This window comes from Rhizobium sp. Root1334, from assembly GCF_001426665.1.
Lineage (GTDB): Bacteria > Pseudomonadota > Alphaproteobacteria > Rhizobiales > Rhizobiaceae > Pararhizobium.
The window spans coordinates 1-57290 of record NZ_LMEY01000028.1 but is presented as its reverse complement, the minus strand read 5'-3'; the positions used below and the strand labels follow the sequence as shown (position 1 = coordinate 57290).

Annotated in this window: 52 protein-coding genes and 2 riboswitches (1 of these 54 running past the window's edge); of the genes, 27 read left to right on the top strand and 25 right to left on the bottom strand. The window is 60.1% G+C overall.

Annotated elements, in window-relative coordinates:
* The 4 genes in view from aldA to ASD36_RS23720 are tightly spaced (at most 31 nt apart) and all read left to right on the top strand, a layout consistent with a single transcriptional unit that may run on beyond the window.
* Positions 1–907: the 3' portion of an aldehyde dehydrogenase gene (gene aldA / locus ASD36_RS23735; RefSeq protein ID WP_060503471.1), read on the top strand. 518 nt of this gene lie to the left of the window's left edge; only the last 907 of its 1425 coding nucleotides appear in the window; its start codon lies off the left edge, out of view; its stop codon occupies positions 905–907.
* A gap of 25 nt (positions 908–932) precedes the next feature.
* Positions 933–2150: a mandelate racemase/muconate lactonizing enzyme family protein gene (locus tag ASD36_RS23730; RefSeq protein WP_060503470.1), complete on the top strand. Its 1218-nt coding sequence runs from the start codon at positions 933–935 to the stop codon at positions 2148–2150.
* A gap of 13 nt (positions 2151–2163) precedes the next feature.
* On the top strand, positions 2164–3777 hold the full coding sequence (locus ASD36_RS23725) for a GMC family oxidoreductase N-terminal domain-containing protein (RefSeq protein ID WP_060503469.1): 1614 nt from the start codon (positions 2164–2166) through the stop codon (positions 3775–3777).
* Positions 3778–3808: 31 nt separating this feature from the next.
* Entirely contained in the window at positions 3809–4756 is a 948-nt protein-coding gene (locus ASD36_RS23720; RefSeq protein WP_244482028.1) for an NAD(P)-dependent oxidoreductase, read from the top strand.
* 17 nt (positions 4757–4773) lie between these two features.
* Here the strand turns inward: ASD36_RS23720 and ASD36_RS23715 are convergent, their stop codons facing one another.
* From ASD36_RS23715 to ASD36_RS23695, 5 genes are read right to left on the bottom strand one after another with little or no spacing between them, the layout of a single operon-like run.
* Positions 4774–5535, bottom strand: a complete 762-nt coding sequence (locus tag ASD36_RS23715; RefSeq protein ID WP_060503467.1) for an ABC transporter ATP-binding protein — start codon at positions 5533–5535, stop codon at positions 4774–4776.
* Positions 5536–5537: 2 nt separating this feature from the next.
* Positions 5538–6602: an iron ABC transporter permease gene (locus ASD36_RS23710; protein ID WP_082512055.1), complete on the bottom strand. Its 1065-nt coding sequence runs from the start codon at positions 6600–6602 to the stop codon at positions 5538–5540.
* Positions 6602–7309 carry a hypothetical protein gene (locus ASD36_RS23705; RefSeq protein ID WP_060503466.1) on the bottom strand — a complete coding sequence of 236 codons (708 nt, stop codon included), beginning with the start codon at positions 7307–7309 and terminating at the stop codon, positions 6602–6604. The genes ASD36_RS23710 and ASD36_RS23705 overlap by 1 nt, the downstream gene beginning before the upstream one ends.
* Positions 7302–7925, bottom strand: coding sequence for a hypothetical protein (locus ASD36_RS23700; RefSeq protein ID WP_060503465.1), 624 nt, complete (start codon positions 7923–7925; stop codon positions 7302–7304). The genes ASD36_RS23705 and ASD36_RS23700 overlap by 8 nt, the downstream gene beginning before the upstream one ends.
* A gap of 16 nt (positions 7926–7941) precedes the next feature.
* Positions 7942–9027 (bottom strand): ABC transporter substrate-binding protein, encoded by a 1086-nt coding sequence (locus tag ASD36_RS23695; protein WP_060503464.1) that lies wholly within the window; start codon positions 9025–9027, stop codon positions 7942–7944.
* 407 nt (positions 9028–9434) lie between these two features.
* On the opposite strand from ASD36_RS23695, the gene ASD36_RS23685 reads away from it, so the two are divergent.
* A complete protein-coding gene (locus tag ASD36_RS23685; RefSeq protein WP_060503495.1) occupies positions 9435–11537 on the top strand; it encodes an NAD(P)-binding protein in 2103 nt (700 codons plus the stop codon).
* A 36-nt stretch (positions 11538–11573) separates the two neighbouring features.
* Here the strand turns inward: ASD36_RS23685 and ASD36_RS23680 are convergent, their stop codons facing one another.
* Positions 11574–12908, bottom strand: a complete 1335-nt coding sequence (locus ASD36_RS23680; RefSeq protein ID WP_200954921.1) for an ATP-binding protein — start codon at positions 12906–12908, stop codon at positions 11574–11576.
* Entirely contained in the window at positions 12905–13642 is a 738-nt protein-coding gene (locus ASD36_RS23675; RefSeq protein WP_060503461.1) for a response regulator transcription factor, read from the bottom strand. The genes ASD36_RS23680 and ASD36_RS23675 overlap by 4 nt, the downstream gene beginning before the upstream one ends.
* A 232-nt stretch (positions 13643–13874) precedes the next feature.
* On the opposite strand from ASD36_RS23675, the gene ASD36_RS23670 reads away from it, so the two are divergent.
* Positions 13875–14729 (top strand): MipA/OmpV family protein, encoded by an 855-nt coding sequence (locus ASD36_RS23670; RefSeq protein ID WP_060511949.1) that lies wholly within the window; start codon positions 13875–13877, stop codon positions 14727–14729.
* Here the strand turns inward: ASD36_RS23670 and ASD36_RS23665 are convergent.
* Positions 14726–14941 carry a hypothetical protein gene (locus tag ASD36_RS23665; RefSeq protein WP_060503460.1) on the bottom strand — a complete coding sequence of 72 codons (216 nt, stop codon included), beginning with the start codon at positions 14939–14941 and terminating at the stop codon, positions 14726–14728. The genes ASD36_RS23670 and ASD36_RS23665 overlap by 4 nt on opposite strands.
* Before the next feature lie 122 nt (positions 14942–15063).
* On the opposite strand from ASD36_RS23665, the gene ASD36_RS23660 reads away from it, so the two are divergent.
* From ASD36_RS23660 to ASD36_RS23640, 5 genes are all read left to right on the top strand, one after another.
* On the top strand, positions 15064–16590 hold the full coding sequence (locus ASD36_RS23660; protein WP_060503459.1) for an ABC transporter substrate-binding protein: 1527 nt from the start codon (positions 15064–15066) through the stop codon (positions 16588–16590).
* Positions 16591–16676: 86 nt separating this feature from the next.
* Positions 16677–17618, top strand: a complete 942-nt coding sequence (locus ASD36_RS23655) for an ABC transporter permease (protein ID WP_060503458.1) — start codon at positions 16677–16679, stop codon at positions 17616–17618.
* Positions 17618–18487 carry an ABC transporter permease gene (locus tag ASD36_RS23650; RefSeq protein ID WP_060503457.1) on the top strand — a complete coding sequence of 290 codons (870 nt, stop codon included), beginning with the start codon at positions 17618–17620 and terminating at the stop codon, positions 18485–18487. The genes ASD36_RS23655 and ASD36_RS23650 overlap by 1 nt, the downstream gene beginning before the upstream one ends.
* Before the next feature lie 3 nt (positions 18488–18490).
* Complete coding sequence (locus ASD36_RS23645) at positions 18491–19702, top strand: amidohydrolase/deacetylase family metallohydrolase (protein WP_060503456.1); 1212 nt, start codon at positions 18491–18493, stop codon at positions 19700–19702.
* 71 nt (positions 19703–19773) lie between these two features.
* Positions 19774–20241: a RidA family protein gene (locus tag ASD36_RS23640; protein WP_037110393.1), complete on the top strand. Its 468-nt coding sequence runs from the start codon at positions 19774–19776 to the stop codon at positions 20239–20241.
* A gap of 16 nt (positions 20242–20257) precedes the next feature.
* On the opposite strand, the gene ASD36_RS23635 is transcribed toward ASD36_RS23640, so the two are convergent.
* Positions 20258–21073 carry an IclR family transcriptional regulator gene (locus ASD36_RS23635; protein WP_060503455.1) on the bottom strand — a complete coding sequence of 272 codons (816 nt, stop codon included), beginning with the start codon at positions 21071–21073 and terminating at the stop codon, positions 20258–20260.
* 112 nt (positions 21074–21185) lie between these two features.
* Here ASD36_RS23635 and ASD36_RS23630 point away from each other — a divergent pair, with 112 nt between their 5' ends.
* Together ASD36_RS23630 and ASD36_RS23625 are read left to right on the top strand one after the other, a co-directional pair.
* Positions 21186–22385: an aminotransferase class V-fold PLP-dependent enzyme gene (locus ASD36_RS23630; protein WP_060503454.1), complete on the top strand. Its 1200-nt coding sequence runs from the start codon at positions 21186–21188 to the stop codon at positions 22383–22385.
* Positions 22386–22420: 35 nt separating this feature from the next.
* Positions 22421–24262: an ABC transporter ATP-binding protein gene (locus tag ASD36_RS23625; RefSeq protein ID WP_060503453.1), complete on the top strand. Its 1842-nt coding sequence runs from the start codon at positions 22421–22423 to the stop codon at positions 24260–24262.
* 505 nt (positions 24263–24767) lie between these two features.
* On the opposite strand, the gene ASD36_RS23615 is transcribed toward ASD36_RS23625, so the two are convergent.
* The 5 genes from ASD36_RS23615 to ASD36_RS23595 all read right to left on the bottom strand — a co-directional run bounded on the left by ASD36_RS23615 (position 24768) and on the right by ASD36_RS23595 (position 30771).
* A complete protein-coding gene (locus ASD36_RS23615; RefSeq protein ID WP_200954920.1) occupies positions 24768–27068 on the bottom strand; it encodes a TonB-dependent siderophore receptor in 2301 nt (766 codons plus the stop codon).
* Positions 27069–27093: 25 nt separating this feature from the next.
* Positions 27094–27292, bottom strand: a riboswitch (cobalamin riboswitch).
* A gap of 187 nt (positions 27293–27479) precedes the next feature.
* Positions 27480–28487 carry an iron ABC transporter permease gene (locus tag ASD36_RS23610; protein WP_060503451.1) on the bottom strand — a complete coding sequence of 336 codons (1008 nt, stop codon included), beginning with the start codon at positions 28485–28487 and terminating at the stop codon, positions 27480–27482.
* 78 nt (positions 28488–28565) lie between these two features.
* Positions 28566–29528 carry an ABC transporter substrate-binding protein gene (locus ASD36_RS23605; RefSeq protein WP_060503450.1) on the bottom strand — a complete coding sequence of 321 codons (963 nt, stop codon included), beginning with the start codon at positions 29526–29528 and terminating at the stop codon, positions 28566–28568.
* Positions 29529–29544: 16 nt separating this feature from the next.
* Complete coding sequence (locus tag ASD36_RS23600; protein WP_244482026.1) at positions 29545–30270, bottom strand: ABC transporter ATP-binding protein; 726 nt, start codon at positions 30268–30270, stop codon at positions 29545–29547.
* Between the two features lie 93 nt (positions 30271–30363).
* The gene (locus ASD36_RS23595) at positions 30364–30771 is read right to left on the bottom strand and encodes a DUF1636 domain-containing protein (RefSeq protein WP_060503448.1); all 408 of its coding nucleotides are present in this window, start codon (positions 30769–30771) and stop codon (positions 30364–30366) included.
* 108 nt (positions 30772–30879) lie between these two features.
* Positions 30880–31095, bottom strand: a riboswitch (cobalamin riboswitch).
* A gap of 633 nt (positions 31096–31728) precedes the next feature.
* Between ASD36_RS23595 and rpsU the strand changes: the two genes are divergently transcribed.
* A complete protein-coding gene (gene rpsU, locus ASD36_RS23590; RefSeq protein ID WP_037110421.1) occupies positions 31729–31962 on the top strand; it encodes a 30S ribosomal protein S21 in 234 nt (77 codons plus the stop codon).
* A gap of 299 nt (positions 31963–32261) precedes the next feature.
* Positions 32262–32708, top strand: a complete 447-nt coding sequence (locus ASD36_RS23585; protein WP_060503447.1) for an acyl-CoA thioesterase — start codon at positions 32262–32264, stop codon at positions 32706–32708.
* Here ASD36_RS23585 and ASD36_RS23580 read toward each other — a convergent pair.
* Positions 32705–33664: a LysR family transcriptional regulator gene (locus tag ASD36_RS23580; RefSeq protein WP_060503446.1), complete on the bottom strand. Its 960-nt coding sequence runs from the start codon at positions 33662–33664 to the stop codon at positions 32705–32707. The genes ASD36_RS23585 and ASD36_RS23580 overlap by 4 nt on opposite strands.
* A 136-nt stretch (positions 33665–33800) precedes the next feature.
* Between ASD36_RS23580 and ASD36_RS23575 the strand changes: the two genes are divergently transcribed.
* The 6 genes from ASD36_RS23575 to ASD36_RS23550 all read left to right on the top strand — a co-directional run bounded on the left by ASD36_RS23575 (position 33801) and on the right by ASD36_RS23550 (position 40301).
* On the top strand, positions 33801–34583 hold the full coding sequence (locus ASD36_RS23575) for an ABC transporter substrate-binding protein (RefSeq protein ID WP_060503445.1): 783 nt from the start codon (positions 33801–33803) through the stop codon (positions 34581–34583).
* A gap of 81 nt (positions 34584–34664) precedes the next feature.
* Positions 34665–35312: an amino acid ABC transporter permease gene (locus ASD36_RS23570; RefSeq protein ID WP_060503444.1), complete on the top strand. Its 648-nt coding sequence runs from the start codon at positions 34665–34667 to the stop codon at positions 35310–35312.
* Between the two features lie 13 nt (positions 35313–35325).
* Positions 35326–35985, top strand: a complete 660-nt coding sequence (locus ASD36_RS23565; RefSeq protein WP_060503443.1) for an amino acid ABC transporter permease — start codon at positions 35326–35328, stop codon at positions 35983–35985.
* Positions 35982–36746, top strand: a complete 765-nt coding sequence (locus ASD36_RS23560) for an amino acid ABC transporter ATP-binding protein (protein ID WP_060503442.1) — start codon at positions 35982–35984, stop codon at positions 36744–36746. Before ASD36_RS23565 ends, ASD36_RS23560 begins: the two co-directional genes overlap by 4 nt.
* A 457-nt stretch (positions 36747–37203) precedes the next feature.
* Complete coding sequence (locus tag ASD36_RS23555; RefSeq protein ID WP_060503492.1) at positions 37204–38175, top strand: sugar-binding transcriptional regulator; 972 nt, start codon at positions 37204–37206, stop codon at positions 38173–38175.
* A gap of 71 nt (positions 38176–38246) precedes the next feature.
* Positions 38247–40301, top strand: a complete 2055-nt coding sequence (locus tag ASD36_RS23550; RefSeq protein WP_060503441.1) for a bifunctional aldolase/short-chain dehydrogenase — start codon at positions 38247–38249, stop codon at positions 40299–40301.
* A gap of 19 nt (positions 40302–40320) precedes the next feature.
* Here ASD36_RS23550 and ASD36_RS23545 read toward each other — a convergent pair whose 3' ends face one another.
* From ASD36_RS23545 to ASD36_RS23525, 5 genes are all read right to left on the bottom strand, one after another.
* Entirely contained in the window at positions 40321–40740 is a 420-nt protein-coding gene (locus tag ASD36_RS23545) for a type II toxin-antitoxin system VapC family toxin (protein ID WP_060503440.1), read from the bottom strand.
* Entirely contained in the window at positions 40740–40991 is a 252-nt protein-coding gene (locus ASD36_RS23540; RefSeq protein WP_347360141.1) for a type II toxin-antitoxin system VapB family antitoxin, read from the bottom strand. Before ASD36_RS23540 ends, ASD36_RS23545 begins: the two co-directional genes overlap by 1 nt.
* A 120-nt stretch (positions 40992–41111) precedes the next feature.
* Positions 41112–42164 carry a substrate-binding domain-containing protein gene (locus tag ASD36_RS23535; RefSeq protein ID WP_060503439.1) on the bottom strand — a complete coding sequence of 351 codons (1053 nt, stop codon included), beginning with the start codon at positions 42162–42164 and terminating at the stop codon, positions 41112–41114.
* Positions 42165–42225: 61 nt separating this feature from the next.
* Positions 42226–43284 carry an ABC transporter permease gene (locus tag ASD36_RS23530; protein WP_112834658.1) on the bottom strand — a complete coding sequence of 353 codons (1059 nt, stop codon included), beginning with the start codon at positions 43282–43284 and terminating at the stop codon, positions 42226–42228.
* A 2-nt stretch (positions 43285–43286) separates the two neighbouring features.
* Positions 43287–44795, bottom strand: a complete 1509-nt coding sequence (locus ASD36_RS23525; RefSeq protein WP_060503438.1) for a sugar ABC transporter ATP-binding protein — start codon at positions 44793–44795, stop codon at positions 43287–43289.
* A gap of 196 nt (positions 44796–44991) precedes the next feature.
* Here ASD36_RS23525 and mtnK point away from each other — a divergent pair, with 196 nt between their 5' ends.
* From mtnK to ASD36_RS23500, 5 genes are read left to right on the top strand one after another with little or no spacing between them, the layout of a single operon-like run.
* Positions 44992–46260, top strand: coding sequence for an S-methyl-5-thioribose kinase (mtnK, locus tag ASD36_RS23520; protein WP_060503437.1), 1269 nt, complete (start codon positions 44992–44994; stop codon positions 46258–46260).
* On the top strand, positions 46257–47351 hold the full coding sequence (mtnA, locus tag ASD36_RS23515; protein ID WP_060503436.1) for an S-methyl-5-thioribose-1-phosphate isomerase: 1095 nt from the start codon (positions 46257–46259) through the stop codon (positions 47349–47351). Before mtnK ends, mtnA begins: the two co-directional genes overlap by 4 nt.
* Before the next feature lie 3 nt (positions 47352–47354).
* Positions 47355–48290, top strand: coding sequence for a 1-deoxy-D-xylulose-5-phosphate synthase N-terminal domain-containing protein (locus ASD36_RS23510; RefSeq protein WP_060503435.1), 936 nt, complete (start codon positions 47355–47357; stop codon positions 48288–48290).
* A 2-nt stretch (positions 48291–48292) separates the two neighbouring features.
* Positions 48293–49294: a transketolase C-terminal domain-containing protein gene (locus tag ASD36_RS23505; RefSeq protein WP_060503434.1), complete on the top strand. Its 1002-nt coding sequence runs from the start codon at positions 48293–48295 to the stop codon at positions 49292–49294.
* Positions 49294–50418, top strand: coding sequence for a RuBisCO large subunit C-terminal-like domain-containing protein (locus tag ASD36_RS23500; protein WP_060503433.1), 1125 nt, complete (start codon positions 49294–49296; stop codon positions 50416–50418). Before ASD36_RS23505 ends, ASD36_RS23500 begins: the two co-directional genes overlap by 1 nt.
* A gap of 74 nt (positions 50419–50492) precedes the next feature.
* Here ASD36_RS23500 and ASD36_RS23495 read toward each other — a convergent pair whose 3' ends face one another.
* The 5 genes from ASD36_RS23495 to ASD36_RS23475 all read right to left on the bottom strand — a co-directional run bounded on the left by ASD36_RS23495 (position 50493) and on the right by ASD36_RS23475 (position 56020).
* A complete protein-coding gene (locus ASD36_RS23495) occupies positions 50493–51548 on the bottom strand; it encodes an ornithine cyclodeaminase (protein ID WP_060503432.1) in 1056 nt (351 codons plus the stop codon).
* 152 nt (positions 51549–51700) lie between these two features.
* Entirely contained in the window at positions 51701–53089 is a 1389-nt protein-coding gene (locus ASD36_RS23490; protein WP_060503490.1) for an aspartate aminotransferase family protein, read from the bottom strand.
* Between the two features lie 39 nt (positions 53090–53128).
* The gene (locus tag ASD36_RS23485) at positions 53129–53287 is read right to left on the bottom strand and encodes a hypothetical protein (protein ID WP_156393911.1); all 159 of its coding nucleotides are present in this window, start codon (positions 53285–53287) and stop codon (positions 53129–53131) included.
* Between the two features lie 62 nt (positions 53288–53349).
* On the bottom strand, positions 53350–54654 hold the full coding sequence (locus ASD36_RS23480; protein WP_210171865.1) for an FAD-binding oxidoreductase: 1305 nt from the start codon (positions 54652–54654) through the stop codon (positions 53350–53352).
* A 7-nt stretch (positions 54655–54661) separates the two neighbouring features.
* Complete coding sequence (locus ASD36_RS23475; protein WP_060511920.1) at positions 54662–56020, bottom strand: glutamine synthetase family protein; 1359 nt, start codon at positions 56018–56020, stop codon at positions 54662–54664.
* Positions 56021–56377: 357 nt separating this feature from the next.
* On the opposite strand from ASD36_RS23475, the gene ASD36_RS23470 reads away from it, so the two are divergent.
* Positions 56378–57082 (top strand): GntR family transcriptional regulator, encoded by a 705-nt coding sequence (locus ASD36_RS23470; protein WP_060503428.1) that lies wholly within the window; start codon positions 56378–56380, stop codon positions 57080–57082.
* Positions 57083–57290 lie beyond the last annotated feature (208 nt).

The window sequence follows — 57290 nt, the reverse complement described above, 5'->3', positions numbered from 1 at the left end:
TCCGAGCAACAACACGCCGACCTCGGCCTTTGCTTTTGCGCAAGCCGTGCTGGAGGCCGATCTACCGGCGGGCCTTATCAACATCATGACGATGTCGCACGACGCCGCACGGACGATGTGTACGCACCCGGCCATCGGCATGATCACGCTGACGGGCAGCGTCGCTGCGGGCCAGACAGTGCTCGATTATTGCAAGGTCAATATCGCCAAGCCATCGCTTGAGCTGGGCGGAAAATCGCCTGTCATCGTCGAGCCCGACGCCGATCTCGACGCGGTTGCTCGCATGGTTCTCGGTGCGAAGACGGCTCATTGTGGTCAGGTCTGCACCTCTGCCGAGCGGCTTTATGTGCATGCGTCGATCCACGACACACTTGTCGAGAAACTGCGCAGCGCTTTCACCGCCCGCCGCTTCGGCGATCGCGCTACCGATCCCGACTCCATGGGGCCGCTTGCCAATGCCGCGGCACGCGAACGTATTCACCGGATGATCGAGCGGGCCAAGGCTGAAGGGGCAACGGTTGTGGCCGGTGGCGTGATCCCGGATGGGGACGGTTATTTCTATCCACCGACCCTGATCACAGGCTGCCGCCAGGAGATGGAGATCGTCCGGGAAGAGGTGTTCGGGCCGGTGCTGGCGGTGCTTTCCTACGAGACGTTCGACGAGGCTTTGGCAATGGCTAGCGACCATCAGTTCGGGCTTGCCTCGGTGTTGTTTTCGGAAAGTTACCGCAAGGTCATGCAGGCCGCGAGCGAGATCGAGGCGGGCGAGCTCTATGTCAACCGGTTCCCGGCGGATCCCTACCAAGGCTATCACGCGGGATGGAAGAAATCCGGGCTAGGTGGCGACGACGGCAAACACGGCATGCTGGAATTCACGCAGACGCGGCTTGTCATCCTGAAACACTGATCATCTGGCCGGGGAGGAACCAACCATGAAGATCGCATCGCTGAAGACCCATGTGGTTGCCGTTCCACCCCCGCATGTCGGCGGCATGTGCTGGATTTTCGTCCAGCTCGAGACAGCGTGTGGCATATCGGGTGTCGGTGAAATCTATGCGACCTCGTTTCATCCCTCAGCCATGGTTCCGCTGATCGACGATGTCTTTCAGCGCTATCTTCTCGATCATGACCCTCACCAGATCGAGCGTTTCTGGCGGGCGGCCTATTCCAGCGGCTTCACGCAGCGCCCGGACACCACGATGATGGGTATCGTCTCCGGCCTGGAAATCGCTTGCTGGGACATCATCGGCAAGGCGGCCGGCCGGCCGGTCTCCGACCTGCTCGGTGGCACAGTCCACGAAAAGCTACGCGCCTACACCTATCTCTACCCGAAGAACGCGGCCGGCGATTACGACTATAACGATCCGGATCTTGCCGCCGAAGAGGCCATCCGCATGGTCGAGATGGGCTTTACCGCCGTCAAATTCGACCCGGCCGGCCCCTATACCAACTATTCCGGCCACCAGCTTTCGATGGGGGTTCTTGATCGTTGCGAACTGTTCTGCTCGAAAATCCGCGAAGCGATCGGCAGCCGCGCCGATATCCTCTTCGGAACACACGGTCAGATGGCGCCGTCCTCAGCGATCCGGCTGGCACGCCGCTTGGAAAAATACGATCCGCTCTGGTTCGAGGAGCCGGTGCCGCCCGGGCAGGAGGCTGCCATGGCCGAAGTGGCACGCGCCACATCCATCCCGATCTCGACCGGTGAACGGCTGACGACGAAATACGAGTTCCAGCGCGTGCTGCAACTCGGTGCCGCCGCGATCCTGCAGATGAATGTCGCCCGTGTCGGCGGCCTGTTGGAAGCCAAGAAGATCGCCGGTATGGCCGAGGCCTTCTACGCCCAGATCGCGCCGCATCTCTACAATGGTCCGGTCGGTGCCGCCGCCAGCATCCAGCTTTCAGCCGCCACCCCGAATTTCCTCATTCACGAGGCGATCATGGATTTCGGCGGCTTTCACGGTGAGGTGCTGAAAACCAAACTGCAGTTCGACGATGGCTATCTCATTCCGTCGCGCGAACCGGGTCTCGGCATCGAGCTCAATCTCGATGTCGTCGAAAAGCACTCTCCCTATACCGGTGAACGCTTGCATCTGCAGATGGCCGCCGAACCCGCCGACATCAAGGAGTTCATGCCCGCCAAAGGCTGAACAGAGACCTTTCATGATCTACGACTTCGTCATCGTCGGCGCAGGGTCGGCCGGTTGCATCCTTGCAAGCCGCCTGAGTGAGAGCGGCCGCTACAGCGTTCTCCTCGTCGAGGCGGGCGGCAAGGACTCGTCCTTCTGGTTCAAGATCCCGATCGGCTACGCCAAGAGCTACTACAACCCCAAGGTCAACTGGATGTATTCGACCGAGCCGGAGGCTGCGCTCGACGGGCGGCGGATCTATGTGCCGCGCGGCAAGGTGCAAGGCGGATCCGGATCGATCAATGCCATGGTCTTCGTTCGCGGCGCCGCCGATGATTTCGACGACTGGCAAGCGGCCGGAAATCCCGGTTGGGGTTCTGCCGATGTCCTGCCCTTTTTCAAAAAGCTGGAGACCCATGAAAAAGGTGCCTCCCCCTGGCATGGCGACAAAGGGCCGATCCATGTGACGCCGATGCGCGGCATGACCCATTCCGTCACTGATGCCTATCTGAAGGGCTGCGAAGAGCTGCAGCTGCCGTCGACAACCGATTTCAACGGGGCCTCGATCGAAGGTGCTGGAGTCTATGATATCAACACCCGCAATGGCCAACGTTCGCATTCCAGCGCCGAATATCTTCGCCCGGCCCTGAAACGGGCCAATCTCTCGATCGAGCGTGGTGCCATCGCTCAGCGGCTGGTCTTTGCGCCGGATGGGCGCGCGACCGGCGTCGAGGTTCTGCAGGATGGCACTGCGCGAACGTTTTCGGCAAGACGCGAAGTCATCGTCGCGGCCGGCGCGGTCGATACACCAAAACTGCTGCAGTTGTCAGGGATCGGCGATGGCGCAGAGCTTGGTGCGAAGGGGATCGAGACCCGCCACCATCTGCCGGCTGTCGGCGAAAATCTGCAGGATCATCTCGCTGCAAGTTTCTACTATCGCGCCAACCGGCCGACGTTGAACGGCGTGTTCGGCAGCCTGTTCGGGCAGGCTCGGCTGGGGCTGCAATATGTGCTGACCCGCAAGGGACCGTTTGCGATGAGCGTCAATCAGGCGGGCGGCTTCTTTCGCGGCAACCCGGCGCAGGAGCGGCCGAACATCCAGCTTTATTTCAACCCCCTCTCCTACCGTATTCCGGTCGATGCCAGCGCCTCGATGGTGCCGGAGCCTTATCCGGGCTTCCTGATTGCTTTCAATTCCTGCCGGCCGACCAGCCGGGGGCGCATCGCCCTTGCCTCTGCCGATCCTTCAGCTGCAGCGTTGATCCAGCCGAATTATCTGTCGACTGACCGTGACATCGAAGATGTGATTGAAGGGAGCCGGCTGGTGCGCCGGATCGCATCGGCGCCGTCGCTGGACGCCATCATCGATGCGGAAGTATCCCCGTCTCTATCGGCCACGAGCGATGAAGACCTGCTCGACTATTTCCGCGCCAATGCCAGCTCGATCTATCATCTTTGCGGCAGCTGCATGATGGGGCCGGATGCAAGGACATCGGTGGTGGATGCCCGGCTTCGGGTGCATGGGGTCGAAGGCCTGCGCATCGTCGATGCCTCGGTCTTTCCGAATGTCACAGCTGGCAACATCAATGCGCCGACGATGATGGTTGCGGAAAAGGGTGCGGCGATGATCCTCGAAGACGCGGCGTGAACACCTGACGACAGCGCCCGGATGGCGACCGATGGAGCCGCTTTCCGAGCCCAACCAGAAATGGAGGACGGATATGCGCTACGGCTTTATTGGACTTGGGCATCTCGGCCAGCATCTGGCAGGCAGTCTTGTGCGCGAGGGTTTTTCAGTCACCGTGCACGACCGGGATCGCGGCCGTGCAGAATCATTGCTGGCGAATGGGGCAGTGTGGGCGGACAGTCCGCAGGCACTCGCCAGCCAGGTTGATGCGGTCATCACCTGCCTGCCGTCGCCTGCGATTTCGGAGGCTGTGTTGACCGGTCCGGATGGTATTCTGTCCGGCTTGAAAGTCGGCGGCACGTGGATCGAGATGAGCACGCTCGACCAGAACGATATCGAGCGTCTGGCGGCGATTGCTGCAGCAAGGGGCATTCGCATGCTGGAAGCCCCTGTGACCGGCGGAGTTCACCGTGCGGCGGCAGGCGATATCACCGTCATTGCCGGTGGCGATCGCGACCTGTTTGAGGCGCATCTGCCGGCGCTCAGCGCCATGGGCGGCGAGATATTTCACGCCGGGCCGCTCGGCAAGGCAGCGGTGATCAAGGTCATCACCAATATGCTGGCCTTCATTCATCTTCTGGCGACCGGCGAGGCGCTGATGCTGGCAAAGAAGGGCGGCATCGATCTGACCGATGCCTTCAACATCATCAAGGCAAGTTCCGGCAACAGTTTCGTGCACGAGACCGAAGGCCAGGTAATCCTCAACGGCAGCTACAACATCAACTTCACCATGGATCTCGCCTGCAAGGATCTTGGCTTTGCGCTTGGCTTCGGCAAGCAGTTCGGCGTGCCGCTCGATCTCGCGTCGCACACGCTGCAGACTTTCATCCGCGCCCGCTCGACCTATGGCGGCGACGCATGGTCGTCGCAGGTGGTAAAGCTGCTCGAGGACGCAGTTGGCACCGATCTGCGCGCGCCGGGGTTTCCGTCCGAACTATAACGCTATCGGTGCAAGGTTCATTCGGAATGGACCGGTCCATAGCTTGCGACGATGTTTGACACCGACCGGCCACCGGCTGAATAGGTCAGCTGCCTCATCGGAATCCCGTAGAGTTCCGAAAGCCGTTCTTCGGTACAGGCGGTCTCGATGCTGCTTTCGTGGCACCGGCCTGCCCCATGCAAAAGGATGGCCCGGTCGGCGATCTCCAGCGCATGAGTGGGCTCGTGGGTTGTCATCACGATGGTCAGGCCGCGCTCTTTCGAGAGTTTTTTCAACATCGCGAGCATCAGGGCCTGATTGCGAAAGTCGAGCGCCGAGGCGGGCTCGTCGAGCAAGAGAATTTCGGCTTCGGAAGCGAGGGCACGGGCGATCAGGGCCAACTGGCGCTCGCCGCCGGACAATGTGCCGATAGCCCGTTCAGCGAACGCGCGTAACCCGACAAGATCGATCGCATCCGCCGCGAGTGCGCGGTCGCGGGCGGTGGGGTTGGAAAACAGGCCGACATGACGGGCACGGCCCATCAACACGACATCGCGAACGGAATAGCTGAAGGGGGTGGCGAACTGCTGCGGCACATAGCCGACCGCACCGGAACAGCGGATTGTTCCTGCCGTTGGCGTTGCAAGGCCGGCCAGGCACTTGAGCAGTGTCGTCTTTCCCCGGCCGTTGCGGCCGAGCAGGACGACGGTCTGCCCTCTGTCCAGCGAGAAGGAGAGATCTTCAAACAAGAAGGGTGTGTGTGCGGCATATCGGAACCCAACCGCGCGCGCTTCGATCATTTCTACCATCCCTCGCTTCGTGTCCGGTGCAGGAGCAGCATGAAGACGGGAGCGCCGACGATTGCCGTCAGGACGCCGAGTGGGATCTCGGCTGCGACCAACGACCGAGCCATCGTATCAACGGCCAGCATGAAGCTCGCGCCAAGAAGGGCGGCAGCGGGAAGAAGCCTGTTATGATCCGGCCCGACCAGCACACGTGCGAAATGCGGAACCACCAGCCCGACCCAGCCGATAATGCCGGAATTGGCGACGCTTGCCGCGGTGATGCCGGTCACGCAACACAGAATGAACCAGCGGCTGGGCTCGACCTTGAGGCCGAGCGCCCTCGCCTCTTCGTCGCCGAGCGACAGGATATTGATCCGGAACCGCATCATCAGCAGCGGGATGGCAAACAGCGCCACGATTGGCACCATGTAGAAGGCACGTTCGGGAGTTGCGCTGGCGAACGATCCCATCAGCCAGAAGACGATGGCGGGTAGCGTATCGTTGGGGTCGGCGAGGTAGGTGGCGAGCGAAACAAGCGCTGAAAACAGCGCCGACACCACGATGCCGGACAAGACCAGCATCAGGATCGAGGATCGGCCAGCCTTGCGGCTCGCCAGCACCACCAGCACGAGCGCCCCGAAACCGAGGGCGAAAGCCATCGACCAGAGGGCCATGGCGCCAAGACCGAGCAGGATTGCCAGCACGCCACCAAAGGCAGCACCGGAGGAGACGCCGATCACATGCGGATCGACCAGCGGATTGCGGAACACACCCTGCAGAACGGCACCCGACAGCGCCAGCCCGGCGCCGACAAAGGCACCGATCAGCATGCGCGGCACCCTGACGAGTTCGACGACGCGCCAGACCGGTTCCGCCACCGCCGCACGGCCTTCGCCAAGACCAAGCCAGCCACCGGCGAGAGTTACCAGATCGAACAAACTCACCGAATAACGGCCGATGCTGAGCGCGGCGATGGCGGTTGCGAACAGCAAGGCAACCAGCGCCGGCATCACCAGTCTTTGCGGCCCAACTCTGTGGTCAACCGCGTCGAAGGAGGCGTTTTCTTTCACGAGCGCCGACATCAGCGCAAAGTATCCGGCACGGTATCCTTGCCGGACACGAGGACCCCATCAGGAGCGATCAGCGCTTCCAGGATATCGTGGAACAGATTGGGCTGGTAACGCGGGTCGGAACAAAATTGTTCGATATGGTCGCCATTGTGCACGAACACCTTGCCGCCGTCCGGCATCTGCCAGACCCAATCGACAGGCCCTTCGTGGATGGAGCCGTCGGCGGTCGGTCCGCCGATCAGACATAGCGCCTGTCCGCCTTCCGGGACGTCCGTATACCCGCGCGCATATTGACCAAGAATGCCTTCGTGGCGGTGGAAATTCTCGAAATCCATCCGTCCGAAATAGGCGCCCGGTTGGGCGGGGCGGATCATCCAGTTGGTGAACGGCCGCGGGCTGACCGTCTTGAACGGAGAGAGGCAGGGTAGCCACGGCAGGATGATATGGCCGTTGATCAGGAAATGCCCGCCTGCTGCGAGATAGGCAACGAGTTTCGGCTCAATCGATTTCATGAAAATCTGATCGTGCATGCCGGAGACGAACAGCACATCAACATCATCGAGCGCGATGTCTTCCAGATCATAAATATCGTGCGCGCTGTAGCGCCAGTTCTGCGGGACGAGACCGCCCATGCGGTCGATATTGTAGCTTCTGGTGGAGCGGACATAGAGCAGGTGCGGCCGCTTCCCGCCGCGAAATGCCGGTGCCTGTTCAACCACGTTCCTGTACCTCCGCCTTGAGCCACGGGTAGAAGCCGTTGAGAAAACGTGTTGTGGCCGGCATGAAACGGCGGCCATGATGGGTATGCGGGTCGATCGTCGAGGCAATCAGTCTTCCGCCACCGGCCACGGGCTGGTCGTACATCAGACAGCCCTCGTCATTGTCGAGGTTGAGGATCGGGGTCGCGCCTTCGGCAAACCGGAACGCGCCGAAGAAATGCCAGCACATGTCGGCGAGCGGAATGGCCTTTGCCATGGAGTGACCGGGATTGGGCTGATAGGCCTCCATCCGCCCGCCCGGCTTCATCCACCATTTCCAGTCCTCGGTCTCGCGCGAAAACCACTGCACGGTCACGACATCGAGCCATTCGTCCATGCGGTTCGGTTCGAACACGATCAGGAACCCGCCATTGGCGAGGTAATCGTTGAGCTGGCGGGCGTGTCTTTGCAGCAGCGCCTGATTGGAGAAGTCGGGGACGACGATCGCCTTAAACCGGCCGAGATCGACGCGATCGAGCGTGCGCAGATAGATCTCTTCGTCGAGATAAGTCTTGTAGTCCTGATAGCATTGCAGATGCGCGCCATCGCCGGACGTGATGAAACCAATATCTTTCACGTCGTCCCCTCTTCCTTTACTCGGCCTTGCCGAATGCTTCGGCGTAACCGGCGCTCTTGCCGTTCCAATCCATCTGCATCAGCTGGTCGATCTGTTTGTCGGAGAGCTTTTTGCCATAGAGCAGCTGGAAGCCATCGGTGACGGCTGCGCGCATATCGGTCTCGAAGAGGTCCGGATAGCCAATTTCGGCAAACCACTGATAGGTGAGTTCGCCGCCTGCAGCCGTTGCCGGATCGATGGCCGGTGTCTTGTAAACGCGGCCGTTCTTGACGGCGTCAAGCGCGCCGAGGACCGGGTGGGCAAGAATATCCGACGGCTTGATCGCATCGTTGTAGTAGTTGACGAAGATGATGTCCGGCTTCCATTCGAGCAGGGATTCCGCGCCGACCTTGACCGAACCTTCGGTGAAACCCGCTTCCGTTGCTGCGTTCGCGAGCCCCGAAGCGGCGAAGTAGGCCTCTTCCCGGCCGAAGACGACGAATTCGTTGTCGTTCATGCTGTCGATAAACGCGATGCGCGGTTTGGGCCGGCCGGCTTTTTCAAGAACGGCAGCAATATCCGAGACGGTCTTGTCCTCCCAGTCGAGAAAGGCCTTCGCGCGGTCTTCCTTGCCGAGGATCTGGCCGAGCATCGAGACATAGCCGCGGCGGGTTTCGCGCGATTCCGTACTGACGGTGGCAACCTTGATGCCGGCATTTTCCATCGGTGCGACACGCTCGTCGCCCTTGGCCTGCCATTGCACGACGACATCTGGCCCGGCTTTCAGAATTTCCTCGACATTCGGGATGAAGTTCGGGGCGACGAGATCGGTGCGGATATCGGCAATCTCGGGGAACAACTGGCCGATCACACCGCCCATCAGCGCTGCCTTGGCGCGCGGGTTGATCGCGGTCAGGCGCTGCGTGCCGCCATCGAGTGCGATCAGTGCTTCGGGAATGGGCAGCGGGAAAATCGCGACGCTGTCGACGGGACGCTGGATCGTGATGTCCTGGCCACGCGAATCCTTGACCGCGATGTCGTCGGCACGAGCCGGTGAAAAGGTCAGCGCTGCAAGGCTTGCGAGCAGCGGCAAGAGCGAGCGGGAATATGGCAGTCCGGTCATGAAGACACCCCTTCTGGCGAATATGTCATTCGCATAATAATCATGACTTCAATAGTCAAGTATTCGTTTGGGATATGAACCTGGATGCGTGGGATGCCGTAGAATACAAGCCGCAAGACCCTTTGCTTTCGGGCATTGAACTCCACTCCCTGGGTGGCGTCGGTGCGCTTCGGGCCGATCAAAGAGTCGAGGGGTGATGATGTGTTCACCCTGACCGGGGGAGGCCGCTGGGTAACAAGACTTCTCGTTCCAATGGGCCGATAAAGTGAAATATTTTCAACAGACTATCGCTAATTATATGACTGTATAAATTTCCTTGCACGATGGACGAAGCCCGCTATCCTGCCTGTACAGACTGCCCGGAAAAGCGGCAGTGGCGACAACAGCAAGTGGACGACGGCCAGACGATGATGAGAGATCCCCGCTACGATGTGCTTTTCGAACCGGTGAAAATCGGGCCTTTGACGGCACGCAATCGCTTCTACCAGGTCCCCCACTGTTCCGGCATGGGCTATCGCTATCCCAACGCCGAAGCGCATATGCGCGGGATCAAGGCGGAAGGTGGCTGGGCGGTGATTTCAACACAGGAGGCGGAAATCCATCCAACCTCCGACCTGACGCCCGCCAACGAGGCCCGGCTCTGGGATGACGATGATATCGGCGCATTGGCGCTGGTTGCCGACAAAATCCACGCGCATGGAAGCCTTGCGGCAATCCAGCTGGTTCACAACGGCCTGCACGTTGCCAACCGTTTCAGCCGGATGATCCCGCTCGCGCCCTCGCATGTCGTCGGTGATGGACTGGATCCGGTGCAGGCGCGGTCCATGGACAAGTCCGATATCGCCGACATGCGCCGCTGGTACCGCAACGCCGCCATCCGCGCCAAACAGGCCGGTTTCGACATCATCTACATCTATTCCGGCCATGACATGAGCGTGATCCAGCATTTTCTGTCGCGGCGGCACAATCACCGTACCGACGAATATGGCGGCTCATTCGAGAACCGGCTGCGGCTTTTCCGGGAGATTCTGGGTGACGCGCGCGACGTCGTCGGCGATACCTGCGCGCTTGCCGTCCGTCTGGCCGTCGATGAGTTGCTCGGACCTTCCGGCATTACCTGCGAAGGCGAAGGCCGCGACATCATCGAGGCGCTGGCCGAAGTGCCCGATCTCTGGGACGTCAACCTGTCGAACTGGTCGAACGACAGCCAGACGTCCCGGTTTTCCGAAGAGGGCTTTCAGGAGCCGTATATCCGCTTCGTCAAATCGGTGACCACCAAGCCCGTGGTCGGTGTTGGGCGCTACACGTCGCCGGACAGCATGGCGCGGGTGATCACGCAGGGCATCATGGATTTCATTGGTGCGGCACGCCCGTCCATTGCCGATCCGTTCCTGCCGGTGAAGATCGAGGACGGCCGGATCGACGACATCCGCGAGTGCATCGGCTGCAATATTTGCACCTCCGGCGATAACACCTGCGTTCCCATGCGCTGCACGCAAAATCCGACGGTGGGCGAAGAATGGCGCAAGGGTTGGCATCCGGAAAGGATTGCAGCGGCCGAGACCGCCGATGCTGTGCTGGTCGTCGGTGGCGGACCGGCAGGGCTCGAGGCGGCGCGTGCGCTGGCGCAGCGCGGACTTGACGTGACATTGGCCGAAGCCGGCCGGGAATGGGGCGGTCGTGTCAGCCGCGAAAGCCGGTTACCGGGGCTTGCAACATGGGCGCGCGTGCGGGACTGGCGCGTGGGACAGTTGAAGACCTACCAGAATGCGCAGATGTATCTGCAAAGCCCGCTCAGCGCTGAGGATATCCTGCAATACGGCATTCCTCACGTTGCCATCGCTACCGGCTCGCACTGGCGCAGTGATGGCGTTGGCCGCACGCACTGTCTGCCGCTGGATTATCTTCAGGCGGGCGTCACCGTATCTCCGGATGCTTTGCTTCGTGACGGTGCAAACGCGGTAGCGGCAGACGGCCCGGCCGTCATTTTCGACGATGACTGTTTCTACATGGGCAGCGTGTTGGCTGAACTGCTGGCGGCGTCCGGACGGAAGGTCACCTTCGTGACGCCGGAGGCGCAGGTTTCGCCGTGGAGCAATCATACATTGGAACAGGCGCGGGTCCAGCGGCGGCTGATCGACCTGAATGTGACGATCATCACCGCCCACTGTCTTTCCGGCCGCACGGCCGATAGTCTTGAACTGGCCTGCATCTACAGTGGAAAGACCCTGTCGATCGATTGCGCCACGCTTGTCACGGTGACCGCCCGCCTGCCTGACGAGGGGCTCTGGCTGGAGCTGACTGCGCGCCGCAGCGAATGGGCCAATGCCGGCATCCAGTCCGTGACGCGTATCGGCGACTGTCTGGCGCCGGGGTTGATCGCGGCTGCAAACTATTCGGGCCACCAATATGCGCGGGAGTTTGGAACGGCGCGGCCGGAAGATGCGGTGCCGTTCCTGCGCGAGGACATTGGCATGATCCGGTCAGCCGCCCCGGCCGCAGGCAGTTGAACCGGCATATCGATTATCCGCAAGTTGCCGCCGCCATCACGCCGCCAAGGCAAGCGTTTTGGGAGCCGCTATCGTCACCGTCAGCCCGCGGGGCTTGGTATCGGACAGCTCCATCAGGCCGTGATGGGCCTGGACGATATCGGCGACGATGGAAAGGCCCAGCCCGAAGCCTGCCTTCCCTTCCACCCGTGCCTGGTCCACCTTGAAGAAAGGCTCAAGCACGCGCGCCCGCAGATCGCTGGGAATGCCCGGGCCATCGTCCGAGACGGTGATTTCATAACCGGCTTTTGTTTCGCTCAGGCGAACCGTGACATGGTCGGCGAACTTGACGCCGTTGTCGCAAAGATTGGTGATTGCCCGCATCATCGCCAGCGGTTTGCAATGAACGATCATTCTGTCCGGCCCGGCGTAGCGGACCTGAAAACCGATATCGCTGAATTCGGCACAAACGGTTTGCAGGATGCTGACGAGATCGGCCTTCTGCATCGGTTCGATGGCATAATCGTCCCTGAGATAATTCAGGCTTTCGGCAAGCAGGCGATCAATCCTAACCACGTCTGACAGCAGCGCTTCGCGCAAGGGGCCTTCGTCCAGGCGTTCGGTGCGCAGCCGCAGCCGCGTCAGCGGGGTTCTGAGATCATGGCCAATTCCCCGCAGCATGCGCGTGCGCGATTCCACCATGATCCGAATACGGTTGCGCATGCCGTTGAGCGCGCGCGCGAGCGCGACGATTTCGACGGAGCCGCGCTCTTTGAAAATCTGCGAACCATTTGCGATGTCGGCCTCGTTCGCCGCCTGGGAAATCCGCCTGATCGGCTCGGTGATGGCCTTGATGGCAAAGAGGAAGAAGAACAGGACGAGCACGATGACGGCGACGATGTAATAGGCTCCCTGGCTGACGGTGGCGCTCGTCAAGATGGCGTCGGGTATGCCGCTGAGTACGAGAAGCGTCGTGTTGTCGATCTCCAATGCGATAACCCGCTCTCCATCAAGAAATGTGCGCCAGCCGCCAATCGGCGGCGTTGCGCCATCGGTTGGAAACAGCCATTCGACGATAGATGCGGCGATGCCGCCGACTTCAGGCGAACCCGTAAAGCGCGTGCTGACCGAGGCCGGCTGCAGCGAGAGTTTCCAACCTGCCCGGCCGGCATTGGCAAGAATGGCGTCCCGTTCCTGCGGGGTGGAAAATTTCAAAAGCTCCGCGACGGCGTTAACCCGCTCGGTGATAGTTTCCATGTTCGGAGCGCCGCCATCGCTTTTGGCCCAGCGCTCCAACGCACGGCCGGCGATAATCACCGTCAGCAGGGCCGCGACGATGACGAACGTAATCTGGCCGCGGATGGTGCGAGGCACGAGGCGGCTCAATCTCATAGCTCTTCGACCGCCGCCGTGAACATATACCCGCCGAGCCGAACTGTTTTGACGAGAACGGGATCGCGCGCATCTACCTCGATCTTCTGCCGCAAGCGGCTGATGTGAACATCGATGCTGCGTTCGATAGGCCCAGCCAGACCGGCATGCGTCACCCCCAGCAACTGTTCTCGCGTCAGCACGCGGCCGGGGTTCCGGCAGAATGCCAGCAGCAGATCAAACTCATGTGTCGTCATTGCCACGCGGGCGTCACTGGGATTGTGCACCTGCCGCCTGAGAGGGTCGAGGCGCCAGCCATCGAACCGCAGCAACCTTTGCCGGGCTCCACTCAACGGCGGCAGTGCCGAACGGCGGAGAAGGCCGCGGATGCGCGCAATTAGTTCGCGCAGGTTGAAGGGTTTGGTGACGTAGTCGTCGGCTCCGATCTCCAGGCCGACGATGCGGTCGATTTCACCATCAGCCGCGGTCAGCATGAGAATGGGAATATCCGTGGTGACGCGAAGGCGGCGGCAAAGGCTCAAGCCGGTCTCTCCGGGCAACATCACATCCAGGATGACCAGGTCGAAATTTGACGCCCGCATGCGGGCATCCATGGCCACCCCGTCCGCGGCGATTTCGGCGGCCATGCCGCTTTCGTTGAGGCTATCCCTCAGCATGCCGGCGATCTGCACATCGTCTTCGACGATCAGAATTCGGGACATATCCGGCAAAGCGCGACTTCCTCCACCGTGCATCCTGCCCCCATCCTTTCTTTTCCGGCCGTCTGGACTAGCACGGCTGGCGCCGGTTTTGACCCAGGCAAATATTAAGATTTGTTGCGTGATTGCGTGCCCGCCGGGCGACGCGAAACAATCCGCAACATTATCCAACATTGCAGCCTTTTGCAGCATGGCAAAAGAGAGCAGCGAAGACCGCTCCCTCGGCGCTTTCCTGATCGCAAGGCCGACGGCAGGAACCGGAGATTTCATGCCTCACAACCCCATCCCGACATGCTGGCTCCAGGGCAAGCTCTCTCTGGCACTTCTCTCGGTGCTGATCATGCCTGCATCCGGATACGCCGAAAGCCTTCCGGTTGGTGATGGCAGAACTACGGCGCCCATATTCATCCCAGACCGCTTCGGAGCCGTTGCACAAAAACTGCACGGCTGGGACACCGTTATCGGTGCAGGCGTCATGTACCGGCCGAAATATGAAGGCAGTCGCGACATGGAGATTTCGCCGGTCCCCTTCGTCTCGGCGACGTTCTTCGACCGGTTGACCATCGATCCCTCCGGTATTGGGGTGAAAGCCTATGAGCGGGGGCTTTTTCAACTGGATGTCAAATTTGGTTACGATCTTGGCCGTTCCGAGGACGATTCAGATGATCTTCGAGGCCTCGGCGATATTAATGCGGCCGCCACGATCGGCGGTAAGGCGAGCCTGAATTATGGGTCCGCGACCTTCTTCGTTTCGGCTGACAAGATGATCGGCGGCAGCGATGGCCTCATCGGCAAAGCTGGCATCGAGATCACGCAACCCGTTACGGAAACCATCTTCCTGGGCGCCGGGGCGTCCGTGACGTTTGCCGACAGGAATTACATGGAGACCTATTTCGGCGTGGATGCAGGTCAGGCAGTTCGCTCCGGTTACAGAACCTACAAGCCGGGCGCGGGCGCAAAAAGCATTGATCTCTCGGTCTCCGCGACCTATCTGATCAACGGCAACTGGATGCTGCGCGGCGAACAGACACTGGGCATGGTTACCGGCGACGCGGCCGACAGCCCCATCGTCAGGCAAACCCTCCAGCCTTCAAGCCTGCTGATCCTCGGCTACCGATTTTAGGTGTGCTTACCACGGCCGCGAGGCGCCGTGAACGGCTCGAAGCGCACGGCCGTCGGAGCGGCTGTTCCATTCAAATAGTTGTGATCGCCGGTTGTGGGAAAGCGGATTGCTGCCGCCGATGCGGACACTTCGTGCTCCGGAGCTGAATCAAACGCAATATTTTCAAGGCCTGAACCCGGACAACCCGCCATCAGCCTGCAATCGGTGCTCATGAATACCAATCCGCTTGGTGGTCATCTTGCGGTCACATTTCCTATTGACAGAAACTGCATGCGTTCTATTCTGTTATAAGAATACATATAACATAATAATGGAACAAATGGGAGGCTCCAATATGAAGATGATGACAGCACTTTTACTCGGAACGGCATTGACGGTCTTACCCTCCAGCCTGTTTGCGCAGGAGAAGGGGGGCATCGTCAACGTCGCTACGATCGGCGAACCGCCGACGCTCGACCCGATGTCATCGACCGCCGATCTCGTCGGTATCGTCACGCAGCACATTTTCGAAACGCTCTACACGTTCGACAAGGGCTGGAAGGTGACGCCGCTTCTGGCCGAGAGCCTGCCGGAAATCAGCGCCGACGGTAAAACCTATACGATCAAGTTGCGTACCGGCATCAAGTTTCACGACAATACGGACATGACATCCGACGATGTCGTCGCTTCGTTGCATCGCTGGGAAAAGATCGCTTCGCGTGGCAAGCAGGTGGCCGGCTTCATCACCTCGATCGAGGCCGTCGATCCCGCAACCGTCAAAATCACGCTGACGCAGCCCTATGCGCCGCTCGCCTCGCTGCTCGCCTTCAACAATTCCGCTGCCATCATCATTCCGGCTGAAAAGCAGGATGACGTGATGAAGGACTTCATCGGTACGGGTCCTTACATGCTGAAAGAGCGCAAGGCCGATCAGTATATCCAGCTGACCCGCTTTGACGGCTACAAGTCGCGCGGCGGCGAGAGCGATGGTTATGGCGGCGCCCGCCACCAGTATCTCGATGAGATCCGCTTCGTTCCTGTCCCGGATCCGAACACCCGCGTCGAAGCTGCAATCTCCGGCCAGTATGATTATGTCGACTCGATCGCGGTCGAATCCTTCGACAAGATCAAGGCTTCGTCGGCGACGCAGCCGATGATGCTGAAGCCGTTCGGCTACCCGGTCTTCGTCTTCAATACGGCTGAAGGTGTGAGCAAGAACGTCGCCGTGCGCAAGGCCATCCGTCAGGCGCTCAGCATGGAAGACATGATGGCCGCTGCCTTCGGCAGCCCGGACTTCTTCTCGCTCGATGGCGCAATCTATCCAGAGGCTTATTCTTGGCATACCGAAGCAGGCACCGATGGCGCCTATAACGTGGCGGACCCGGAAGGGGCTGCGGCTGCATTGAAGGCCGCCGGTTACAATGGCGAGCCGCTGCGCATTCTCACCAGCCGCCAGTATGAGTTCCACTACAAGATGGCGCAGGTCGCAGCGGAATATCTGAAGCTTGCCGGCTTTACCGTCGACATGCAGGTTGTCGACTGGGCGACGCTGACGCAGCGCCGTGCCGATCCGAAGCTGTGGGATATCTACATCACGCATAGCCCCTTCTTGCCGGAGCCGGCTTTGATCGGTTCGCTCTCGACCAGCTCGCCGGGCTGGTGGGACACGCCCGCCCGCAAGGCGGCGGTGGATGCCTTTACGGCGGAAGTCGATCCCGACAAGCGCGTTGCCTTGTTCGGCGATGTCCAGAAGGCAATCTATGATGACGTTGCCTTTATGAAGATCGGCAACTTCAACGCAGTTGCAGCCAAGTCGACCAAGCTTGAAGGTGTCGATCCGGCTCCGTGGCCATACTTCTGGAATGCCTCGATCGCGAAGTGATCATCGGGTAATCGACGACACCGGCTCATCAGGGCCGGTGTCCGTTCCGGGCCTGCAGGTGTCCGGAGCATAAGGATCAGGCTTTCATGATACGGTACATTTTCCAGCGCCTTTTCGGCATGATCGTCGTGATGTTTCTCGTCGTCACGATCGTTTTCGTCATCGTGCGCGTTACACCCGGCGACCCGGCTGCGGTCATGCTCGGACCAGACGCCACGCCCCAGGACATAGCCGATCTGCGCACGCAGCTCGGGCTCGACCGGTCGCTCGGCGTTCAATACATCTATTATATGGGCCAGTTGCTGAGGGGGGATCTCGGTCAGTCGATCTTCCTGAATATGCCCGTGACATCGGCACTGCTCGACCGGGCCGAACCGACCTTTTTCCTGACGCTGTTCTCGCTGCTGATTGCCTGTGCCATCGCTCTGCCGATCGGCATCTATGCGGCCTACCGGCGTGGCTCGATCTTCGACCAGGCCGCCACGGCACTGGCAATGCTCGCCGCCAGTATCCCGAGCTTCTGGCTCGGCCTCATCATGATGCAGGTGTTTGCGGTCCGTTTCGACATGTTTCCAGTGTCCGGTTATGGCGGGCCGGGATCGACCTTTACGGAGCGGATGTACCATCTGGCTTTGCCGGCGTTTGCACTCGGGATCGTTTCTTCCGCGCTGGTGCTGCGTTTTACCCGCGCATCGATGCTCGATGTTCTCGGTGATGATTATATCCGCACCGCCCGCGCCAAGGGTTTGATCGAGCGCCGCGTCATTCTCAAGCACGCCCTGAAGAATGCGCTGATCCCGATCCTTACCGTTATCGGCCTGACGGCGGCGGTTCTCGTTTCAGGTGCTGTCGTCACCGAGACCGTGTTCGGCCTGCCAGGGATCGGCAACCTTGTGGTGTCGGCCGTGCTGCGGCGCGACTATCCGGTCATCCAGGGTGCACTGCTGGTCATCGCTGCGCTCTACGTCCTGATCAATTTTGCCATCGACATGCTCTATCTGCTGGTCGATCCGAGGGTGCGTTACTGATGACAGCAATCGTCTCCAAACCGGCGCTCAGCGAGCGCAGCAAGTTCATCCGGCGGCTTTTGAAGCGCAAGACGGTGGCTTTCGGATTGATCGTCCTGACGATCTTCGTGCTGCTGGCTATTTTCGCGCCGCTGATCGCACCCTATTCGCCGTCGAAATTGTCGATCGTCAATCGGCTGAAACCACCAAGCGGAACCTTCATTTTCGGTACCGACGAATTCGGCCGCGACGTGTTTTCGCGGACGATTTATGCCGCGCGACTGTCCCTGCTGGTCGGTGCTGCCGTGGTAACGCTGTCTGCCGTGATCGGTGTGACGCTGGGGCTGATCGCCGGGTTCTTCAAACAGTTCGATGCGCCGATCGCCCGGCTGATCGATGCGATGATGGCGTTTCCGGATATTCTTCTCGCCATCGCGCTGGTGGCGGCCCTTGGTCCGTCGCTGACCACGGTTATCATCGCGCTCAGCATTGTCTATGCGCCGCGTCTGGCGCGTATCGTCCGCGCCTCGACGCTGGTGATCCGGGAACTGCCGTATATCGAGGCATCCCGGGCGTTGGGTATCTCGACGCGGCACATCATGACGCGTCACGTGCTGCGCAACCTGTTGTCACCGATCCTGGTGCAGGGCACGTTCCTCTTTGCCAGCGCCATGCTGGCGGAAGCCGGCCTCTCGTTCCTCGGCCTTGGCGTCAGCCCGGAAATCCCGACCTGGGGCACGATGATATCAGCCGGACGGCAATATATCGGCCAGGCCGACTGGATGACGTTGTTTCCAGGCTTTGCCATCATTCTCTCCGTGCTGTCGCTGCAAATGGTTGGCGACGGATTGCGCGATCTGCTCGATCCAAGACTTCGAAAGGACTTATAAATCATGTCTTCCGGATATGAGGCGAAGGGGCCTGTGCTTCTCGCCAACGTCAAACCCATGGCCTTCGGCGCGGGTGTACCCAGCACCTCGATCGATATTCTCATCAATGCCGACGGCCGCATCGCTGAAGTTGGCCCGTCGCTTTCAGTATCCGCAGATGTTCAACGCATCGACGGCAAGGGTGCGTGGATCTCGCCGGGCTGGATCGACCTGCATGTGCATATCTGGCATGGCGGCACGGATATTTCGCTGCGCCCGTCCGAATGCGGCGCCGAACGTGGCGTCACGACGATGGTCGATGCGGGCTCCGCTGGCGAAGCCAACTTCCATGGTTTCCGCGAATACATCATCGAGCCGTCGCGCGAGCGCATCAAGGCGTTCATCAATCTCGGCTCCATCGGCCTTGTCGCCTGTAACCGGGTGGCGGAACTCAGAAGCATTCAGGATATCAATCTTGATCGTATTCTCGAGGTCTATGCCGAAAATTCTGAGCATATTGTCGGCATCAAGGTACGTGCGAGCCATGTCATCACCGGTTCCTGGGGCGTAACGCCGGTCAAGCTTGGCAAGAAGATCGCCAAGATCCTCAAGATCCCGATGATGGTGCATGTCGGCGAACCGCCGGCGCTCTATGACGAGGTTCTCGAAATCCTCGGCCCTGGCGATATCGTCACTCATTGCTTCAACGGCAAGGCGGGTTCGAGCATCATGGAAGACGAGGATCTGTTCGATCTGGCCGAACGCTGCGCCGGCGACGGTATCCGGCTGGATATCGGCCATGGCGGCGCGTCCTTCTCGTTCAAGGTTGCAGAGGCGGCGATCAACCGCGGCCTTCTGCCGTTCTCGATTTCAACCGACCTGCACAATCACTCGATGAACTTCCCGGTCTGGGATCTGGCAACGACCATGTCGAAACTGCTGGTGGTCGGGATGCCGTTCGAGAAAGTGGTGGAAGCTGTCACCCAGGCGCCGGCCTCGGTCATCAAGTTGCCAATGGAAAATCGCCTTGCCGTCGGGGAACGCGCCGACTTCACCATCTTCGATCTCGTCGATTCCGACATCGAAGCAACGGATTCCAATGGTGACGTCTCGGTTCTCAATCGGATCTTTGAGCCGCGCTATGCCGTCATCGGTGCCGAGGCGATCGCCGCCAGCCGTTACATTCCACGTGCGCGAAAACTCGTGCGTCACAGCCATGGTTATTCCTACCGGTAACCGGCCATTTTTACGTTTTTGCAGACACAGGAGTTCGCGTGAACAGTTCCACAGCAACCGTCGCCGGCAGGATGGGGTCGCCCGCCGAGCGGCTGGCCTCGCTCGGCCTCACGTTGCCGCCGCCGCCGCCGCCGATTGCCAATTTCGTCACGCATGTGCGCGAAGGCAATCTGATCTATCTCTCCGGTCAGGGACCGCGCGAGGCGAATGGCTTCATGCATACCGGCAAGGTGGGTACCGGCGGCGTCACGATCACCGACGCCTACGGCCACGCTCGGTTGACCGGCATCAATCTGCTGGCCGTGCTGCAGGATGCGCTGGGCGACCTCTCCCGGGTGCGCCGCGTGGTCAAGCTGCTTGGCATGGTCAATGCGGAGCCTGATTTCGAGGATCATCCAAGCGTGATCAACGGTTGCTCCGATCTCTTCGTCGAGGTCTTTGCTGACGCTGGCCAGCATGCGCGCTCTGCCGTTGGCTTCGGATCATTGCCGGGGAATATCACCGTCGAAATCGAAGCGATCGTCGCCCTTTACGACTGAGGAACCATCCGGCATGTCAATGGCTGCGCCAGCCCATCAAGGTTTCGATCCGCTCCGCCGACGCGCGGACATGGGACGTGTAATGCGTCTCGTCGGAAAAAGCCTTCTGCTCCGGCAGAACGATAGAGATCGTGGCAACGCACTGCCCTTCGCGGTCGCAGATCGGCGAGGCAATGCACGCAACGGCATAATCGGATTCGCCGGCCTGAATGGAAAGCCGGGCGTGCATGGCTTCCGCCGCCGCCGTGGCCAAGGTCGCCGGATCGACATCGGCGCGGCCGGTGGGCGACGAGCGGGCACAGCGCTTGAAGAGTTCGAGGCGTTCGTCATCCGGCAGATGGCCGACCAGAAGGCGGCCGGACGCGGTCCAGTTCAGGGGCACACGGGTTCCGACCCGCGAGGTGACCTGAAAATGACTGGGGCCTGCCGCCATCGCCAGCACCAGCATATGATCGCCGTCACGGCCGCAGACCTGAACGGTCTCCCCGGCCTCACGGCAAAGATCGTGCATTTCATGGGTGGCGACGTTCATGAAATCGAGCGAGCGGGCATAGGCCAGACCGTAATGGTAAAGCCGGGCGCCGAGCCAGATCATGCTGTCGGCATCGCGCGTCAGCAGGTTCTTTTCGACGAGATCGTCGATGATCACGTAGACGGTGGACAAGGGCGCACCAATCGCCTTGGCGATCGCGTAGGCGCCGGAAGGCGCACCGGTCTCGTACAGGTAATCGAGGATCTGCAGGGTCCGGTCGATGCCGCTGACGCGCGAACGCTTTTCGCCTTTGACATTATCCAGGACTGCGGTGGAAACGGGCTGGGTTTTGGTATCCAAGAGAAAAGCTCACATTGCGATTTGGTATCGTTATTACATTATTATGGCATAGCTGTCGACTGCCTGAAGGCGATGTCTTCAAATTGTGACAGCGGAATTTTTGGAGAAGACGATGCCCACTGAAGACATCCGCACATCGCTTGGCCTGCGTCCGGTGATCAACGTTTCAGGCACGATGACCAGCCTTGGTGCATCCATCGTCGTCCCGCAAGCCATTGCCGCGATGACGTCAATCCTGCCGCAATTCGTCGAGATGAACGACCTGCAGCGCAAGGCAAGTGCGGTGATCGCAAGGCTGACCGGCGGCGAAGCGGGCTTTGTCACGGCGTCGTGTTCGGCGGGTATCAGTCTGGCTGTTGCCGGAACGATCACCGGCAATGACCTGCTGGCCATCGAGAAACTGCCGGAAGTGAGCACCCAGAAGACCGAAATTCTTGTGCAGATGGGCCATGTCGTCAGCTATGGCGCGCCGGTCGATCAGGCCGTCCGGCTGGCGGGCGGCAAGACTGTGATGATCGGTCAGGCAACCTCGACGCACCGCTACCACATGGAAAACGCCATAAACGAAAAGACGGCGGCGGCGCTCTACGTCATCTCGCACCACGTCGTCGATTACGGCCTGCTCAGCCTCAAGGAATTTGCCGAAATCGCCCATGCCAAGGGCGTGCCCGTCATTGTCGATGCCGCATCGGAATATGACCTGCGCCTCTTTCTCGAACAGGGCGCCGATATCGTGATCTATTCGGGCCACAAGTTCCTCGGCGGCCCAACCTCCGGCATCGTCGCCGGCAAGAAGGAACTGGTCCGCCACGCCTTTCTCCAGAACATGGGGATCGGCCGCGGCATGAAGGTTGGCAAAGAGAGCGTCTTCGGCGTCATGGCCGCGCTTGAAGCCTGGGAGACCCGGGATCACGATGGCATCCGCGCCCGCGAAACCGGCTACCTGCATTTGTGGCGCGACACGCTGGAAGGACGTCCCGGCGTCCAGGCGCTGATCGAGCCGGATCCGACCAACAACCCGCTAGAGCGCATGCGGGTGATCATCTCGGCGCCCGAAGCCCATATCACCGCCTGGGATCTTGCTGATGCGCTGGCCCGCGGTACGCCGCCGATCATCGTGCGCGATCATGAGGTCGAGCATCGCTATTTCTATCTCGATCCCTGCAACCTGCACCCCGGTCAGGAGACGATCGTTGCCAACCGTCTGGCCGAAGAGCTCGACAAGGCCAGGGCCTCGAACGAGGTCATCGCGACACCGCTGGAAAACCGCAGCAAGCACCGTTTCGACGGCGCTCTGCGCTGGCCGGATTGATCCGACCATTCTGAAACCCAACAAAGGATTCCGCCATGGCCAGTTCCCTCGCCCACAAGATTGACCCCGCGCAGCCCGTCCTGTCGGTGGAGAACCTGACGACATCCTTTATGGTCGACGGGGAGTGGAAACCGGTCGTGCGCAACGTCTCGTTCGCGGTCGCCCCCGGTGAAACGGTGGCGATCGTCGGGGAATCCGGCTCCGGCAAGAGCGTCACCTCACTGTCGATCATGCGGCTTTTGCAGACTGATACCAGCCGCATCGAAGGCAGTGTTCTGCTCGACGGGCGCGATATCCTCAAATTGCCGGAAACTGCGATGCGCAAGGTGCGCGGCAACGATGTGGCGATGATCTTCCAGGAACCGATGACGAGCCTCAATCCGCTCTTCACGATCGGCGACCAGATCTCCGAAGCGCTTCTCTGTCATTCGGCGATGAGCAAACGCGATGCCCGGGCCGAAACCATCCGGCTTCTGGAAAAGGTGCGCATTCCTGCGGCGGCTTCCCGTTTCGACGAATATCCGCACCGGTTTTCCGGCGGCATGCGTCAGCGCGTGATGATTGCCATGGCGCTTGCCTCGCGGCCAAAACTCCTGATCGCTGACGAGCCGACGACGGCGCTCGACGTCACTATCCAGGGGCAGATCCTGGAACTCATCAAGACCCTTCAGGAAGAGGAAGGCACCTCCGTTCTGTTTATCACGCACGACATGGGCGTCGTCGCTGAAATCGCCGACCGCACAGTGGTGATGTATCGTGGCGAACAGGTGGAGACCGGCCCGACCAGCGATATCTTCTTCCGCGCCAAGCATCCCTACACCCGTGCGCTTCTGTCGGCCGTACCCGTGCTGGGGTCGATGAACGGCAAGGACCGGCCGATGCGCTTTCCGATTGTCGATCCGGCAACCGGGCTGCCAGACACCCCCGCCGAAACGATCGACACGGTCGCCTCGGGCAAGCGCCCGGTTCTGGAAGTGCGCAACCTCACCAAACGTTTCGACATCCATTCGGGCCTGTTTGGACGCCTGACCAGCCGTGTTCATGCGGTCGAAAACGTCTCATTTGAGCTGCATGCCGGCGAAACCCTGTCGCTGGTCGGCGAATCCGGCTGCGGCAAGTCCACCACCGGCCGCGCCATCATGCGTCTGATCGAGCCGCAGGCCGGCTCCGTCATGGTCGAGGGCACCGAGGTCCTGACGCTCGACAAGGACGGCATGCGCGAGATGCGCAAGAGCGTCCAGATGATCTTCCAGGATCCTTTCGCCAGCCTCAACCCGCGCATGCGCATTGGCGCGGCGATCGCCGAACCTTATCTCGAACACAAGATGGGAACAGAAAAACAGGCGCGTGATCTGGTGGCCGATCTGCTGGTCAAGGTCGGCCTGTCCGCCGACATGGCATCACGTTATCCGCACGAGTTTTCCGGTGGCCAGCGCCAGCGCATCTGCATCGCTCGCGCACTGGCGCTCGATCCGAAGGTGATCGTCGCTGACGAAAGCGTTTCGGCGCTTGATGTCTCGATCAAGGCGCAGGTGATCAATCTGCTGCTCGACCTGCAGCAAAGCCTCAACCTCGCCTTCCTGTTCATCTCCCACGACATGGCCGTCGTCGAGCGCGTCAGTCATCGCGTCGCGGTAATGTATCTCGGCGAAATCGTCGAGATCGGCCCGCGTGCCGCTGTCTTCGGCAATCCGCAGCATGCCTATACGAAAAAGCTGATCTCGGCCGTGCCGATCCCCAATCCGGACCGGCGCCGGGAAAAGAACAAGATCAGCAATGACGAGATCAGAAGCCCGATGCGTCCGGCGGATTACAAGGCCGTGCCGATCCAGTATCACGAAGTTTCGCCGGGCCATCTGGTGGCGATGTCCGTGTAACGGGATGAAAAGCCGGCACACTTTATACGTTTAAATTGTGCCTGCGCGAGAGGCAGTGCACCCGATGCGGATGACTGGTCACTCGGTGCTGCCGCCGAAAAATTTGGAAAGACTACGCAGGAAGCCGACCAGCCAGGCGCGCCGCCTTTTGCCAACCCTCCCCTCCCGGCGAACGATGCAACCGTGTCGCAGTATCGATGGCCGTCAGTTTTCTGGCTCAGCCTTGCGTCAGTGACGTCAACTTTTGGTGCAGTGCCGATGATATTCGCGGTCAAAGCGCCGAGATTCCGGATGACCTCTTGTCTCAACGCATGCCGCTCTTTCCGGGGACTGGCAGCGGCGTGCACCATCAGGGTTCAGGTATCTTTGCGGCCCAGCAAGACGCTGCTCGCGAGCGGCGGCAGAGGCCGTGCGGTAACTTGGAGTTGCCGGCCCCGTTAGCTAGGGCCGGCAACAGGGTCACTATCCAAGGCGGCTGCCTTGGACGGTGATGGCGGCAGGGTCGTCAAAAAGCGACCCTCAAAGAAAGCGTTGCCGAGCGGTGCGCGCCCAACATCCATTGTGTCGAACTGCCCGAGGTAGCATAAACCTCGTCGAACAGGTTCTCGACAAAGAGGTCGAGCGAAGCCGTCTCGGTCGGCCTCCACTGCAGGCCGGCATTCACGACAGCATATGCCGGCCGTGTCGCCGTGTTGGCATTGTTGGTGTACGCCTCGCCGGCATAGTGGACCCCGGCCTGCGCCATCCAGTTTTCAGCGAAGTCCCAGGAGGCATAGAAATTAGCGGCAAAGCGGGGCACATTGGGTGGCGTTTTGCCGGAAAAATCGCCACTCGCCTGAATATAGTTGTCGAATTCAGCCTTTAGAATGGTGCCGTTGGCATCGATGCGCCATCCTCCATCAAGCTCCAGTCCGATTGCCGCCTCTATGCCTTGGGACGACTGCTGCCCGATCTGACGGATGATGGTGTGGTTGTTGGGGTCTCGGGCCAATACGTTCGTCTTGACGATACGATAAGCCGAAAATGTCGCTTCGGCTCGGTCGTCCAGAAAACTGTATTTGACCCCAACTTCATACTGTTCTCCCTCGGGGAGTGCGTAATCCTTCTGCGCATCCGACAGCGACAAAAGGTTGCCGATCGGTTCGGATGCCGCGGAGTACTGTGCGTAGAGCGCCACGTCGGGGTGTGGATTGTAGACCGTACCCACCCGCCAGTTCAGCGAATCGTAAGTCCGCTCGAAAGCGACGCCGGTCTGGGGGTTGGAGCGGTTCACGGTGGGGCTGTCGTAACGCAGACCACCAACGATCGAGAACTGATCCGTCAGCGCCAGCCTGTTGTCGGCGAACAGTGAATATTGCCAGACCGTGCTGCGGTTGTTCGTGAGGAGGTTGTCTGGCCCGATGAATTTACCTGGATCGAAATCGATGGAAGGGACAGTTGAGGCGCCCGGATAGGGTGAGTTGTTGGTGTTCGCAAAGCGAATGCGGTTTACGTCGAAGCCAATGACGGTGTTGTTGTCCATACCGGCAACTGTGCTGTCGAGCACCAAATCCGTGCGGTTGCCGTACTGCTCATAATCATGGTGGACGGCAATGTAGTCGCTTCGCAACACCGTTTTGGTCGCTGGCTGGTAGAGGTAGCTCTCGACGTTTCGCCATTGGCGGTCGCTCGAGATGCGGTAGCTGGTGCTGTTGAGAGTGAGATTTTCCGCAGCCTGCCACTCGGCCTTGATCTGAGTGAAGTTGTCCTGGTAGCGGTTGAGTGCGTCGGCGACGTTGTAGTTTTGCTTGCGCAGGCGTTTGTCCAGTTTCCCATCGACAAGCGGGGTACCGAAATATGCGGTGGGCTCGGTGTCGCCGTAGTCATGGGAAAAAGTGAGTTTCAGGTCATCGGCGGCCTGCCAGAGGACGCTCCCGGATATGGCGAGATTCGACGCATCGCCACGCTCGATCCAGCCTCGCGTATCCCTCGCACTGACGTCAAGACTATAGGCAAGGCTGTCGTTGATCGGCCCGGCGCTGCCGAAGGCCAGCCCTTTCTTGCCGTCGGTGCCGATCGTCGTCACGATCTCATTGCGGCGGCTGTCGGTAAGCGGCCTCTTCGGAATGATGTTGATCGCACCGCCAATCGCACCCTCGCCGTAAAGAACGGAGGCCGGCCCATGCAAGATCTCGATGCGATCGACCGTGTACGTATCGAAGGGAAAGCTGATGGTGCCGGCTGCGGGATAGAAGCGCGTACCATCGTAAAGGCGCGCTACGGCTCCATTGCCGGTGAAGCCGCGCATGCCGAGGGAGGTACCCCCATTGCCCGGCGAGCCCAGAAAGGTGATGCCTGTGCCGTTACGTGCGATGGCCTGGTTGACGTCGGTCTGACCGCGCTTGCGGATGGTGTCTCCGTCAACGATCTCGACACTGGCAGGCGTTTCGAACGGCGTGAGATCGAGGCGACTACCCGCGTTCGACCGGGCCTTGAGATTTGGACCCGGCCCTACTCGATCACCCTTGCCGGAGACCCTGATGGTTTCCAGCTCGGTGACCTGGTCTGTGAGTGGCTTTTTACCTCGCACGACCTCCTGCGCTTCACCACTCGCCGCCGTCAAGAGGACGGCGGCGAGTGCGCTGCCAGACAGTAAGGTAGCACGAATTGGACGATACTTGGGATCGAGGCGGAGGGCGGCACTTTTTGAGGCGCCTATGGCGTGAGGTTTGGAAAACAAGGTGGAATGCTCCAGCGGTACGTTGCACGTCACCGCGACCAAAGCCGCCTTCGCCGCATTGTTTTGCGACGAGGATTCGGCTTTCACCAGGACACCCCGCCCAGCGTGCTCACGTATGACAACGGCTGACGGCAGGTCTCCTGACTCGCGGTTCGCTGCTCCCTATCGCCTTCCCAGGCGGAGCCCAGTGGCGTGTTGACAGGAAGCTAGCCGCTTACAGTTGCGGGGGCAGTCGCGGCATTGGATGCATGACATCCGCACCGCGTTCCCTTTTGATTCCCTTGCGGGAAACCGTCGCGCTTTTGTTACGGAGCACGCGCCGGTTGTGCAAGTCACGTTTGAGACTATAGTGGCGTTCTCATGCCGTGCGACCTGTCATGATAAGGAACATTGCCGTCGGCCACCCCGGTCTCCGTCGGGACAACCTGTTGAGGCTCCAAAGCAGCCACGATCACATTGATGATCGGCGGCGGCAATGGTCCGTTCAAGGGGCCCCGTTCAACGCCGCAGGATTGCAATGAAGGCCAGGCCGCCGAGCAGCCCGGTTATCACGCCGATCGGTATGTCCTCCGGCGCCATGACGACACGGGAGGCGATATCGGCAAGGATCAGCACCACTGCGCCGGTGAGCGCCGACAGTGGGATAACACGGACGTTGTCGCTACCGGCGGCAAGCCGGACGAAGTGTGGCACCATCAGCCCGACAAACCCGATGGCGCCCGAAAAGGCCACCATCACCCCGGTCACTAGGGCGGTGATCACGAACAACTGTGCCCGAAAGCGGACGACCGGGATGCCGAGCGTTGCGGCAGTCTCGTCGCCCATGGCCAGCGCATTGATTTCCCGTGCGCGCAAGATGAGCCAGATGAGGCAGCCGCCGAGAGCCGCGGCCGGATAGACGAGGTGTGGCCATTGGGCCAGCCCCAGGCCGCCCAGCAACCAGAACACAACCGTATGAGCGGCACGAGGATCACCAAGAAAGATCAGGAGATTGGCAAGAGCTGTCGCAACGAAGGCGACCGCAATGCCTGACAACACCAGCCGGTCCGCCGCTTGGCCGGTAAAGCGCGTGACCGCGACGACGGCGATAGTGGCGAGAAGCGAACCGATGAATGCAAACAGTGGCACGGTGACGAGACCGAAGATGAGGCCGGTGTGAAGCAGCGCCAGGATCGCGCCGAGCGCGCCGCCGGAGGAAACCCCGAGCAGATGCGGGTCGGCGAGCGGATTGCGTGTGACAGCCTGCAACACGGCGCCGACGACGGCAAGACCCGCACCCACCAATGCAGCCAGAATGACGCGCGGAAAGCGGACATCCCACACGATACTATCGCGGCCTGCCGACCATGTGACCTCGATCAGGCCCGGGGCCAGCTTGTTGACAACGATGGACCAGACGGTGACGAACGAAATGGGAGCAGCGCCCAGAGAGACACCTGCCGTGATACAAAGGCCGATCAGTATTGCCGGTACGGTCACAATCAGAAGAAGTCGGCCACTGGTCATGTCAGGTCCATCTTGTCCGCAGAAAGCAAAGGCCGGGCAGATCAGCCCACCCGGCCGGGTGTTTAGGGGCCGCGGAGGCTACATGTTGCGGGGATGAAATGCGTCAGCGAGGCGGCCGATCGCATCGATGTTGCGCGGGCCGGGTGTGGCTTCGACATAGTCGAGCACGACGAAACGGTCATTCTTGACGGCATCAAGGCTTTTGAAGGCGGGATTTTCCTTCATGAAGGCGATCTTCTGCTCGGCGCTCACGTCGCCGTAATTGACGATGACGATCGCTTGCGGATTGCGCTCGATTACCGGTTCCCAGGACACTTCGGTCCAGCTTTTCTCCACGTCTTCCATGATATTGATGCCCCCGGCCGCCTCGATCATCGCGGTTGGAATACCGAAACGTCCGGATGTAAACGGTTTTCCGGTGCCGGAATCATAGACAAAGACGCGCACGGGTTGCTTGACCTCGCCAATCCGGTTCTTGATGTCGGCAAGCCCTTTTTCGTAGCTTGCGACGAGGGCTTTCGCCCTGTCGTCGACGCCGAAGATTGCGCCGAGATTGAGAATATCGACAAACATGTCGTTCATCGTCGGCTTGGCCTTCGCCATGATGTGAATGCAGGATTCCGTCAGTTCATAGACCTTGATCTTGAACGGATCGAGTGTTTCGGGCGTCACCTCGCCACCGGCTTTCATGCCGTAGTTCCAGCCGGCGAAAAAGAAATCGGCGTCGGCATTGAGCAGGACTTCCTTGGTTGGATATTTTTCCGCCAGCTCGGGGAGCGCTTTGACGCCTTCGCGCAGCTTCTCGTCCAGCGTTTTCCAGCCGGATATCCCGGTATAGCCAACCATATGGTCTTGCAGTTGCAGAGCCAGCATCATCTCGGTGAGATTGACGTCGTGGGAAATTGCCCGCTTCGGCGCGGCATCGAAGGTGATCTCGCGGTTGCAGCTCTTGACGGTGACCGGATAGGCAAATGCCGGCATGGCGATGAGTGTCGTGGCGAGAAAACCCGCAGCGGAGGCGAGCAGGCGGAAAGAGGGCATGGTTGGTCCTTTCGGTTCAGGCGGTCTTGAGGGAAAATGAAAAACGCGCTGCGATGTTGCCCTCTACGGGATGAGCAAGGGCAGTGACGCCGAAGGTGTCCGAAATCGCGTGTGGCGTCAGTACCTCGTCCGGCCGGCCGAAGCCGACCATCCGGCCGTCGCGCATCAGCGCCACATGGGTAGCGAACGTGCTGGCCAGATTGATATCGTGCAGCGTGGTGACGATGGTCAGTTTCAGCCCGGCCAGCAGATGAAGAATTTCCAGCTGGTGGCGGATATCGAGATGGTTGGTTGGCTCATCAAGGATGATGATATCCGGCTCCTGCGCCAGCGCCCTGGCCACCAGCACCCGCTGCTTCTCGCCGCCCGATAGCGTCGAGAACTGGCGCTTGGCCATAATGGCGAGCTCGAGATGCTCTAGGCAGTGCACGACCTGTGCACGATCCTCGTCTCGCCAGCCTGTCAGCCCTTGGCGCCGCGGAATACGGCCCATCATCACCACATCGAACACGGTGAAAGGGAAATCCGCCGGCATTTCCTGAAGCACGACGGCAACGCGGCGGGCGACTGCCCGGGCTGAAAGCGTGCGAATGTCCTCGCCATCGATTTCGGTCCGGCCTTCCAGTGGCGCCACGCCGCGATAGAGGCAGCGCAACAGCGACGTCTTGCCCGCACCATTCGGCCCGACGATGGCAAGTCGGTCGCCAGCTTCCAGTGAAAAACTGACATCGCGAACAAGCATCAGATTCGTATTTGGACCCCAGCTGAGGCCCAAAACGTTGAGGCTTGCGCCCCTGCCGTCACAGCTCATGGATTGTCCCCCGGAACCACGGTTTCATTGAATGCGCTCTCCGGGATGTTCCGAGACGAGCAAGGCCGCCGGGATTCGGGCAATGGTCTTGCCGCCAAGGCCGCGGGGACGTTCGGCCTCGCGTGTCACGCCATCCGGCCGTCCGGCATAGATTACGGCGAAATCCACCAGTGCTGCGATATCGGTGTCCGGCGCGATGTCGCCAAACAGATAGGTCGCCTTGCCGCTCGCCTGGAACGCGATCGTGCAGGGACGCCGGCAACCGGCCATGCAAACGGTGCCCTCGATGGAAAAATCGGAGCCGCTGGCAACACCCATGCGCGACAGGCTGTCATTGAGGCGGGCAAGCAGTTCCAGTCCCGGGCGGCACGCGGCGCCGGTGATCCGGCAATCGGTGCAGACGGTTATGATGTGCTGTGGATGATGCGCCATGTCTTTTCCCCGGTGGCGACATCCGGAGTCCACATGGCAAAAAATCGCAAACGCGCTGAAACGTTGCTCTCAAGCCAGATTTTTTCCATCGGAACACCCCGTCCGTTGCAGTTGATCATCGATGATGGCAGGTCTCCTGGCTCGCGGGTCGATGCGCATCCACCCCTTCCCGGCGCTTGGCCAGTGGGATGTTGTGAATGCACTCTCCGCTTACAGTTGCGGGGGCAGCCACGGTTTTGGCCCCTGATGGGTCGTCCTCACCGTGTTCCCTTTTCAGCCGCTCCAAGGTCACCTGGAAGCAGCACCATCAGCTCGACATCTCGCACGATTCCACCAGCCAGGCAACGCCGGATACCGATCTTCCAATAGCCTTGTTGCGGCAGTAATGTTATTTAATAACATATTCAGTGTCAAGTGTCGCTATCGCCGGGTGAACCGGCTGGTTCTTCTCGCGTGTCGGATTTGCCGTGTCTGGAGCGCTGCCGGAATACTCCCGGCCTGGGTGGTGGCAATGCGATGTTCCTGCGGTAACTGCCGGATCCGGCAGGTTGAGCATAATCAGACTTCATCATCTGTGTTGGAGCGTCCAATGAACCTTTTCAATCCCGCCGGTCACCCGGAACGCAGTATCGCAATCTTTGCTCTTGTTGTGTGGCTAGCGACAATTGGACGGGCGATTACCATTACCTATGGCCAATGATGGCTGCAGCGAAAATGAAGATGGACGCCGAAGACGGATGAATCGCGGCTTTGGTCGCGGGCTGTTGCAGCTTGGTTTTCAGCGTTCTTGGCGGAAAACCGCCAGATTGATGAAGGGGTTCCTGCTAAAATTTGAGGGTCTGAACAAAAGACTAGGCAGATAATGTGAGAAATTTTGCCTTACGCTCTGGATTTGGTTCGTAAATTGCTCTACTGCCCCTGCCATCTCTAGTGAACATCAGACTTTGAAAGATTCACATGCAAGTATTGGTTCGCGACAACAACGTCGATCAGGCTCTCCGAGTGTTGAAGAAGAAGCTTCAGCGCGAAGGCGTATTCCGTGAAATGCGTATGCGGGAAGCATACGAAAAGCCGTCCGTCAAAAAGGCGCGCCAGAAGGCTGAAGCCATCAGCCGCCAGCGCAAGAATGCGCGCAAGCAGCTTCAGCGCGAAGGCCTGCTGCCGGCACCGAAGAAGAAGCCAACCCGCTAACAGCGGTAGCTTCTGACGAGATTGGGACTTTAAGTCCAAGGCGCGTCCGGATACCGGGCGCGCCTCGTTTCGTTGCTTCCATTACATAGATGCGCAGCTTTGTCGCCTGCCTGCTGTGAGGGCTCGAGGGCGAAAGGTAGTGGCTTGCCACCGGCGAGAGCGTGATCTGATTCCGTGCAAATTCCTTTGAGACATTTTTGGGTCGGATTAGCCGCGTTGCGCGCGTTCCCCCGTTCCGCTAAATCTCTGGCCTGCGGGCAGCACAAGCGGCTCCGTTTCGGTGCCTGTCGGGGGAAATCATGTCCGGTCAATCGCTTGTTACCTATGTCGGCGTGGCGCATCCGTGGATGTGCGACATCATGGGGCATATGAACGTTCGCCATTATGCGGCGATGTTCGATGATGCCAGTTTCCAGCTCCTCGGTCATATTACTGGCGCTGACAGTCTTGCCGATGCCAGCCGCGGCTGGGCCGATGTCCGGTCCGAGGTGGAATACAAGCACGAGACCAAGGCCGGCGCCCTGCTGACGATCCGCTCGCGTGTGATCAAGACCGGCCGCAGTTCGGTGACGTTCGAGCAGGTCATGTCCGGTTCGCTGGATGGCGTCGTCCACGCGATCAATAGAACGGTCAGCGTCCGGTTTGACCTTACCGCGCGGGTTGCCGTTGGGCTCGACGCGGAGATGCGGGCACGTGCAGAGGCGCTTCAGACGGACGCCGCAGCCAACGAAAATAGCGCGGGCTAAGCGCCATAAATCCGTTGATCGAGAGGTGTTTCGGCGATTGCGGTCTGGATGCCGGTGATCAGCGCCTTTTCGGCGCGGTTGATGATCTTTTCCGGGTTCACCAGCAGAAAGACATCGATTGCCGGTGGTGTCTCGTAGGGTGGCAGCCGCCACAGCACGCCGTCCGCGACATCGCGTCGGGCGACATGAAGCGGCAACGGCCCGATCCCGAGCCCCGCGATGATCATGCGGCGCACCTCCTCGAGGCTTGACGACACGCCAACAACATTGGTGGCGAGCTTCGCCTCGCTGCGCAGAAGTGCCACGGGCCTCAGCACATCAGCGATATTGTCGGTGTGGAACGAGACGGACGGTTCGCCTTTCAGGTCTGCGAGCGTCAAGTCCCCCTGGCCGAAGAAGCGATGATCCGGCCCGCAGAAAAAGCCGAAGAATTCCCGGTAGACCATCGTGTAATCGAGGGCGGCATCGCGGTTGCTGACAAGGCATAGCCCAAGGGACGCTCGCTTTTCACGGACCTGCCGCGTTACCTCGCCGCTGGTCGCGACCGAGATGGTCAGCGTGGCACGTGGGTGACTGCGATGAAATGCCGTCAGCGCCTTGTCGAAGATCGGCGAAATGACATGGCTGGCGACGGCGATCGTGACATGGCCGGTCACGTCATCGCCGACGCCGCGCACCAGTTGAGGCAACTGTGAAATCGTACCGAAGACCTCGATGCTCTGCTCATAGAGCAGTTGGCCGACATCCGTCAGTTCGAAGCGGGTGGCGTCGCGCTCGACCAGCCGGCGGCCGACCCGGTCTTCCAGGCGGCGCAGCGCATTGCTGACACTCGGTTGCTTGAGGTTGAGCTGCTCGGCGGCACGGGTAATGCTCTTCACTTCTGCAATCACCACGAAGGTCCGTAGCAGGTTCCAGTCCAGTTCCCAGACCAGCCGTTCAGATCGCGATGGTATCATTCCTGAAATCTATGCCTTCTATTTCCATTATCTATTTGCGCAATAATAGAACTAAAGCAATCATCAAATCCGGAAGGCGCGTCCACGCGTACCCAAGCGACAGAGAATGCGCTTTCATCCAGAGGAAAACAGTAACATGAAGACACTCATTTCAGGCCTCGTGGCCGCCACCCTGGCCCTTGCTGCCAGCTTTACCGCTTTTACGGCCAGCGCCGACGATCTGGAGGCGATCAAGTCCTCCGGTGAGATCCGCATCGCCATGTCCGGCCAGTATCCTCCGTTCAATTTTGTCAACGAGAAGAACGAAGTCGTCGGCTTTGATGCCTCGATCGGAACGGCGATCGCCGAACGCGTCGGCGTCAAGGGCACGCTCGTGACGACCGCCTGGGACGGGATCATCGCCGGCCTGCTTGCCAACAAGTTCGACACCGTCGTCGGCTCGATGACCATCACGCCGGAACGCGAAAAGGTCGTCGATTTCGTCGGTCCCTACTACCACGCCGGCCGGGCGGTCTTCGTCAGCGAAGCATCGACCGTGCAGAAGCTGGACGAACTGAAGGGCAAGACACTCGGCGTCACGCTCGGCGAAACACATGAGAAATGGGCTCGCGAACAGGGCGGCTGGGACGTGCGCACCTACAAGGGCCTGCCGGAACTGCTGCTCGAACTGAAGGCTGGCCGCGTCGATGCCATCGTCGTCGATAACATCCCGGTGATGGTTGCCGTCAAGGAAACCGGCGAAAAAGTCCGCCGCCTGGAAACGCCTGATATTGAAGGTGGCAGCGTCGCCATCGGCATTGCCATCCGCAAGAACAATCCGGAGCTGAAGGCTGCGATGCAGAAGGCATTGGACGAGATGATGGCGGATGGATCCTACGAGAAGATCGCCATGGAATGGGTTGGCAGCGACATCCGCTGATCGATCGATAGCCAAGACCATTTGGCCGGCTGAAATAAGCCGGCCAAATGCCGTTCGCAGGCCTTTTCCGGAGTTTTTCCCATGGATTTCCCGCTGATGCTGCGCGTCTTCCCGTTTTTCGTGGAAGCCGCTTGGGTCACCGTGCAGATATCGGTGCTGTCGTTGCTGCTTGGCCTTGTGGTCGCAGCCATTATCGCTTCGGCGAAGATGTCGGGTTCGTTTGTGCTGCGGGCAATCGGCAGTCTCTATGTCAGCGTGTTTCGCGGCACACCCTGCCTGATCCAGCTGTTCGTTCTTTATTTCGGCGGTCCACAGATCGGCATCAATCTCGATCCTTTTGCCGCCGGTGTCATCGGACTGGGGTTGAACATCGGCGCCTACATGGCCGAATCCATTCGCGGCGGCATTATCGGCGTCGATCGGGGCCAGGTGGAGGCCTCGCGCACCATCGGCTTCAGCCGGTTGCAGACGCTGCGCCTTGTTGTCCTGCCACAGGCGGCACGCCTGATGATCCGGCCGCTTGGCGTCAACGCCGTCGGCCTGATCAAGGGATCGGCGCTGGTTTCGACGATCTCGGTCGTCGAACTCACCTATACGGCGCAGCGTTTCATCGGTTCCACCTACAAGCCGTTCGAGATCTTCGGCATTGCCGCCCTGCTCTACATGATCATCGTCTACGTTGTGGCGCGGGCGGTCGATGTCCTCGACCGGCGCTACGCCATCAACTGAGGGAGAGGGCAACATGCAAGGTCTCGATTTCAGCGTCGTTACGCCCTATACCGACCTCCTGCTCATGGGAGTGTGGTGGACGGTGGTACTGACCATCAGCGGAGCCATCATCAGCTTCTTCTTCGGCATCTTCTTCGCCGTCGCTGTGCTCTATGCACCGAAGGTGATTGCCTATCCGATCCGCTTCTTCATGTGGCTGTTCATGGGGACGCCGCTGCTTTTGCAGCTCTTCCTGATCTATTTCGGCCTTGCGCAGATCGGCCTTAACGTGCCGGCGCTTGCTGCCGGCATCATTGGCCTTGGACTTCACTTTGCCGTCTACAATGCCGATGTCATGCGCGCCGGTATCGTCGCGGTTGATACCGGGCAGACGGAAGGTGCGCGCAGTATCGGTTTTGGCCGGTTCCAGACGCTGCGTTATGTCGTCATCCCGCAGGCGGTGCGCAACACCCTGCCCTCGATCGGTAACAATCTGATCGTGCTGTTGAAGGAATCGTCGCTGGTTTCGATCATCGGCATTGCCGAACTTGTGCATTCGGCCCAGCTGGCCATCAGCGAAACGTTCCGGCCATTCGAGTTCTACATCACGGTGGCAGCACTCTATTACATACTCAATCTCGTCCTTGAAACCGGTTTGCGGCAGGTCGAAAAACAAGTGGAGGTATCCCGATGACCGTCCAGCGGCCCATGGTCGAGGTAAAGGGCGCCCGCAAGGCCTATGGCGCCCTGGAAGTCCTCAAGGGGATCGATCTATCCGTCACACGCGGCCAGATCGTTGCCATTATCGGCCCGAGCGGTTCCGGCAAAAGCACGCTCCTGCGCTCCATCAACCATCTCGAAACGCTGAATGGCGGCGAGATCTGGCTTGATGGTGTGCAGGTCAATCAACCCCTGCGCGGAGCGGCGTTCGAGCGGCACATCAATGCGGTGCGCCAGCAGATGGGCATGGTGTTCCAGCACTTCAATCTGTTTCCGCATCTGACGGTGCTGGAGAACATCACCATGGGGCCGGTCATTCTCAAGGGCATGGCCAAGAATGCGGCCCGCGAGCTTGCTGTGGAGCTGTTGTCGAAGGTCGGGCTTGCGGAGAAGGTCGATGCCTATCCGTCACGGCTGTCCGGCGGACAGAAGCAGCGTGTCGCGATCGCCCGGGCACTCGCCATGCAGCCGAAGGTGATGCTGTTTGACGAAGCGACATCGGCGCTCGACCCCGAACTGGTCGATGAGGTCAATGCGGTGATGAAGCAGCTCGCTGCCGAGCATATGACCATGCTGATCGTCACCCACGAAATGCGCTTTGCCGGCGAGGTCGCTGATCGCGTCCTGTTCATGGATGGCGGCGTCGTCGTCGAAGAAGGGCCGCCGAGTGAGATTTTCCGCGCACCGGTACAGGACCGTACCAAGGCCTTCCTGAAGAAGTATCTCGCGGCATAAATGATACGATCCGTCATGCCGGAAGCTAATTCCGGCATGACGTTTGACGCCGGCGCAGTAGTGCCCGCCAGTCATCCGCGCGCCGCCATTGTTGCGGCAGGAACGCATGCGCCCCAGTGCCCCATCATCCTTGGCGGCTACCGCGCAAATATTGCCAATAGCGCCGCTATGGCCTGAAATCCTCTCCCAGACTGTTTACCCGGCACATCTCAAAATCGCGATGCCGAAGCCGGCGTGCGATACTGCAAGACAGCAGGGCTAATCTGCTGACGCTGCTGCTTCCAAAAGGATTTCAATCTATCGCAGCTCGCTGACTGCGTACTCACAGCGCCTCGCTTCACTGCGCATGGATGCCTCGGGCGGATACGGTCCATGCCAAATAGCTTCTTTCAAAGCTCTATTTGACTTTTGTCAACAGTGATGACTATTGTCTAATTCGGCGATTGAAGGAGATATGATGCCCATCCGGTCCACTGATCAGATCCTGCATAAGGCCGCGTGGCTTTACTATACCCATGGCCTTCGACAGGATGAAGTGGCGCAGCGGCTGAATATTTCCCGTGCGTCCGTCGCCACCTATCTGCGGCGCGCCCGCGAAACCGGCATCGTCAACATAGCAACATCGACACAGCTGTTTGCCGACGACATTTTGGCGCGGCAGCTGGAGGATGCACTCGGCCTGACCTCGGTGTGGATCGTGCCGGAAGACCGCCAGGCCATGGATCCAACTGCGGAAATGCCTGTGGTTGCCGCCGCAGTGTTTCAGGAGCTGATCAACAAGGGCGATCGTGTGGGGGTCGCCTGGGGCCGAACGGTCTACCATCTGGCCGATGTCATGCCCTATGCCGACCTGCAAGGTGTCACTGTCGTCCAGTTGTGCGGAAATCTTGGAGCGCCGTACTCCTATCGGCCTGACCAGTGCACTACTGAAATAGCCCGGCGCCTGAATGCGGAGGGCATCAATGTCTATGCGCCGCTTGTACTGAGTTCTGAACAATTGGCTGCTGCCCTGCGTGCCGAACCGGTGATCCGCGAGCAGATGGCGACAATTTCCGACTGCCAGCTGGCACTCTATTCCGTGGGTGGCATCGAGGATGATAGTCATCTGGTGAAATGCGGCGCGCTGACAGCTGAAGAAATGCACGCGCTGGGAGAAACGGGCGCTGCCGGGGTCATTGCCGGCCAGATCATCGACCATGCTGGCCAATGGCTGGACTGTGCCTATAACCGGCGCTGTATTTCCGCTGATCTGGATTCCATCCGGGCGATCGGCAAGCGCATGATGGTGGTGCAGGAAGACGGAAAGTTCGAGCCGCTGGTGGCGGCCATCAAAGGCGGCTTCGCCTCGCATCTGGTGGTGACCACCTCCATGGCCCGGCGGCTTCTTGAGCGCTGGACCACAGAGGCCCGCAGCCGCTCCGCGCCGTAAACCATCTCAATCATACCTGATCCGCCCGGCGAGGACCGGGCCTGAAAACCTGCCCAAGGGAGGAGCAAGCAATGAAAAATCTCTGGAGCGACACTGACGCCGAAGCCATGGTCGCAACCTATGCCGCAAAGGGCATCAACCGCGATCTGGCGCTGCGCACCTATACGACGCGGCTGCTCGGCGGCGATCCGCGGCTGGTTCTGCATGGCGGTGGCAATACCTCGGTGAAGACCACAGTCAGCGATCTGATTGGTGACGAATGGGATGTTCTCTGCGTCAAGGGCAGCGGCTGGGACATGGGCGTCATCGAACCGGCGGGCCTTCCCGCCGTCAAGATCGCGCCTCTCTTGAAGGCACGTAAGCTGAACAGGCTTTCCGACGAGGACATGGTCACGCTACAGCGCGCCAACCTGATCGATCCCGCCTCGCCAAACCCCTCCGTCGAGGCCTTGCTGCACGCCTTCATTCCGCACAAGTTTGTCGATCATACCCACTCGACCGGCGTTCTGGCGATTGCCGACCTTGAGGGCAGCATGGAGATCAGCGCCAAGGTGTTCGGGCCGAAGATGGGGCTGGTGCCCTATGTGATGCCCGGCTTCGACCTCGCCAAGCTGGCCGCCGAAGTCTTCGACAGGGATCCGACCGTGGATGGCCTGATTCTCGATAAACACGGCATCTTCACCTTTGGCGCCACCGCCAAGGAAGCCTATGACCGGATGATCCACTATGTGACGCTGGCCGAAGACCATGTGGCGAAGAACGGCAAGAACCCGTTCACTCCGGCCGCCCTGCCCGCAAATCTCGCCAAGCCCAATGAAATTGCTGCCATGCTGCGCGGTGCCGTCGCCGTTTCGAAGGGTGAAGGCCGGTATGACCGGATGATCGGCGAGTTCCGCACCTCGCCGGCGATTCTCGACTTCGTCAATGCAGCTGAGGTCGAGGACATGGCCTCGCGTGGCGTTTCGACACCGGATCTGTCCATCCGCATCAAGACCGGACCGATGGTGCTGCCGGCGCCGGATGCAAGCAATCTGGATGGATACAAGGTGGCGATTGCCGACCGCGTCGCGCAGTTCGTGGAAAACTATACTGCATATTTCGAGGCGAACGACGGCCGCGACGACGTCAAACGCGTCATGCTGGACCCAATGCCACGCCTGACGCTGTTACCGGGATTGGGCATGTTCGGCCATGGCCGGACCCTGAAGGATGCCAAGATCGCCGCCGATGTCGGGGAAATGTGGATTGAAGCCGCCCGCGACGCCGAATCCATCGGACGCTTTCAGCCGGTCAGCAAGCCCGATCTGTTCGATCTCGAATATTGGTCGCTGGAGCAGGCAAAGCTTGCGGGCGCCAAGGCCAAACCGTTCACCGGCCAGGTTGCCATCGTCACCGGCGGCGCTGGCGCGATCGGGGCTGCCACCGCAAAGGCTTTTGCCCGTGAAGGCGCTCATGTCGTGGTACTGGATCTCGACGGGACCAAGGCGGCCGAGATCGCAAAGTCGATTGGTAACCAGTCGATCGGCCTTGCCTGCGACGTCACCGATACGGCATCCGTGCGCGCTGCGTTCGACGCTGCTGTCAGCACCTATGGCGGTGTCGATATCGTCGTCTCCAATGCGGGCGCCGCGTGGGAGAGTCCGATTGCCACCATGGACGACGCCTTGATGCGCAAAAGCTTCGAGCTCAATTTCTTCTCGCACCAGAGCGTCGCGCAGAATGCGGTCCGGATCATGAAGGAGCAGTCGACTGGTGGGGTTCTGCTGTTCAATGCCAGCAAGCAGGCGGTCAATCCCGGCGCCAATTTTGGTGCCTACGGCCTGCCCAAGGCCGCGGCGCTGTTCCTGTCGCGCCAATATGCTCTGGAGCATGGCAAGGACGGCATCCGCTCGAACGCCGTCAACGCTGACCGTATCCGCTCCGGCCTGCTCAACGAGGAGATGATCGCCAATCGCTCGGCGGCCCGCGGCCTGTCGGTCAAGGATTATATGGGCGGCAACCTGCTTGGCCTCGAAGTCACGGCCGACGATGTCGCTCAGGCTTTCGTGCACCAGGCTTTGGCCGAGCGCACCACCGCCGATGTCACCACTGTCGATGGCGGGAACATCGCTGCGGCGATGCGGTAGGTCATGATAGCGACCTCGTTCAGGCGAGGTCGGTCAACGCGAAATCATCGCCCTTGTATGCAAGGGCGATGTTCAGTGCCTTCGTACAGGCGTAGCTGAAGCAGTCTCCGAAATTGAGATCTGCCGGGTGTCCAACCGCCTTGCCGTAGATCATGGCTGTATCGATGGCTACCGAGCCGATTTCCGGCGTCACCGCAATCTCCGTTGATCCGATTGCCGACAGGAATTCCGTGACGGCGGCATTGGCCGTGGCAACGGCCTCCTTGCTTTTCGGCTTGTCTGGCTGCTGGAACTTCCTGGCGAGGCCAAGCACCGCTTCGAAACGGACGACCGGCGAAATCACGAATGCTCCATCGGCGATTTCCAGCCGCTTGACGATCTCTTGCCAGCCGGGTTCGCGGGCAATGATCGCCACGATGACGGACGCATCGAGGAACATCAGAGATTATCCCACATCTCGTCAGTGAATGTTTTCATATCGAAATTCGGATCGCCTGCGCCCATCGCCCCGGCGATGGCTTGGGCCTTGGCAATTCGCTCCCGCAGCGGGCGTTGCTGCTGCACGCGATCAAGCTCATGCTGTAAAGCCTGACGCACGGCGTCTGTCTTGCTCGGCGCTTTGAGAGCCTTCTGCAATTGTGCTGCCAGGGCATTGACGGTGTCATCGCGAATAAAAAGAGCCAAGCGCATATCCTCTTCAGATATACATATATCAAAAATGTATATCGCATGCAATTGGCAGGCCGAACACTCTTCACCGAACAAAAAAGGGCGACCCGAGGGCCGCCCTGAAGTTCGCCAAGCGGTCTCTTACTTGGCGTTGGGATTGGGCATCCATGCGGGCATGGCAACGTCGGCATGGGCAAACTGCGGCAGCTTGGCGCCGAGTTCTTCCATGTTCTTGATGTCGTTGTCGTTGAGGTCCTTCTGAGTGATCAGCGTCGGTGGTACGATGACACTGCGGCCCGGATCTTCGCCGGCCAGCATCATCGCCAGCGTGCGCACGGAGACCTGGCCGACAACAGCCGGATTGGTGGCGGCGGTTGCTGCCCAGGCGCTGTCCGGTTCGCGCATCGCGGCGATATCGGAGGTCGAGATGTCGGCTGAGTAGATCTTGACGCTCGACGACATGCCGGCTTCGTCGACGGCAATCTTCACACCCTTGGCGAATTCGTCGTAAGGCGCGAACATGACGGTGATGTCCGGATTGGCGGAAATGACCGAACGCGCCTGGTTGGCGACCGAGTTGGCAATCGGGTTATCCATTGTGCCGAACATGGCGGCTTCATTGATGCCCGAATACTTCTTCTTGAATTCCTTCCAGGTCTCGTCACGGCGGTCGAGCGGCGCAATACCGGCGACGTAGACATAGCCGGCCTTCCAGCTCTCACCATTGTCCTTGACGGCCTGCTCCAGTGCCAGACGGGCGAGGTCGCGGTCGGACTGCTCGACCTGCGGGATCTTCTCGTTCTCGACATTGACGTCGAAGGCGACGACCTTGATACCGGCGTCCACGGCACGCTGGGCTGCTTCCTTCATGGATTCCGTCAGGCCGTGCTGGATGATGATACCCTGAACGCCAAGCGCGATCGCCTGATCGACCATGTCGGCCTGCAGAGCCGCATCCTGGCGGCTGTCGAGCACGCGCAGGTCGACGCCGAGCGCCTTGGCCTGTGATTCAACGCCAGCCAGATAGGACTGGAAGAAGTCACCCGTCGACAGATAACGCACGAGGGCGATCTTGACGTCACCGGGCTTGTCGAATGGCGCGGGCATATCGGCCGCAAATGACACGCCTCCCAGCGCCGTTGCGGCCATTATCCCAAGCGTCAGTTTTGAAAAAGTTCTCCGTGTAAAAGTCATAAGGGTCTCCTCCACAATAGACTTGTTGTTTGATTTGCAGTCCCGCACGGAGCTTTGCTCCTCAGCGTTTGCCCCTCCTCGAGAGCGCAAAGGTGAACACCAGGGCAATGACGAGCACGAAGCCCTTGACGAAGTCCTGGGTGTAATAGGGTGCGTTCATCATCGTCAGGCCCTGCAAGAGCACGCCGACGAACAGCGCACCGATGGCGGTGCCGAACGCATTCGGCTTGGCAGCGCCAAGGACGGCAAAGCCGATCAGGGCAGCGGCGACGGAATCCAGCAGAAGATTGTTGCCCGATGCGATGTCCCCACGACCGAGACGTGCGGCCAAAAGAATGCCGCCGATCGAGGCAAAGACGCCGGAAATGATGTAGGCCCAGATCTTGTAGGCATTGACCGGTGCGCCCGCGAGGCCAGCGGCTCGCTCATTGGAGCCAACCGCATACATCATCCGGCCGAAGCGGGTATATTCCAGGAAGAACCAGATGAGGATGGCGAGAACGATCAGCACCACGACCGACACCGGCACCAGATTGGGCAGGATGAAATCGAAACGGTGACGGCCAAGCGCCAGGAAGGCGGGGCTGAAGGTGCCAGTGGCCGTCGATCCGTCCGGCATGCTCATGCCGGTGGCGATCGAGCGGCCTTCTGTCGGAATACGCTGCAGGCCGACCAGCAGGAACATCATGCCGAGCGTCGCCAGAAGGTCCGGCACGCGCATGTAGACGATCAGGAAACCGTTGATCAGACCGACGAGGACGCCGATGGCAAGGCAGACAAGCGTTGCGGTCAACGCGTCGCCCCCCATTACCACCATGACGTAGGACGACGCCATCATCGCAGTGGTGGCGACCGATCCGATCGACAGATCAAAGCCGCCGACCACCAGTGTGGCGGTCACGCCGAGCGCCAGGATGCCGGTGATCGATACCGACTGGAAGATGAAGACCGCGCTCTGCGGCGAGGCAAAGCCGCTGGTCATGATGCAGAAATAGAGGATCATGCCGAAGAGCAGCGTGATGAAGCCATATTTGATGGCGATTTCGCGCGGCGTCAGCGTTGCCGCCACTGGTGCGGCCTTGTGGGTGGATGGACTGGCGGTCGTCTGTTCAATGCTCATGTCTAAAGTACCATTTCATGTTGGCCGGCAATTTCGGCCAGAAGTCTATCGACGTTGACGTCGGCGTTGCGGTGCTCGCCGACCAGCGTATGCTCCGACATCACCAGAATACGGTCGGCGATCTCGAAGGCTTCATCAAGCTCGGTCAGGAAAACGATGGTGGCGCGGCCTGAAGCCGAAGCCCTCAGCTTGGCGGCGATGTCCCGGCGCGCGGAAATATCGACGCCCTGGAATGGCTCGTCGAGAATGAGCAGGCGTGACGCCTGGCTGAGCCACCGGCCGACCATGACCTTCTGCTGGTTGCCGCCTGACAACGTGTTCATCTCGTCGCGTTCGGTGCGGCAGACGATGCCGAGCGCTGAAATCTGCTGCCGTGCCTGCGTGCGTTCGGCTCGGCGATTGGAAATGCCGAAATTCGAAATCCGCTTCAGAAACGGCAGGCTGACATTTTCATAGATGTTGAAATCTGGAACGATGCCGCTGTCACCGCGATCCTTGGCGACGAGGAAGACACCCTGATCGATTGCTGCCCGCGTTGACTTTGGCGCATAGGCGCTGCCATCAAGCGTCATCGAGCCCGAGACCGGTACGCGGGCACCGAACAGGGTTTCGGCCAAGGCGGTTTTGCCGACACCGACAAGCCCGGTGACCGCCACCACTTCGCCATCGCCCAGCGTCATCGAGAACGGTTTTGCGCCTCGCGCGATCGTCAGCTTCTCTGCCTTGAAAACGGGAGCTGTGCCATCGCGCACGACGATGTTGCTCAGGTTGATTTTCTGCCCGAGCATGGCGTTGACCGCGCCTTCGTAATCGAGATTGTCGCCCTCAAACAGCCCGGCAATGCGGCCATCCCGCAAGGAGACGATGCTGTCGGCGAGCCGGCGGATGTCGGACATGCGGTGTGAAATATAAAGGATGGCAACGCCACGGGCGCGCAAGCGGTCGACAAGTTCGAACAGCCGGTCAGCTTCTGCACTCGACAGCGACGAGGTCGGCTCATCGAGAATGAGTACCTTGGGTTCGTGCGCCATGGCACGGGCGATCGACACCATCTGGCGGTCGGCCAGTGAAAGATCGGCGACCGTGGCGTTGAGATCGATGGCTAGCCCCATGCGGTCGGCGACGGCCTGCGCCTCGCGGCGAACGCGGCGGGGATTGAAAATGAGGTGGGCGCCACGGCCGTTCAATCGGTCGAGCGTCAGGTTGGTAGCGACATCCAGATCGGCGACGACACCATCATTGATGTTCTGGTGCACGGTGACGACACCGGACCGGATGGCTTCTGCGGGCGTTGCCGGCGCATAAGGCTGACCGGCGAGCGTGATTGTTCCGGCGTCGCGTTCATAGACGCCGCTGACGATCCTCACCAGTGTCGATTTTCCTGCTCCGTTGGCGCCCATCAGCACCGTGACGGCCCCGGTACGCAAATTCAGATCGACCCCACCCAGCACCTGGATTGGACCGAACGATTTGCGCAGACCCTCAATACGGAAAACGTGTTCCTGTATCATCTGCTCCTCCCTGATCAACAGGTTAGGCTGCCATCTAATCAAATGTCAAGCCCATTGACATTTGACAGAATGGTGGCTTACCAAAAGAGAAAGGACGGCGTGACTGCGTGTGGAGACGCATGACGCCGGGAGCGGAACGAGGAGAGTGCCAGGTGTTTTTCTGCCCGGCGCGCCGCTCCGATGGAGAGGAGGAATCATGAGTACGAACAATTTCGAAGCGCTGACGCCCGAGACCTTGCCGCAGCGGCTGGGCAGCAACGCGGCCCTGGCCGGCAGGATCGGTACAGAGAGTACGCGCTGGAAAGTGCGTGAAGTCGGCGACGGCAATCTCAATCTCGTTTTCATCGTCGACGGCGACGCCGGCAGCGTTATCGTCAAGCAGGCGCTGCCTTATGTGCGCCTTGTCGGCGAGAGCTGGCCGCTGCCACTGAAGCGCTCTTATTTCGAATATCATGCGCTGAAGCGCGAGGCGGAACGCGATCCCGGCATGGTGCCGGAGGTTCTTTATTTCGACCGCGAACAGGCGATCATCGTCATGGAGTTCCTGACGCCGCATGTGATCCTGCGCCGGGCTCTAATCGACGGGCGACAACTGCCGAAGATTTCCCGGGACCTTGGCCTGTTTCTGGCCCGCACGCTGTTCCGCGGCTCCGATCTGTCGATGGAAGCACGCAAGCGCAAGGAAGACCTGGCGCTGTTTGCCGATAATATCGAGCTTTGCGATATCACCGAAAACCTGGTCTTTTCCGACCCGTATTTCGACGCCAAGCTCAATCATTTCACCACGCCCCAGCTTGATGGGATCGTTGCTCAACTCCGCGCTGACCGCGACCTCAAGGTCGAAGCGCAGCGGCTGAAACATCTCTTTACGGCCAATGCCGAAACACTCCTGCACGGTGATCTTCATACCGGCTCGGTCATGGTGATCGAGACTGAAACGAAAGTCATCGATCCGGAATTTGCTTTCTATGGACCGATGGCTCTCGATGTCGGCATGCTGCTGTCGAATTTCTGGATGAGCTACTTTTCGCAGTCCGGTCACGAACACGACGGTAGCCGCGAAGACATGCGGAGCTACCTTCTTGGTGTGATCGTCGAGATCTGGGAGACCTTCCGCACCGAGTTTTCGCATCTCTGGCGCACCGAGCGTACGGGCATCCTTTATCAACGCACATTGTTCGAAGACCAGGGCGATCACCTGGGATCGGAACAGGCGCTGAATGAGGTGCTGCAGACATTGTGGACCGACATGCTCGGCTTTGCCGGAATCGAGATGCACCGCCGCATTCTCGGCCTTGCCCATAATGCCGATTTTGAAACCATCGAAGACCCGGATGTCCGGGCACGCTGCGAAACCAAGGCGCTCAAGCTCGGGCGCCATCTAGCCGTCAATCGGCGCCGCATCCACAGCATTGCCGAGATCAATGCGCTTGCGGAACGCCTCGAGAAGGAGACAGTCATTTGAACGTCGGAGATCGCCATTACCATACCATCTGGCTCAACGAGGATGGCCGGTCGGTCGACATCATCGACCAGCGCTGGCTGCCGCACGAATTCCGGGTCGTCACGCTCAAGACCGTCGATGATGTCGCCGTTGCCATCCGCGACATGTGGGTGCGTGGCGCACCGCTGATCGGGGTCACTGCCGCCTATGGTGTCGCCATCGCCATGCAGGACGACGGCAGCGATGTAGCGCTGGATGCTGTTTGGGACGTGCTACACGAGACACGGCCGACCGCGATCAACCTGCGCTGGGCGCTGGACGAGATGCGCAACGGACTTCGGAAAGTACCGGTTCCGGAACGTGCTGCTGCAGCCTATCGCCGTGCAGCCGAAATTGCCGAGGAAGATGTACAGCTGAACCGCAGCATCGGCGCTAATGGACTGAAGGTCATCCGCGAAATCGCGGCGCGCAAGAAGCCGGGCGAACCCGTCAACATTCTCACCCATTGCAACGCCGGTTGGCTGGCAACCGTCGATTATGGCACGGCCACCGCGCCAATCTATATGGCAACGGAAGAAGGCATTCCGGTCCATGTTTACGTGGATGAGACGCGCCCGCGCAACCAGGGCGCACAGCTGACCGCCTGGGAGCTGAACGGCCATGGCGTCCCGCATACGCTGATCGTCGACAATGCCGGCGGCCACCTGATGCAGCATGGCCAGATCGACATGGTGATCGTCGGCACCGACCGCACCACAGCCGATGGCGATGTCTGCAACAAGATCGGCACCTATTTGAAAGCACTTGCCGCCAAGGATAACGGCGTTCCCTTCTATGTCGCCCTGCCCTCTCCCACGATCGACTGGACCGTGCATGATGGCGTCAGGGAAATCCCGATCGAGGAGCGCAACAGCGAGGAAGTAACCTTCGTTCAGGGCCGCGCCGTCGATGGCTCCATTGCCACGGTGCGCATCTCGCCGGAGGGCAGCCCTGCCGCCAATCCGGCCTTCGACGTTACCCCGGCCCGGTTGATCACCGGCCTGATTACCGAGCGCGGCATTGCCGATGCCTCGCCTCAAGGGTTGAAAGCCCTGTTTCCGGAACGGAGCTGAGCCATGAACCTCTCCAACCAGCAGTCCACCGAAGATGTCGCCGCCGGTATTCGCAAGCGTGTCTTTCTTCACACGATGCGCAACAATGGCGGCTATCTCAGCCAGGCCTGTTCGGCTGCCGAAAGCCTTGCCTTTCTCTACAACGAGGCCCTGACACTCGGCGAACCGACATTGCCGAAGGTGCCGCTGCCGTTTGGCGGCGTGCCGTCTGCCACCAACCCGGACGCATTTACCGGCGCCGGCTATCACGGCCCGTTTGCGCCGGAATTCGACCGGCTGATCATCTCGCCAGCCCATTATGCGCTGGTGATCTATTCGGCGCTAATTCAGGTCGGCCGCATGGACGAACATGCACTCGACCATTTCAATGTCGATGGCGGGTCGGTCGAAATGATTGGTGCCGAACACAGTCCCGGCATGGAAGTGACCACCGGCTCGCTGGCGCAGGGGCTATCGATGGCCGCTGGTATCGCCTGGGCGCGCAAGCGCAAGGGCGAGCCCGGCAAGGTCTGGGTCTATATGTCGGACGGTGAGTTCCAGGAAGGACAGACCTGGGAATGCCTAGCGGCAATGGCCTATCACGGCATCGACAACGTCCGCGTTATCGTCGACGTCAATCGCCAGCAATGCGACGGCGCAATGTCGTCGGTTCTTGATCTTGGCGATCTTGCTGCCCGAGTTGCTTCCTTCGGCGTCACCTGCCGCTCGATCGACGGGCATGATCTGGGGGCCATGCGCGCTGCCGCCGATAGTGCCGAGCCGGGCAAGCCGTTGATCATCCTTGCCAACACGTCACCCTACCAGGGCATGGAATTCCTGAAGAAGCGCTTCCCGCGCCTGCACTACGTCCGTTTCAAATCGGCGGATGAACGCCGGGAAATGCAGACCGCCATTGCCGCCGAACTTGGTGTCGATGAAGCCGAAATTGCGAGGGCCTGATCATGGTCGAAATCGTCAACCGTCCCTATGCCAAGGCTTTCGAAACCTTCGCGACCGCACGTCCGGATATTCTCTGCCTGTCGGCAGACCTCACCTCGTCCTGCGAGGTCGATGGCTTCCGCGACCGGCACCCGGACCAGTTCCTGTCGCTGGGCATGGCCGAACAGAACATGCTGTCCTTTGCCGGCGGCCTCGCCATGCAGGGTTTCAGACCGTTCCTGCATACGTTTTCGGTCTTTCTCTACCGCCGCCCCTATGACCAACTGATCAACTCGATCGCCTACTCCAATCGCCAGGTTCGATTGATGGGTTTCCTGCCGGGTATCACCACGCCGGGCGGCATCACCCATCAGGCGATCGAGGACATCTCGGTGATGCGCGCCATCCCCAACATGACGATCCTCGAATGCGGTGACGCCACCGAAGTCGAAACCGTGCTTGAAGTTGCCGACAGCATCGATGGCCCGGTCTATGCCCGCGTGCTGCGCGGCGAAGTGCCACGATTGTTTTCGACACCGTTCGAATTCAACAAGCTGCGCACGCTCAGCGAAGGCGATGATGTGCTGGTCGTGACATCAGGTGTTTGCACCGAAGAGGCACTGCGTGCCGCCGAGCCGCTGAAGGCGCGCGGTATCGGCGTCCATCATCTGCACGTTTCGACGCTAAAGCCCTTCGACCGCGAAGGCCTGATCAAGGCAGCACGTGGCAAGAAGGGCGTGGTCACGCTGGAGAACCACACCATCAATGGCGGCCTCGGTTCGCTGGTCGCGGAAATCCTCGCGGAAGAAGGCCTCGGCATCAAACTGCGGCGCCTCGGCCTGCAGGATACCTTCGCCCATGGCGCTTCCAAACCATACCTGATGAAGAAATACGGGCTCGATGCGAGTGCGCTGGTCTCGGCAATCGGCCAACTTCTCGGCAAGGATCTCGACATCGGCGACGCCGAGCTGGAGGCGGTTCGCATCGATACGGTGCATTCGGCCCAGAAGGCGGAGGCCCTGTAATGGATCGCTTTTTCGTTACCTACTGGATCGGCGTCGGGACAGAGGCGGAAGCCCGCGCCCGTGCTCTGGAGATTGCCGTCGAGCAGACGGTCGAAATTCCGCGCGATATCGTACCGGCCGGTTACATCGAGGACGAGATTCTCGGGCAGATCGAAAGCGTCCTGCCCTGCACCGATACACGTGGCGGGTTCCTCACGGAAATCTCCTATAGCGAAGATGATATCGGTGACGATTTTCCGCAACTGCTGAACATCGTCTTTGGCAATTCCTCGATCCGGACACAGACCCGGGTCGAGACGATGACGCTGTCGCCCGCGATCATCAAGCTGGTATCCGGTCCCCGGTTCGGAATACCGGGGCTGCGCGAGCGCACCGGTGTCAAACAGGGGCCGATCCTGATGTCGGCCATCAAGCCGGTCGGCCTCTCCACAGCCGAACTTGCCGGGCTCGCCCGTCAGTTTGCTTTGGGCGGAATGGACTACGTGAAAGACGACCATGGTCTTGCCAACCAGAAGACATCGCCGTTTGCCGAGCGTGTGAAAGCCTGCACCGATGCCATCGGCGACGCCAATGCAAAAACCGGCTTTGCGACCACCTATGTGCCCAACATCACCGGTCCGTCCGACCAGATATTCGAGCGCGCCTTCATGGCCAAGGAGATGGGAGCCGGTGGTGTCATGCTGGCGCCATCCCTGGTCGGCTTCGACGTATCGCGCGCTTTGGCCTCGAACCCTGATTTCGGCCTGCCGATCGTCTCCCATCCGACGTTCGGCGGCACCAATGTCATTACGCCGACCACGGGCTTTTCCCATCGCTTCTTCTACGGCATCCTACAGCGATTGATGGGCGTTGACGCGGTGATCTATCCGAATTTCGGTGGCCGCTTCAGCTTTTCCCGCGAGGAATGCCTGGCGATCGTCGATGGCTGCACCAGCGATCTCGGCGGGCTGAAGCCAATCCTGCCCGCTCCCGGCGGCGGCATGACCTTTGAGCGCGTGCCGGAAATGCGCGATGCCTATGGCGATACCGTGATGTATCTGATCGGTGGCGCTCTGTTGCGTGAAAAGGCCGACCTTCCGGCCGCCTGCCGAAAGCTTATCGACGCCGTTCGCAGCGGTAGATGAGCCTCTTGATTGAGGGGCGCCGGTTGTGGCGCCCCTCATGCCGAACAAACGGGCGTCCGGGCCGGTCGATGCCCCTATTCTTTCTCCGACCGCTGCAGCATGCCGAAAAGGTCGCGTGGATCATCAGGGTCGGCGATCATGTCGAGGTCCTGGTAAAATCCCGTTCCATTCAACTTGCTGCGGATATATCGCAGCGCTGAAAAATCCTCGATTGCAAATCCGACGCTGTCGAACAGCGTGATCTGGGCGGGGTCACGGCGGCCGATGGCCTCACCGTTAACAACCTTCCACATCTCGGTTACCGGATATTCGGGCGGCATCTGCTGTATCTCTCCCTCGATGCGCGTCTGCGGCGTGAATTCCACAAACGTGTCGGCACGGCTGAGAATGTCGTGATGCAGTTCGGTCTTGCCCGGACAATCACCGCCGACGGCGTTGATATGGACCCCAGCACCAACCATGTTGTCTGTCAGAATGGTGGCAAACTGCTTGTCGGCCGTGCAGGTGGTGATGATGCCGGCGCCTTCGATCGCAGCTTGCGACGAGGTGCAGGCGGTCACCTTCAAGCCCGAGTGAGCGAGGTTGCGCACGGCCTTTGACGTTGCCAGCGGGTCGATGTCGTAGAGTTGCACATGGTCGATACCGCACACCGCTTTGAACGCCAGCGCCTGAAACTCCGCCTGTGCGCCGTTGCCGATGATGGCCATGGTGCGTGCGCCCTTCGGCGCAAGATGCCTGGCGACCATTGCCGAGGTGGCGGCCGTGCGAAGCGCCGTCAGCAGCGTCATCTCGGTCAACAGGACGGGATAGCCGGTGGAAACTTCCGCCAGCAGCCCGAAAGCCGTGACTGTCTGTAGACCCTGCGCCATGTTCTTCGGATGGCCGTTGACATATTTGAAGCTGTAGATATCGCCGTCCGAGGTCGGCATCAGTTCGATGACGCCTTCCTTGGAATGCGAGGCAATGCGGGGCGTCTTGTCGAACAAATCCCACCGCCGGAAATCGGCTTCGATCACATCAGCCAATTCCACCATCACGGTCTCGATACCAACAGCATGAACAAGGCGCATCATGTTGGCGACGCTGACAAACGGGACGAGTGCTTTTTTCGATGGGAGGTGCGAGTGCATCGAAATATCCTTTTTTGAGCGCGACTTGCGCTTGGAAACGATTGAGCAAGGTGCGCCGCATTGAGCGGCGTTTGGCCGATGCTGCATACAGATCGAGACGCTGATAACGGCCGCAGCCTCGCCATCGGGTTTGGCAGCGGCCGGTTCAGTTTCTATCGAAGCGGAGCCAGATCGGCTTCGGCAAGGTCAAGAGCCACCAGCAGGCGATTTAAGGCGAGGTCGATTGTTTCGCGGGTCCAGACCAGTGGCGGTGACATGATGAGGGTGTCGCCCGTGGCACGGATCATCAAGCCGTTCCGGACGGCGTGATCCCGGACTTTGATCGCGGCGGATCCGTCCGGTTTGAACCGCGTCCGTTCAGCCTTGTCCCGGACAATTTCGACCGCTCCCATCAGCCCGATCGACCGTGTCTGCCCGACCAGCGGATGAGCGTTCAGCCGTCTGGCCAGTTCCTTGGCAAGATAGGGGCCGGTATCGGTCCGGACCCGCTCGACAAGGCCCTCGTTGTCGATGATTTCCAGGTTCTTCAAGGCGACCGCGCAGCACACGGGGTGGCCGGAATAGGTGTAGCCGTGGTTGAATTCTCCGCCCTTTTCCACCAGCGTATTGGCAATCCGGTCTCCGACCAGGAGCGCCGACAGCGGCTGATAGCCGGAGGTCAGCGCCTTTGCGGTCGTGATCGTGTCGGCCTCGATGCCGAAGGTGGTGGCGGCGAACCATTCGCCGGTGCGGCCGTAACCGGTAATGACCTCATCGAGCATCAAGAGGATATCGTATTTCCTGCAGATCCGCTGGACTTCCGGCCAGTAGCTTGCGGGCGGTATCCGTACGCCCCCTGCCCCCATGATCGGTTCGCCGATAAAGGCTGCAACCTTGTCGGCGCCGGCGGCAAGGATCGCTTCCTCGATGGCGTGCGCCGCCCGCAGGCCAAAATCATCATCGCTCTCTCCCGGCAAAGCCAGCTCGTACGCATAAGGTTCCAGCACATGGACGATGTTGGGCACCATGCCGCCCATCTGCTTGTGCATATGGCTCATGCCGCCGAGCGAGGCGCCGGCGACAGTCGATCCATGATAGGCATTGTTGCGGGAGATGATGATGTTTTTTTCCGGCTTGCCCTCGAGCGCCCAATAATGGCGAACGAGACGAACGGCGGTATCGTTCGATTCCGAACCCGACGAACCGTAGAAGACCTGGTTGATATTCGGCGGTGCAAGTTCGGCAAGTTTGGCGGACAGCTGCACCGGGGCGGGCGTCGCACATTTGAAGAAGGCATTGTAGTAGGGCAGTTCACGCATCTGTGCGGCTGCCACTTCCGCCAGTTCGTCGCGGCCATACCCGATGTTGACGCACCAGAGCCCGGCCATCGCGTCGAGAAGTTCACCGCCTTCGCTATCGTAGATAAAGGCCCCTTCGCCGCGTACGATCATGCGCGATCCTTGGGCTCGCAGTTCCTTGTGGTCGGTGAATGGGTGAAGAAAATGCGCAGCATCCTGCGCCTGCAACTCCGGCAGGGAATATTTGTGGTTCGAAAGGGTCATCATCGTGTCCTTGGTTTTCTGGCGTGTGGTGAAACAAGGTCAGATGGACACGGGTGGGGAATAGCCGATACGGGCACACAGCAGCATCAGTTCGGCATGAAGCGTCCGCGCCGATGGCGTGGAAACAAATTCATGCTCTCTGCGCACTGCATCCTTCGTCATAAGATGGTCTTTCGCGGAAACCGGTTGCTTGTCCATGCCGACGATATCCGCCGGCTGCCGATGCGGCAATACGGTTTTGCCGTCGTCTTCGATTGGCGTCAAAGACCGAGCCTGTCGCGCAGCCCATACCACCAGGCACCGATCATGGTGAACGGCACGCGAAAAGTCTTGCCGCCGAGGAATGGAAGGTTGGGTAGCGAACTCCACACGTCGTACCGCTCGGCGTGACCAGCCACCGCTTCGCCAAGAATCTTGCCGAGCAGATGCGTGGTGGTGACGCCATGTCCGCTGTCGCCATGGGAAAAATAGACCGTGTCGGACAGTCTGCCCATATGCGGAATGCGCGTCAGCGTCAGGGCAAAATTGCCGCTCCAGGCATAATCGATCTTCACTTTGGCCAGTTGCGGAAAGGTCTTCAACATATTCGGCCGGATGACGGCGGTCAGATCCTTCGGATCCTGGCCGCCATAACCGATGCCGCCACCGTATAGCAGCCGGTTGTCTGCGGTGCGGCGATAGTAATCGAGAACGTAATTGGCATCTTCGACGCAGTAGTTGGCTGGCAGCAGGGTTTCGATCAATCCGGCCTCAAGCGGTTCCGTCGCCAGTACCTGGCTTGAAACCGGCATCATCCGGCCGCCGATCTCCGGCAGCAGTTCACCGAGATAAGCGTTGCCGCAGACAAGCACATATTTCGCCCGCACTGACCCCGTGCGGGTGCGCACGACGGGAGATGGTCCTTGATCGACGCCGGTCACGCGCGAACTTTCGAAAATACGCCCGCCGAGGCTTTCGACCGCTGCGGCCTCGCCCAGTACCAGATTGAGCGGATGGATATGTCCGCCAAACCGGTCGATCATGCCACCGGCGTAGCGGCCGCTGCGGACATATTTGCCAACGTCTGCCTTGGATACCATGTCGAGACCGGCATGGCCGCGCGCCTGCCAATGCGCGCGGTGGTCCGCCATCTCGCGCATCTGCTTGTCGGTAAAAGCAGCGAAGAACCCACCATCGACCAGATGACAATCGATCGCGTATTTAGCCACGCGCTCGCGGATGATGTTGCCGCCCTCCAGCGACATAGCAGCCAGTTTCGAGGCCTTTTCCGGCCCATAACGCTTAGCGATCGTCTCCAGGTCGCGGCTATAACCATTGACGATCTGGCCGCCATTGCGCCCGGAAGCACCGTAACCGATCCGTTCGCCTTCGAGCACCACGACGGAAAAGCCGCGCTCGGCCAGTTCCAGCGCCGCCGAAATACCGGTAAAGCCTGCGCCGATGACACAGACATCCGCCGAGGTCTCGCCTTGCAGGATGGGCCGCAGCCGCCGGTCGTTTGCCGAGGCCGCGTACCAGGACGGCGCATGACCGGGATTGGCGTTTTTGGAAGCGATATCAGCGATATTCATGTCAGACCGTCCTGATGTAGGCGTCGTACTCGACGTCCGTCACTCTGAGGGAAAACTCCGAAAGCTCCTGCCGCTTGCAGGCCGTATAAAGCGACCGGTATTTCGGCCCGAGCGTCGCATAGGCAAAACCCGACCGTGCGAAACTTTGCAGGGCATAGTCCCAGTTGGTCGGTAGCGGTTGGTGGTTGACGGCATGATCGTCGCCGGTAATGGCGCCGCCCGGCTTGGTCTTTTCCCGCATGCCGGTCAGGGCTGCACCAAGGATCATCGCCAGAACCAGGTAGGGATTGCTGTCGGACCCTGCGACGCGATGCTCGATACGGGTGGCCGGTTTGCTCGCGGTGATCACCCGCACCGCGGCAGAGCGATTGTCGAATCCCCAGGAGGCATAGGTCGGCGCATGTTCGCTCGGCCGCAAGCGTCGGTAGGAATTGAGATGTGGAGCAAACACCGCCATGCTGTCGCCCATGTTTTCGAGAAGCCCGCCAACCGCATGCATCAAGGTTTCGGCTGGCCCGTCTTCGCCGATGAAGATGTTGCGGCCGTCCTCGTCGAGAATGGAGAAATGCACATGCATGCCGGAGCCGGCCTGTGTGCCATAGGGCTTGGCCATGAACGTGGCATCGAGATCGTGCCTGCGCGCAACGCCCTTGACGATACGCTTCAACAACACGGCATAGTCGGCGGCCTTGAGCGCATCCGGCACATGGTTGAGGTTGATTTCATACTGGCCGGGTCCGTTTTCACGCAGAGTCGTATCGGCGGGCACGCCCTGAGCGCGGCACGCGGTGGCGATCTCGTGGAAGACATGCTCGAAATCCTGCAGCTCCGATATCGATAGGACCTGCGTCTGCCCCGTATGCCAGCGTCCCTCGCGGGTATTGGGCGGCCGTACCGGGTCGAGGGCCGAGCGGACCGGGTCGATCAGGTAGAATTCCAGCTCGGTCGCCACGACCGGCGTCAGCTTCAACTTGGCAAAGCGCTGCATCACGTCAACGAGCGTCTGGCGCGGATCGCTGTAGAAGCCGGTGCCATCGGGGTTCTTCATGCTGAGCAGGACTTGCGCTGTCGGGCGGTTGAGCCAGGTCACCCGTGATAGTGTCCCCGGAACGGGAAAGCACAGGCCGTCGGGATCGCCGGTTCCCTCCGCCAGGCCGGCATCGGTGACATCGCGTCCCCAGATGTCGAGCGCATAGACGGAGCGCGGAATGGCCATGCCTTTCATCAGCACATCCAGCGCCCGGTCGCGCGGAATCCACTTGCCGCGTGGCACGCCGTTGACGTCGATCACGAAGGCTTCCAGCACCTCGATGTCAGGGTTGCGATTTATGAAATCAGAGGCTTCATTCTCATCTATCATTGTCCACCAGTTCTGTGCCGTTGGCCAGGCGATTGCGGGTGCCCGGCCAAGGGGTGTGTTGCGATGCCACCTTCGGGCGTCGATCCGGCCGTTCGTTGGAAAGCTGTTTTAACCGAGCCGGGCGTCCCGCGTCTGAACATCAAGAACGTCGCACGCTCATAGTTATTTTGATCATTCTTACCCATTATATGATCAAATTGCAAAGGGATGTTACCTGGCGCGAGCTGACCACCAATCGCATTGGAAACGGTTCGGTCACGGGCGATGGTGGTAGGCGGAAAAATCGCGCCTCGACCGGGTCTCGGATTATCCATATTGATAGTATCAATCAGGGGAGGATCAGGGCTTTTGAAACAGATGGATGTGATCGGGCTGGTTTCGCTCAGCAAGCTGCCAATGGAATCGATGAAGCAATGGGTTTATCGCTGCCTGCGTCAGGCCATCATGACCGGCCGTTTTCCGCCCGGGCTGCCGGTGACCATTCAGGGGATCGCCGAAATGCTGCAGGTCAGCGCCATGCCGGTCCGCGAGGCGCTGCACAGGCTTGTCGCTGACGGTGCGCTGGAGCATCTCGATAACCGCCGTGTCCGGGTGCCGGATATCGATCCGGAAAAATTCGACGAGATCATTGCCGCCCGCATTGCTCTGGAGACCGTTGCCGCCGAGCGCGCCCTGCCCTTCATCGACTACCTGCGGCTGGCGCGTCTGCAGCAACTCGATGACGAGATCGATGTCGCCTACAAGGCTGGCAATATCGAGCAGGGCATCGAAGCCAATTTCGCGTTCCACCGCTGTCTCTACGAAGTCCGCTCGTCTGCCGTTCTTCTGCCGCTGATTGAATCCGTCTGGCTACGGCTTGGCCCCTTCATGCGCGAGGCGACGGAGAACCTCGACGAAAGCTACCGTGTCGACCGCCACGTCCAGGCTTTGGAGGCGATTGCTGCAAAGGATGTGACAGCGTTGAAGACGGCCATCGCCGCCGATATTGAGGACGGCGCCGGATATCTGGGGCACAAGCGGTTTCTGGACGTGGAGTCGCGGTTGCTCGCCACGCGAAAATGAACGTGGCGCCGGGGCTATTTGTCCGGCCCCTAGAGAAAGGGCGCCTTGTGGGGCCCGCCAAGGGTTAAGCACCGGCTAATTCGCCGGCTTTTTGGCCCTTCACAGGCTGTTTATGAAATATCTCATATAAATCAGTTAGTTATAAGAAACTTCATTTTTTTGAAATTGGTGTGTTGACTTCGTTTGGGGGGTGGGACTATAAACCGCT

Bases quoted from the DNA above. Each gene is read 5' to 3' on its own strand.
- ASD36_RS23730 (WP_060503470.1), top strand. From the start codon at position 933: ATGAAGATCGCATCGCTGAAGACCCATGTGGTTGCCGTTCCACCCCCG.
- ASD36_RS23725 (WP_060503469.1), top strand. From the start codon at position 2,164: ATGATCTACGACTTCGTCATCGTCGGCGCAGGGTCGGCCGGTTGCATC.
- ASD36_RS23720 (WP_244482028.1), top strand. From the start codon at position 3,809: ATGGAGCCGCTTTCCGAGCCCAACCAGAAATGGAGGACGGATATGCGC.
- ASD36_RS23715 (WP_060503467.1), bottom strand. From the start codon at position 5,535: ATGATCGAAGCGCGCGCGGTTGGGTTCCGATATGCCGCACACACACCC.
- ASD36_RS23710 (WP_082512055.1), bottom strand. From the start codon at position 6,602: ATGTCGGCGCTCGTGAAAGAAAACGCCTCCTTCGACGCGGTTGACCAC.
- ASD36_RS23695 (WP_060503464.1), bottom strand. From the start codon at position 9,027: ATGACCGGACTGCCATATTCCCGCTCGCTCTTGCCGCTGCTCGCAAGC.
- ASD36_RS23685 (WP_060503495.1), top strand. From the start codon at position 9,435: ATGATGAGAGATCCCCGCTACGATGTGCTTTTCGAACCGGTGAAAATC.
- ASD36_RS23680 (WP_200954921.1), bottom strand. From the start codon at position 12,908: ATGAGATTGAGCCGCCTCGTGCCTCGCACCATCCGCGGCCAGATTACG.
- ASD36_RS23675 (WP_060503461.1), bottom strand. From the start codon at position 13,642: ATGCACGGTGGAGGAAGTCGCGCTTTGCCGGATATGTCCCGAATTCTG.
- ASD36_RS23670 (WP_060511949.1), top strand. From the start codon at position 13,875: ATGCCTCACAACCCCATCCCGACATGCTGGCTCCAGGGCAAGCTCTCT.
- ASD36_RS23665 (WP_060503460.1), bottom strand. From the start codon at position 14,941: ATGAGCACCGATTGCAGGCTGATGGCGGGTTGTCCGGGTTCAGGCCTT.
- ASD36_RS23660 (WP_060503459.1), top strand. From the start codon at position 15,064: ATGAAGATGATGACAGCACTTTTACTCGGAACGGCATTGACGGTCTTA.
- ASD36_RS23655 (WP_060503458.1), top strand. From the start codon at position 16,677: ATGATACGGTACATTTTCCAGCGCCTTTTCGGCATGATCGTCGTGATG.
- ASD36_RS23650 (WP_060503457.1), top strand. From the start codon at position 17,618: ATGACAGCAATCGTCTCCAAACCGGCGCTCAGCGAGCGCAGCAAGTTC.
- ASD36_RS23645 (WP_060503456.1), top strand. From the start codon at position 18,491: ATGTCTTCCGGATATGAGGCGAAGGGGCCTGTGCTTCTCGCCAACGTC.
- ASD36_RS23640 (WP_037110393.1), top strand. From the start codon at position 19,774: ATGGGGTCGCCCGCCGAGCGGCTGGCCTCGCTCGGCCTCACGTTGCCG.
- ASD36_RS23630 (WP_060503454.1), top strand. From the start codon at position 21,186: ATGCCCACTGAAGACATCCGCACATCGCTTGGCCTGCGTCCGGTGATC.
- ASD36_RS23625 (WP_060503453.1), top strand. From the start codon at position 22,421: ATGGCCAGTTCCCTCGCCCACAAGATTGACCCCGCGCAGCCCGTCCTG.
- ASD36_RS23610 (WP_060503451.1), bottom strand. From the start codon at position 28,487: ATGACCAGTGGCCGACTTCTTCTGATTGTGACCGTACCGGCAATACTG.
- ASD36_RS23605 (WP_060503450.1), bottom strand. From the start codon at position 29,528: ATGCCCTCTTTCCGCCTGCTCGCCTCCGCTGCGGGTTTTCTCGCCACG.
- ASD36_RS23600 (WP_244482026.1), bottom strand. From the start codon at position 30,270: ATGCTTGTTCGCGATGTCAGTTTTTCACTGGAAGCTGGCGACCGACTT.
- ASD36_RS23595 (WP_060503448.1), bottom strand. From the start codon at position 30,771: ATGGCGCATCATCCACAGCACATCATAACCGTCTGCACCGATTGCCGG.
- rpsU (WP_037110421.1), top strand. From the start codon at position 31,729: ATGCAAGTATTGGTTCGCGACAACAACGTCGATCAGGCTCTCCGAGTG.
- ASD36_RS23585 (WP_060503447.1), top strand. From the start codon at position 32,262: ATGTCCGGTCAATCGCTTGTTACCTATGTCGGCGTGGCGCATCCGTGG.
- ASD36_RS23580 (WP_060503446.1), bottom strand. From the start codon at position 33,664: ATGATACCATCGCGATCTGAACGGCTGGTCTGGGAACTGGACTGGAAC.
- ASD36_RS23575 (WP_060503445.1), top strand. From the start codon at position 33,801: ATGAAGACACTCATTTCAGGCCTCGTGGCCGCCACCCTGGCCCTTGCT.
- ASD36_RS23570 (WP_060503444.1), top strand. From the start codon at position 34,665: ATGGATTTCCCGCTGATGCTGCGCGTCTTCCCGTTTTTCGTGGAAGCC.
- ASD36_RS23565 (WP_060503443.1), top strand. From the start codon at position 35,326: ATGCAAGGTCTCGATTTCAGCGTCGTTACGCCCTATACCGACCTCCTG.
- ASD36_RS23560 (WP_060503442.1), top strand. From the start codon at position 35,982: ATGACCGTCCAGCGGCCCATGGTCGAGGTAAAGGGCGCCCGCAAGGCC.
- ASD36_RS23555 (WP_060503492.1), top strand. From the start codon at position 37,204: ATGCCCATCCGGTCCACTGATCAGATCCTGCATAAGGCCGCGTGGCTT.
- ASD36_RS23550 (WP_060503441.1), top strand. From the start codon at position 38,247: ATGAAAAATCTCTGGAGCGACACTGACGCCGAAGCCATGGTCGCAACC.
- ASD36_RS23545 (WP_060503440.1), bottom strand. From the start codon at position 40,740: ATGTTCCTCGATGCGTCCGTCATCGTGGCGATCATTGCCCGCGAACCC.
- ASD36_RS23540 (WP_347360141.1), bottom strand. From the start codon at position 40,991: ATGCGCTTGGCTCTTTTTATTCGCGATGACACCGTCAATGCCCTGGCA.
- ASD36_RS23535 (WP_060503439.1), bottom strand. From the start codon at position 42,164: ATGACTTTTACACGGAGAACTTTTTCAAAACTGACGCTTGGGATAATG.
- ASD36_RS23530 (WP_112834658.1), bottom strand. From the start codon at position 43,284: ATGAGCATTGAACAGACGACCGCCAGTCCATCCACCCACAAGGCCGCA.
- ASD36_RS23525 (WP_060503438.1), bottom strand. From the start codon at position 44,795: ATGATACAGGAACACGTTTTCCGTATTGAGGGTCTGCGCAAATCGTTC.
- mtnK (WP_060503437.1), top strand. From the start codon at position 44,992: ATGAGTACGAACAATTTCGAAGCGCTGACGCCCGAGACCTTGCCGCAG.
- ASD36_RS23510 (WP_060503435.1), top strand. From the start codon at position 47,355: ATGAACCTCTCCAACCAGCAGTCCACCGAAGATGTCGCCGCCGGTATT.
- ASD36_RS23505 (WP_060503434.1), top strand. From the start codon at position 48,293: ATGGTCGAAATCGTCAACCGTCCCTATGCCAAGGCTTTCGAAACCTTC.
- ASD36_RS23500 (WP_060503433.1), top strand. From the start codon at position 49,294: ATGGATCGCTTTTTCGTTACCTACTGGATCGGCGTCGGGACAGAGGCG.
- ASD36_RS23495 (WP_060503432.1), bottom strand. From the start codon at position 51,548: ATGCACTCGCACCTCCCATCGAAAAAAGCACTCGTCCCGTTTGTCAGC.
- ASD36_RS23490 (WP_060503490.1), bottom strand. From the start codon at position 53,089: ATGACCCTTTCGAACCACAAATATTCCCTGCCGGAGTTGCAGGCGCAG.
- ASD36_RS23485 (WP_156393911.1), bottom strand. From the start codon at position 53,287: ATGGACAAGCAACCGGTTTCCGCGAAAGACCATCTTATGACGAAGGAT.
- ASD36_RS23475 (WP_060511920.1), bottom strand. From the start codon at position 56,020: ATGATAGATGAGAATGAAGCCTCTGATTTCATAAATCGCAACCCTGAC.
- ASD36_RS23470 (WP_060503428.1), top strand. From the start codon at position 56,378: ATGGATGTGATCGGGCTGGTTTCGCTCAGCAAGCTGCCAATGGAATCG.